Genomic DNA, 43947 nt, shown 5'->3' with positions numbered 1-43947 from the left:
CATTGCCGGAGGATGTCGCGGCGCTGCAATGCCCAACCGACGAAATCATCGTCGCCACGCCGCATGACAGCGCGTTCCCCCGTGCGATCTACAACGGCGCCGAAGTCGTGGAGCAGCGGCTGGACGGTGACCCGCTTGATGCCAGCGTCGCCAGGACCCCGGACGGCTACGATATCGAGATCACCGCCAAAGCATATGCGCGTGACGTGTTCTGCATGGTAGACAAGGTCGATCCGAACGCCACGATCGACGGCGGTATGGCAACCCTGCTGCCCGGCGAATCGGTGACATGGCATGTGGCATCGGAATCGGATGCGGAGCCGGCGCGGTTCACGGACTCCATGGTGCTGCGCACTGCCAATGACCTGCGGACGCGGCACTGAGCAGGCGGCACCGAGCGTGGCGATACCATGTTGCGATATTTCCGGCCGTTCTTTTTCAAGCCTTTCTGCGGCCTATGATAGGAAGGGCACCGGCACAGCGCGGGCGACGTATGGCGCGAACCGTCCGTGCGCGCGTCTGGTGCCGAGAATTGCAGGAGACGCCCTGACAGCGAGGTGGAGCATATGGTCGCAGAGAAGATGAGGGTCACGATCTCCGACGTGGCCAAGGCATCGGGCGTGTCAAACAGCGCCGTCTCCTATGCCTTGAACGGCAAGGCCGGGGTGTCGAAGGCTACACGGGACCGCGTGCTCAATGTCGCCGCGCAAATGGGCTGGCGGCCGAACAGCGCGGCCAAAGCCCTGTCGAATGACGCGACCAACAGCGTCGGCCTCGTGCTCACCTACGATACCAGCGTGCTGTCGGTGGAGTCCTTCACCACCGAGCTGATCGCCGGGCTGACCTCTGAGCTGGAGAAGGAAGGCTATTCGCTGCTTATTCGTTCCTCGCGCAATCAGCAGTACGAACTGGATGTCATCAGGGAATGGATTGCCTCCGGAGCGGTGGACGCGATGCTGGTCATGAACGTCGAACTGGACGACCCTCGCATCACGCTGCTCAAACAGGATGCGCGCATGCCCGTGGTGGCGCTGTGCAATCCTTCGATGGCTGGCGGGCTGCCGGCATTGTATGACGACGAGCAGGCCGCGGCGCATCTCATCGTCGATTATCTCAATGAGCTGGGCCACGCCCGCATTGCGCGCGTGGCCGGGCCGGAACGGCTGGGGCACACCTTCATCCGCGACAACGCGTTCATGGAGGAGGCCGCGGCCCTAGGGATGACCTATAGCTGCTTCCATGCCGACTATTCGCCCGAACAGGGGCGCCGCTGCACTGAGCGCCTGCTGTCGCTGCCGCACCCGCCCACCGCAATCGTCTACGACAACGACGTCATGGCGTTGGCTGCCCTGACCGCGGCCAAGAATATGGGCGTCGCGGTGCATGACCAGCTCTCGATCGTCTCATGGGACGATTCCTTCATGTGCGAGGTCAGTGTGCCCAGCATCACCGCCCGCAGACGCAACGTCGTATCCCAAGGCCAGCATGCCGCCCGCATGCTGCTCGACCTCATCGCAGGCAAACACGTCGGCTCCATCCAGGAGGCCGACAACGAGCTGGTATTCCGTGACTCCAGTGGACCGCTCGCAGGGTAAGAAAGGACAAAAGATATGCCCATCACCGACAGCGTCGTTGCTCCGGTCGACGACCGTCTGTGCCCGGCTGGGTTCGAGTTGCTTGCGCGGCTGAACCGGACAAGCGGGCAGCATGCGCTATTCGGCCACCAATCAGATGAGCTGGTCGCACGCAATAGCGGCGGCGCGGCATCCGATGTGCTGGAGGCCACGGGGACGTATCCGGCTGTATCCGGCTTCGAGTTGGGAGGCCTTGAGCGTTTCGGCGCTGGTGATTATGACACCGAATACTTTGAGCGTGTTCGAAACGCGGTTCGGCAGGACTATCGTCGCGGCGGCATCATCACGGTCAGTTGGCATTCGGTCAATCCGATCACCGGCGGCGGGTACGGGCAGAATCTGGCTCATGGATCAGTGGCCGCTGTACTGCCAGGCGGATCGAGCCACAAACGTTACCGGCAGTGGCTGGATGCCTTCGCGCAGTTCGCGTTATCGCTGACGGATGACGAAGGGGCGCTCATTCCAATCGTGTTCCGCCCGTTCCACGAGCATAACGGCGACTGGTTCTGGTGGTGCGTCGGCGGAAGGGGCGAAAGCGAGCAGGACGTGGAGCGGCTTCGGCGCCACGGGCAAAGCGGGCAGTTCGGCCCGGAGGCAGACGCTGCGGAAGAGGACTTCGCCGCATTATGGCGATATGTCGTCACCTATCTGCGCGACCAACGCGGCGTGCACAATCTGCTGTATGCCATATCGCCCGATCGTAGCCGCATCCGTCTGGACCGCGCGACGTTCACCGAGGACTATCTGCGGGGATATCCCGGAGACGGGTTCGTCGATATCTTCGGGCTCGACGACTACATCGACATCGGACGCCAAGACAACCCGGGCGATCCCGGGCGGATACTCGCCGGATTCGAGCTCTCGTTGGAAGAACTCGCCCGCGTGGCGCAGGCGCATGGCAAACTTCCGGCGATGACTGAGGTGGGCACTCCCAATGCGCTCGCAGGAGTGCCGGACAGGCCTTGGACGCAGTTCCTCGACAGAGCGGCGGCTTCCAGCGCGCTCACGCGACGGGTGTTGTGGTATCTTGCGTGGACGAACTCCTGGCATGATGAGGTGAACATCTACGGCACGCCATTGTCGCATGAGCGCACTGGCCCTGATTTCCGCCGTTTCGCCCGGGAAGGGTATATCAGATTCCTGGATCGTGCAGAGCTGAATGCCTGGGATTGAAGGTAAAGCGCTATCGGTTGAATCGCGGAAGGGGTTTGGGCTGGATGATGCCGTTCCTGAGCATCATGCCGATGACGAGATATGCGCTGGCGGCGGTGAACAGCAGCCCCCAGAAGAATACGACGAAGGGCAGGCCGCCGGGCGCGAAGGTCGCTATGGCAAACGGGAGTATGTCGAGCGCGAGAATTGACACCGCAGTGAACGGGTGGTGGAGGGCCACGGCGAACGATTGCCTGATCTGTGCCCATATCGTCAGTTTGCTGCGCGACATGACTGGGAAAATAAATCCGGCGCCAGCCGAGAGCATGAGGCTCAATGTCACGATAACGCCCCATGACAGCGAGGCCATGTCCGCGCCAGGCATCAGCTTGGTCGTGTACCACAGATCGAAGGCGGCAAGCGCTACGACGGCGAGCATAATAAGCGTCAGTGCCAGCGAGGTGCCGAAACGCCGTTTGAATGCGCGGAAGAATTGCCGCAGGACGTGCGCATCATCGCCTTCATGAAGCGAACGGATCACTTCGTACATGGCGCCGGTCGAGGCGCCGATGGTGACAAAGGGCAGGCAGCACACTGCCCAGGCGACGTTGAGCATCGCCAGATCGCCGATGCGCGACATGAAATCGTCGAACACGCTGCCGGGTCTCAAAGACCGCATGATGCCTCCTGATGGTTGTGGTTGTGCGGATGCGGAGATTCTGGCTGCGCCAGTGCCGGCCCCAGCGGTATCGTTCTCACGGGTGCAGTCCTCGGTAAAGGTAGTCGAAGAACGCCTGAGCCGTGTCAAGATGCTTCGAGCTTTGCGCGAGACCGATCATCGCATCAGGCTGTGCAGGGCGCAAGGCGCCCCAGCCCTTTGCATGCGCGAGTCGAACGCCATACGCCCGGACTGGCCCTTTGCCTGAGCCGTCGTAAAAGGCATCCGGCGAATCAGCGTCGTCATAGCCGCGCAAACGCACCCAGTCGCTGCTGGATTCGGCGCGTTGCGATGCAGTGAGCGACGTATTCAATGCAGTGAAATAGCCGTATCCGGCAAGCGCTGTGAAATCCTTTGGCGGCGCGATGATCGCATCGACTTCGCCGCTGCTGAGCAAGGTCTGCAACTTGCCCAGATCCCCTTCGTCGAAATTGAAGGACGCGTCGATCACGACGCCGCCGTCGCGTCCTTCGGGCAGGTCAAATGCCTGTGCCGTCTGCGATTGCAGCGCTGCTGCACCTTGCGAAGACAAGGCTCCGTCGATCACGGCGATATAGAGCCTCGGCCTGACGGTCGGGGCAAATATATGGACTGCCAGAAAAACCACAATGCCGATGGCCGTCAGGCCTGCCACTGTTTTCAGGAGGAGCTGGTCGCGGAAATACGGCCACTTGCCTCGCCATGGCAGGGCGCGCAGAATAGCGAGACGCGACCGCCGGGGCGAGTGGGAATCATGATATTCGGCCAAGGCGTTGACGGCTGATAACGAGTCGGATGGCTGCTTCCCATCTGCTGCCGGTGGGGAATTCCGAGGCGGCGCCGGGTCGAGCGCAGCTGCTGCGTGGTGCGCCTGTGTCATGCCGGACCTTCCTCGTTGAGCTTGTCGTGATCCCTACTATATCGCAGAATCCACAATTTCTGAACCGATTAAGTTATAGAAGATTATAGTCAGGAGTCTGTCTGCGATCGCGTGTACATGACATTGGGCATGAACGATATGATTCTGCGATGAGGCTATGTGGCGGGCGAGTGGGGCACCGAACAATGAACAATGTAAGCATGCGGGCGCGGGGGTTGCCGCACCATTACGACGATCCCGTGATTGTGGGCGACCGATTGCAGTACCAGGAGCAGCTGCACGAGTTCAACCAGCTGCGTCCCATCGATGTGGCAGCCAAGGATGCGATGCCGAAAGCTATGTTCGCGGAAGTCGGCGAAAGCTGCCATATTGAGACGCCTGCGCATGCCAATTGGGGCTTCTGGGATGTGTATATGGGCCAGTGCGTGTATTGCAATGTCAATTTGACCGTCGACGCCGCCGAGGCCGCGGTCGTTGATTGATGCACGTTCGGGCCGAGTGTTGTGATCGCCACTGCCGGCACCCGATTCTGCCGGTTCTGCGTGAGCACCATTACGCCTATGCGATCCCCGTGTGCATCGGCCGTAACGTGTGAGTCGGCTCCAACGCGTCGATCCTGCCCGGCGTAACTATTGGCGACGACTCGGTGATCGGGGCGGGAGCGATCGTGGGCCGCGACATCCCGGCTAATGTCGTGACGATTGGCGTGCCCTGCAGAGTCCCACGAAGGATCGGCGAGCGGGACGAGCGGTATTGCTTCCGCGATCACCCGCTGAATGTGAGCGAGTAAGCGGGCTTCTTCGAGCTTTGCCGTATATACCTTGTGTTTCGCATATCTGGCTTATTTGAGGCAGATTTCCATAGCTGCAGACATCTATCCGCCTTATTTGTAGCGCTGATTCATGACGCCTCGAGTATTGGATGCTATAAACCCGCCATTTTCAGCAAGCAATATTCGTGTTGGCATAAGATCAGTGCTACAAATAAGGCGGATAGATGCCTGCAGGGACGCAGACCTGCTACAAATAACGCCGATGCGGTCCGTTTCGAGAGTACAGTTATGAAATCCCAACGCACTACGCCATGGCCTTGCTGTCGGCAGCCCAACATGCGCTGAGGTTCAGTGATTATGCGCCAATTGCGCAATCAATCATCCATACGCGAATTTCAGCGGCGTCCGCCGCCTTCATGTCGCACGCCGTCATAGGCTGTAGAGGGCACGACATGCAGCAGGAGGCGGCGGATGGGTGGTGGAGCAGCGCGGACCGTCGAGTCGGCGGAGTCGGGGGTGACCTCGGGCAAACCATCGCGCTCAGGCGTCAGGATGCTGATTGATTTTCTGCGCACCCACTGGATCTCGTATGCCTGCGGCGTGGCGTTCATGCTGCTGGCCTCGTATGTGCAGACGTTGTTCCCGAAGGTGCTCGGCCGCATCATCGACCTGATGAAAACCCCGCGGTTCGATGCACACGCAGTCTATGTGCAGCTGGCGTGGATCCTGTGCATCGCGGCGGGCGTGTTCGCGTTCACGCTGCTGTGGCGCAACCTGATCATCGGCAACGCACGCAAGCTCGAATACCATCTGCGCGACTCGCTGTTCGACCAGTTCCAGCGTCTGTCGCCCGAGTTCTACAACAGTCGTAAAACCGGCGATCTGATCGCATACGCCATCAACGACATCAACGCGGTGCGCATGACGTTCGGCCCGGCGCTCTCGATGTCGATCAACGGCATCGTCATATGCGTGATCTCCGTGGTGATGATGACCCGGAGCATTGACTGGCAGCTCACCGCGCTGGCTCTCATTCCCATGCCGCTCATGGTGTGGATCATGATGCATATTGGCGGCCGCGTGCGCAGGCGCTTCCGCAAAGTGCAGGAGACCTTCTCCGCGATCTCAGACCGAGTGAATGAGAACATCAACGGCATCCGGGTCATCAAGGCCTATGCGCAGGAGGACGGCGAGGTGCGCCGCTTCGAAGGCCTCAATCAGCGAATGATGGACTCGAATATGAGCATGGTACATATTTCGGCGTATCTTGCTCCGCTTATCGAACTGTGCTTCACGGCCAGCTTCGCGACGAACCTTGCTATCGGCGGGCGTATGGTGCTCGACGGCAATATTTCGCTCGGCAGCTTCGTCGCGTTCAACGGGTATCTGGCGATGATTCTGGCGCCGGTGCTCAACATCGGCCGGGTCATCACGATCGTGCAGCGCGGCACGGCCTCGCTCAGCCGGCTCGACGACATCTTCGACGTGAAACCGGCCATCGAGGACACTGGCACAGTGCGCGAATTGCCCAGACAATGCTCGGTGGAGTTGCGCAACCTCACCTTCGCCTACCCTGGCGCCGATGCGCCGACGCTGCGCGATATTTCGGTGACTGTGCCGGCCGGCGCGACGCTGGGCGTGATCGGCGCCGCCGGCTCGGGCAAAAGCACGCTGGTCGCGGCGCTGCTGCACCTGTACAACGTGGAACGCGGCGGCATCCGCATCGCAGGGCATGACATCAACGACATCGACATCGGAGCATTGCGCGATGCAATGGGCGTGGTGCCGCAAGACGTCTTCCTGTTCTCCGCGTCGGTGAGCGACAACATCGCTTTCTTCTCGCCGAATCCCGATCAGTCGCAGATCGAGGCCATGGCCGAGGCATGCAATGTCAAGGAGGATATCGACGCGCTGCCCCAGGGCTTCGACACCGTGCTCGGCGAGCGCGGGGTGAACCTTTCTGGCGGGCAGAAGCAGCGTATCGCCATCGCCCGGGCGCTGATCCGGCAGCCGCGCATCCTCATCCTCGACGACGCGCTCTCCGCAGTGGACACGGTCACCGAGGCTGCGATCCTGCAGCATTTGCGGCACGAGCGGCAAGGGCGCACGACGATCATCATGTCCAACCGCATCTCGAGCATCCGGGACGCCGACGACATCATCGTCATGGATGGCGGGCGCATCGCCGAGCATGGCACGCACGAGGAGCTTCTGGAGAGAGGGGGCGAATACCATGACATCGTCGAATACCAGCTCCAGCACGAGCACGACGGCGCCAGCAACGGCTGGCTCGTCTGACGCCGATGATGGAACGGCAGCGCAGTCGGCTGCGAATCGATCGGCCGCCAACCGTCCGGCGCCGCGGCATGCTTTCCGGCGCCTGATGGCGCTCAATATCCCTCATTGGAAGCCTATCGTGCTCGCAATGGCCTGTACGCTGCTTGTCAACGGCGCACTGATCGCCAAGCCGTACATCCTCAAAGTCGTCATCGACGACTTCCTGACCCGCCGCGTGCCGCAGCATGGGATGTTCTCGCTGTGGGGCATGGCCGTGGCCTATCTGGCGGTTGTCGCAGCTAGTGGCCTGTTCAGCGTCGTCCAGACAAATGTCATCAACCGGGTAGGCCAGGAGATCATGCGCGATCTGCGCCGCCGCGTGTTTACCACCATCCAGCTGCTGCCGCTGAGCCGGCTCGACAGAACGCCGTCGGGCAGCCTGATCACGCGCGCGACGAACGACACCGAGGCACTGAGCGACTTGTACACCGACGTGCTGCTGAGCCTGTTCCAGGACGTGTTCCTGATCGGCGGCACGGTGGCGGCCATGGCGGCGATGGACATCCACCTCACGCTGGTCTCGTTCAGTGTGCTGCCGGTGATGTTCCTGATCATCTTCCTCATGCGCAAAGCCGTGCGGAATACTTTCGCGCGAATGAAGCGGCTGGTCGGCAGGATCAATGGCTTCATGGCCGAAACGCTGGCGGGCATGCGCACGATTCAGATGTTCCACAAGCAGTCCACCCGCAGGCGCAGCTTCGTAACGCTGAACACCGATTACTATGACATCTCGCGGCTGCAGGTGCTCATCAACAGCATCCTCAAGCCGGCGTCCACCGCATTCGAGAATCTCGCCATCGCGCTGATCATCTGGTACGGCATGGGCAGGATATCCGACCAGAGCCTGCAGATCGGCGTGCTGTACGCGTTCACCTCGTATATCTCCCAGTTCTTCGACCCGATTTCCGACATGGCCGACAACTACACGACGATCCAGTCAGCGCTTGTCTCCGCCGACCGCATCTTCACGCTGCTCGACACATCCGACACGCTCGAAGACCTGGATGACGGGTGCCCTGTGACGCACATGCGCGGCACCATCGAATTTAAGCACGTATGGTTCGCCTACCACGACGAGGATTGGGTGCTCAAAGACGTCAGTTTCGCGGCCTCAGCCGGCTCCACCCTTGCGTTCGTCGGGCGCACCGGGGCGGGCAAGACGACGGTGACGAATCTGATCAGCGGTTTCTACAGGATCCAGCACGGCCAGATACTCGTTGACGGCATCGATATCAATGAGATTCGCAGGCGCGACCTGCGCCGACAAGTGGCGCTCGTGCTGCAGGATGTGTTCCTGTTTTCCGGGACGATCAAAGAGAATATCGCACTCAACGACCCGATCGACGATGCCGCAGTGGAGCGCGCGCTCGCCGCTTCGTATGCCAAGCCTTTCGTCGACGGTTTGCCCGGCGGGATCAATGAGCCGGTGATGGAGCGCGGCGAAACCTTTTCGGCCGGCCAGCGGCAGCTGCTCTCCTTCGCCCGGGCGATCGCGCACGACCCTCGTGTGCTCATTCTCGACGAAGCGAGCGCGAACATCGACTCGCGCACCGAATCCCTCTTGCAGCGGGCCATCGCGAACGTGTCAGCGCATACCACCACGCTGATCATCGCGCACAGGCTTTCGACGATCCGCGACGCCGACAGGATCATCGTGCTCGGCTCCGGGCGCATTATTGAACAGGGCAGCCATGACGAGCTGATGCAGCGCGACGGCTATTATCGCCGCATGATCGTCTCGGGCGAGGAATCGACGCAGGGTTTGGGCGCCATGCAGGGCGAGGACACAATCTGAAAACACGGCCTGAAATGATGGATTAGGTTATAGGAGGAATGCATATGAACAGCGAAAAGGATGCGCAGACGGCGGCCACGGCTGCGAAGGTCACGGTTCTTGGCACGGGCATCATGGGCGGAGGCATCGCAAAGGCGCTCGCCAAAGCCGGGTTTGATGTCACCGCGTGGAACCGCACCGCTGCCCATGCAGAACCGTTGCGTGATTACGGCGTGAAGGTCGAGCTGGAGCTCGCCGACGCGCTGGCCGGAGCTGATGTGGTTCTGGTCGTGGTGTATGACGCCGACAGCGTGTTGGATGTGATCAAGCGCGGCATCAATGCGGCTCCGGCCGATGCGGTCTGGGTGCAGATGGCGACGATCGGCATCGAGGGGACGCGCAAGGCCGTTCGGCTCGCCCAAGAGCAGGACGCCAATCTGGTCGAAACGATGATGATGGGCAGCAAGGATCAGGCCGAAAACGGCGGCCTGACGCTGATCGCAGGTGGCAGCCAGGCGCTCTTCGAGCAAGCCGGGCCAGTGCTGGACGCGATTTCGACCAAGATCGTGCATTGCGGCGAATCCGTCGGATCGGGCAGCCTGGTGAAGCTCGCGTGCAATCTCTGGCTGGCGTGCATCACCACCGCCGCATGCCAGTCGGTGGAACTGCTCAAAAGCGAGGGCGCCGATCCGCAGCTGTTCCTGGATGTCATCAAAGGCATGACGACCGACTCGCCCTATGCGCATCTCAAAGGCGGCAAGGTCATCGCGGGCGACTTCTCGGCGCAATTCGCAGTCGACGCGCTGCTCAAGGATCTGAGCCTTGTCGGCGAGGTCATGGCCGGCAACGGCTTCCGCGCCGATCTGCTCGACCGTCAGAAGGCGCTGTTCGACCAGGTCAGTGAGCACGGTCACGGCCTCGACGACGTGAGCGCGGTAGCCTTGGCCTTCGAGCCGCCGCGCAGGTGAATGCGTGGGCGGCTCGAAGGCCAAGTTTCGCGCGTGCAAGTTGGAGGATGGTGATTTTCTGCAGGATGGTCAAGCTGAAGCAGGCCGAATCACATGTATGGCTCCCATTGCGGCAAGGGGAATATGGTGCGTTCGGTCTGCCGCCAGAGGGCGTTGAGATCGGTGTGCCGAGGGTCGTGCAGCCAGCGGATCTGTACCCCGTCCATCGCATTGAACGCGGTGGAGAGGACCGCGGCGAGATCGGTGCCTTCCGGTGCCTTCCAACGGTAATTCAGGAAATCCCGAACCAAGGTGCGGTCACGATTTTGGAAATACTCGTGGAAGGGCGACTCGGCGCTGATGGCTTCGGCGTTAAGGATGCTGAACATGCGTACATGGTCGGGCCGGAGCGCATTGAACTGCACGATGCCGCGCAGTGCCGAAGGCATGGAATAGATCGCGTGGGGATCCTGCTCGCGGGTGCGGTATTGCGCCAGAACGATTGAAACTTTGACGCTCGAGTCATACCATTCGAGCGTGAGCTGCATAAGACCTTGCTTGTTGCCGACGTAATGGAGCAGGCCAGGCTTGGTCAGCCCCACCGCGTCCGCGATCTGCTGCAGCGTCGTGCCGTAGTAGCCGCGCCTGCCGAGCGCGTGGGCGGTCGCCTGCGCGATGCGTTCGATCTGATTGTTTTCTCCTGATTGCGCCATATGCACCCTAACCATCGTATGCCGTCATATGCCGCGCCTTTTGCGTCGTAGCCTTATCGCAGCGGCGTCGGCGGGAAAGCCGGGCAAAGGCAATGGGCGCTGCCTATGGCAAACGGCACCAGCGGTGCAACGCTATCCGGTGTCATTGCCGTCGGCAGTGCCCAAGGCTGCATTCCCCGGCCAATGTTATTCGACTTCGCCAGCCGCTTCGAAACGCTTGCGATAGCCGCTCATCAATGTGCTGATGATTTCGTCGCTGCCCACGCCGACGAGCATCGACAGGCTGTTGACCGGCAAGCTTTCGAGGAATATGCGCATGGCGGGGTCGTCCAATGCCAAGGCGTCTTGGCTGGATGCGTTATGCATGAAGCTGTCGATGACCGGGCCTCCGATAGGATCGACGCGCCATTCGCCGAAGGTCGACCACTCGTTCAGCGGCAACTTCTTGCCGTCGCCGGGCAGCGTGACCTGCGCGGCGCCAGCGATATCACGCGAGGAGGTGGCAACCTCGATTCGGTAGTCGCCGGCCTCCACATGCCAGTCGTTGAGGCGCGTGGACCAGTAGGCGAATGCGCGCTCATCGAGGTCGAAGCTCACCGTGGCGGACTCGCCTGCCTTGAGGAATACTTTCTTGAAACCTTTGAGCTCATGCACAGGCCGGGACACCTTCGACTTTGGGGGAGCCACGTAGACCTGTACGGTCGCATAGCCGTCGCGTCCGCCGGTGTTGATGACCTTCGCGCTGACCGAAGCGGTGTTGGTTTTGATGTTGCCGCTGCTCTGCGTAGCCGCGATGTCGCTGATGTCGAATGTTGTGTAGGACAGGCCATAACCGAAAGGATAGGCGACTTCCTTGCCGAAGCTGTCGTAGTACCGATAGCCCACGTACACGCCTTCGCCATACTCGACATGGCCTTCCTCGCCCGGCCAGTTGATCATGCTCGGATCGTCTTCGATGCGCAGCGGAATGCTCTGGGCGAGCCGGCCGGAGGCATCGGCGTCGCCGAAGAGCACATCCGCCAGCCCGGTGCCGCCGGCCTGGCCAAGCAGCCAGCCTTCGACGATTGCCTGCGCACGGTCGCGCCAGGGGGCGATCGAAACCACCGAGCCGTTTGAGAGTACGACTGCGACATTCGCGTTGGCGGCGGCCACCGCGTCGAGCAGTTCCAGCTGCTTGGCGGGCAGATCTATGCTCTCTCGGTCGAACCCTTCGGATTCCGCATCTGCGGGCAGCCCTAGGAACAGCAGCACGATGTCCGAGCCGGTGGCCGCTTCGACGGCCTTGCGGGTGAGCGCCGGATCCTGCGGCGCGTCGTCCAGCGTGAACCCGGGCGCGAATGTCAGCTGCGTGCCATCAATGCCTTTGAGCGCGGCGGCTTCGAGAAAGGAGCTGAGCCTGTTCGGCGTGATATGCGAGGAGCCGCCGCCCTGATAGCGCGGCGTTCGTGCGAACTCGCCGATTACCGCAATATGTGCGCTCTTGGAGACCGGCAGCAAACCGCCCTCGTTCTTGAGCAGCACGACCGACTCTGTTGCGGCGCGGCGTGCAACATCGTCATGCTCGGCAATGTCATAATGGTAGCCGTCGCGGTGCATCGCAGGTGCGGTCTTGGCATTCAATTCGACTACGCCGGCCGCCATCCGGTCGAGCTGCTCCTCGTTCAATGCGCCGCCTTGCACGCCAGCCACGACTTTGGCATCAGTGCCGTCTGGCGGCATCTGCAGGTTGAGCCCGGCGTTCAACGCTGCGACGCGATTGTGATCAGCGCCCCAATCGCTCATCACCATGCCGTCGTAGCCCCACTCACCGCGCAGCACTTCGGTAAGCAACCAGCGGTTTTCCGAGGCGTAGACGCCGTTGATCTTGTTATAGGCGCACATCAGCGTCCAGGGATCGGCTGTCTTGACGATGTATTCGAAGGCCGGCAGATAGATTTCGCGCAGCGCGCGCGGCGAGACGAGCGCGTCGACGCGCAGGCGGTCGGTCTCCTGATTGTTGGCGGCGAAATGCTTCAATGACGTGCCCACTCCCTGCGACTGCACGCCCTCGACGATGCCTGCGGCCTCATGACCAGCCAAATATGGGTCTTCCGACCAGAATTCGAAGCAGCGCCCGCCGAGCGGATTGCGCTTGATGTTGACGCCGGGACCGAGAATCACCGCGACCTTCTCTTGTATGCATTCTTCGCCCATCGCCTTGCCGACGTCGCGCACGAGATCAGGATTCCACGAGCTGGATAGCCCGGCGGCCGGCGGAAAACAGGTGGCCGGCGCCGATTCGTTGATGCTCGCGCTGGTGTCGTTGAGGGCTTTGCGCAGCCCGTGCGGGCCATCGGTGATCATGAAGCCTTCTATGCCGGCATGCTCGATGCCTTGCAAATGCCAGGCGTCGGCGCCCGAAGTCAAGCTCGCCTTCTCTTCGAGGGACAGGGCCCTGACTGTGTCCGCCGCCGGTTGGCTGGCATTTGTCACTGCGGTTTCGTTGCTCATGTGAGGTGCTCCTTTGCATATTGATTATGTCCCATGTCGGTAACGCACTGGCATGCGGCCGCCTGCCTTATTTGGCTTTCTTGATGGTCGCGATGGCGAATGCCGGCTGCCAGGCAGATGATGGCGGCCGCCGGCAAAGCGATTCTGTAGCCGCCTGCCGCTTTCGGCGCTTGAAATGCCATCGTTCACGCCACCCTCCCTTGGGCAACTGTTCGCCGTCCGCCTCTGTGCAGTTGGCACGAATAGATATTTCGTCATGGTGCGATTGATGAGAGTATGTCTTGCAGCGGCACAAAACAACGTCTCTACCATCGCTACCTACCAGGTGGTAGGTAACTTCATAGGATATTCATCCGACCGTGCGGTGTCAACCACAGGTGTGGCAGGCGGAATTTATCTGCACGAATAGGGCCGGTCGTTTTGATACGATCGTTCCAAGGCAACGGTTATTTAGCGCGTCGGAAAAGCTTGGGACATCGGTGCATGACCTTTTTCCTGACGTCAGGAAAAAGGTCGGAGGAGGGGAAGGCCATGGACGAGGAAGCGATTGGTCTTCGAGCGAGGGAGCTCGATGATTTGTCTCGTGTTGATGGCGGGGGCGTTGAGTTCTGGTTCGCCCGGGAAATCATGACTTACATGGGGTACAGAAAATGGGAGAATTTCTCGAATGCGTTAGAGAGGGCGCAGGATGCGTGCCAGAATTCGGGCATTCCTGTGCAGTCGCATTTTCAAAAGACAGATCGGGAAGTTGAGCTCGGCAGCGGCGCGAAGCGTTCCATAAGAGATATAAGGCTTACGCGATATGCCTGTTATCTTGTGGCGCAAAACGGTGACCCTCGTAAGGAGACCGTAGCCCTGCTGCAGAGCTATTTCGCCTTGCAGACCAGAAGCGCTGAACTCATTGGCCGTCGTATGGAGGAACTGGGCCGCATAGCTACCAGACACGCCTTGTCGGATGAGGAGAGACGATTGTCGGATCTGGGTTATGAAAGGGGAGTGGACGATAGGGGATTTGGCATCATTCGTTCGAAGGGCGACCGTGCCTTGTTCGGCATGTCGACTGCTGAGATGAAATCGCATATCGGCGCGCCTCGAAAGGATCCGCTCGCCGATCGGTTGCACCCCATAGCGGTAACCGCTAAGCAGCTTGCGACGCAGATGACCAACTATGGCATAGAGGGGAATGATCTGCATGGCGCGAATGCTATTTCGAATGAGCATGTTGCCAATAATTCGAGCGTGCGCAAGGCGCTTGTCGAGCGAGGCGTGGCGCCGGAAGACCTGCCCGCGGCCGAGGATATCAAGCGGGTGGAGCGCCGGGCAAAAGAGGACGAGCGACGCATAGAAGGTACTGGGTTCGGAACTCGGCAGGAAGAGACGGATATCTTTTAATCCGATTCTCAGGGGCGCAATGCTCCGTTATATGTTTCGTGCGTGGCGTCGGTTGATTCAGCCAAGGTGCGCGGTGACGGCTTCGGCTCGTTCTTGCATGCTTGTCCCTCACCGTCAGACAAGTGCCGTGGCCAGTCGGTTCTATATCCGGTTCAAAACAACTCACAAGACGAAACGCGTCAGCACGATGCCGATGAGCACCAGGGCTGCGCCCGCAAGCCGTTGAGTGGTGACGGGTCTGCGGGCAAGGCCGAGCAAACCGAAATGATCGATGACGAGTCCGCCGGCGATCTGACCGAACAATACGACGCTGACGGTCAGGGAAGTACCAAGCAGAGGGGCATCGACGGCGTTGACGAGCACGTAGAGCGCTCCGAGGACTCCGCCTCCGGCCCATGCCCACCACGGAAGCGTAGCTGCTGCTGCAGGAATATGCATATGCGACCGGATGGTCACGAAAATGAACAGCGCGATGCATGAGACGCCTACTGAGAAGGATGCGAGTGAAGCCGCTGTCGGCGAGCCGAGTACCGCGCCGAGCCGGCCGTTGACCGTAGTCTGTGCGGCGCTCAGGCATCCGCCAAGCACCCCGGCCACAGGCAGCAGAATGCGTTGCGTCATCCCCGGGCGGGCTGTGTCGTCGGCATCGGCGGGCGCATCGGTGTGCAGGCGAGTGGTCATATTGACCAGTATCGCGCCGGCCACCACCAGCGCCGTGCCCGCAAATCGACCGAAGGAGGGCTCCTGACGGGTGACGTCGAAGATGCCGAAGATGTCGATGGCCAGCCCGCCGATCACCTGGCCGCAAATAGCGAACACCACAGTGATGGAAGCGCCGAAATGCTGCATGAGAATGATGTTCACAGTGAAGAATGAGACGCCGAACAGCCCGCCAAGCCAGATCCAAGCGGGCTGCTGGGCGAAGGCCTCGCCCCACGGCAAATGCCGCCTGAGCGCAAGCAGCACGAACCCTAAGAACAGCGTGCCGACGGCGAATGAGACGCCGGTCGCCAGCATGATCGAGCGCAGCGCCTTGGCCAATCGGGTGTTGACCGTGTTCTGCAGCGGCAGCAGTGTGCCTGCGGCGACGCCCATGACCATCCACAGTATCGTCAGTGCATTATTCATGTGGGGGTATCTTCTTCTGAGCGTGCTGGTGCGGAATTGTGTGCGGGATCAATCGTAGCCGTCGGCGTTCTTGCCGAATCGCCTCGAGGGGAAATTGCGTCGACGGGTTCTGACGGTTCCGATGGCCAGGAAGATGGCGAAAGCAAGCACGAACAGCGTAAACACCGCTACCGAGATGCGAATCGGCACTCCGGCAAGCGAGGCGAACCCGATGCCGAGCACTGGCACAGACATTCCCAGATATGCGCCGACGAAAACGCCGGCCGCGGCTTCTCCCTGCGCGTCTGCCGGCGCGAGCTGCTGGGCGCGGGCGAGCGCGCCGCGGAATGCGGAGCCCCCGCCCGCTCCGCCGATGATGCCGCCGAGCGCAAAGAGCACGCCATTAACCGATATCACGCCGCATAGCATCAGAACGACTCCCAGCCCTATGGCGGGCAGGCCGGTCAGGATAAGCCGTGAGGCGGCCAGCGAGCGCATCATGATCTGGGTCGTGGCGGAGGCGAACAGCACGCAGGCCACCAGGAGGCCTTGCCAGAAGCGAGAATGAATGCCGAGCCAGCCGAGCAGCTGCGGAAACAACGAGGTGGACAGGCCTTGCACGCAGAACGTGGCGGCTCCCACGCCGATGGCGACCATATAGCCCGCCTGGTCGGCCCGCTGCACCCGGATGCGCTGCGGGTGATACTGCTGCGGGCGAATAGCCACGGTTTCCGGTTCAAGCCATAGCGCGCCGAGGCAGATGATCAGCAGCACAAGATAACTGCCGTACGGCACGACCAAGGGATCGGGAGCCCATTGCGCCAGTGCGCCCCCGACGAGCGGCCCGGCGCCGAGGCCGCCGAGGTTGGCGGCGGTGGCGATCACCAGCGCGATGGAAGGGGAGATGCGGCCGCCTGCAACGGCGAGTTCGGCGAGATATGCGGTGGCTGTGGCGGTGAGCGTGCCGACGCCGATGCCGCTCACGAAACGCGCGATGACTACTGGGATGAATGCCTGGGTGGCCATGAGCGCCACGGCGGCCGCGACTTGGCATAACAGACTGGCGGCGATAAGCGGCCGGCGGCCTCTCCAATCAGAGATGTGACCCAGCAGGACGAGGCTCAGCAGCACGCCGAACGAGTAGGAGGTAAAAGCCACGGTGACCATCATGGTGCTGTAGTTTTCGGCGCTTTCGTAGAGCGACCAGAGCGTAGTGGGCACAGTCGTGAATGACATGGCGATGGCGAAAATAATGGCGATCAGCCACAGGGAAGCGGCATGCCGTCGTAATTCTGGCGACCCTGCGGACTGTTTCGAGGGCTGTGCCACGGGCTGCGTGTCGGAGGGCACGAGATCCGTCATGAGCGTCGGCCTTCGGTGCTTGCGGCGGCATGCTCCGAGGTATTGCGCTCCAGGCGCGGCGCGGCTCCGGCGATGAATTGTTCGACGGCCTTGGCGGCACGGCGGGCTGCGCCGCCAAGGCCGTCGCCATCGGCACTGTCGTCGTGGCGGCTGTTCTCGTCGCCGGCGCTGGGAACTTCTTCGCGACCTCCGTCGCAACTCTGGCCATAGTAATAGAGGGCACGATGATACAGCGGCGCGAAGAGCTGGTCGATGGCGATCTCGATGTCGATATCCGGGCGGATTTCGCCGCGGGCTATCCCTCGCCGCAGAATGCGGGCTGCGGAATCGCGGCGCGGGGCAAGCCACAACCGGCGCAAGGACTGCGCAGTAGCAGGGTTCTCCTGGGCTTCGACGGTCAGCGCGATGATCAGCCGGCCGAGATATGGATCGGCGAACAGGCGCTGCAAGGCCTCAAGCTGAGTGGCGAGGGCAGTGGCTGTGTCGGCTTCGTCCGGGAAATCGAGCGTCGGAACGGTGATTCTGGCCAGTGCGTCGAACAGCAGTTCGGCCCGCGAAGTCCACCAGCGGTAGATGGTGGACTTGCCGGTGCCAGCTCGCGCCGCGATCGCCGCGATCGTGATCTGTGCAGGGGTGACGGTGGTCACCAGCGCGGCTACAGCGTCGAGGATGGCGCGGCGGGAGCTTTCGCTGCGAGGCCGTCCGCCGTGGCCACGGCGGACGTTGGCCGATGGCGGAGCTGATGATGTCGTTGGTGGCGGAGCTGTTGGCAGTGCTGTGAGTCGAGCCGCCGGAGACTTATCGGAACGCGTAAAAAGTGGTCTCATAGTTTCGATACTAGCAGTATCGTAGTAGGATAAAAGAGCAATACAGGTGAGGAGCGTGGCGCGAGTGCGGATTCGGCAGCGATGTCCACGCCAGCGATGTGCGGTCTCGTCACGCATGGGATAGCGGCGTGCGGCGCCGCGGCATGTGAGTCGCAGGCCATGCGAAGCCGCACTGCGATTGCTATGACGCGTGATTTCGGGATGCGCCGATAACTGAATGTATTCGTAACACAATGATTATGTGGTGCGTAACCCAAACCGCAGGCAGTTCAATGCAAGCAGTTCGAATTACAAGGAGGATGGTCTTTTGGCTACTGAAACTACCAGTATCCCTACGCTGACGCTGAACGACGGGCATGTGTTGCCAGCTGTCGGATTCGGCACGTATAAGCTGAACGGCGCAGCGGGCGCAGACGCCATCGACAGTGCGCTCGGCAACGGCTATCGCCTGCTTGACACCGCTTTCAACTACGAGAATGAAGGCGCTGTCGGTGCGGCGGTGCGTCGATCGGATGTGCCTCGCGAGCAGATCCTCGTCAGCTCGAAACTGCCTGGCCGCCATCATGCGTATGAGGAGGCGTTGGCCACCATCGAGGAATCGGTGTACCGCACCGGCCTCGACCATTTGGATCTCTATCTCATCCACTGGCCGAACCCGAAGCAGGGCAAGTACGTCGAGGCGTGGAAGGCGCTGATCGAGGCGAGAAAGCGCGGACTGGTCACTTCGATCGGAGTGAGCAACTTCTTGCCCGAGCACTTGCAACGGCTCATCGACGAGACCGGTGTGACGCCGGCGGTGAATCAGATCGAAATGCACCCCTATTTCCCGCAGGCCGAACAACGTGCATGGGATGCGGCGCATGGCATTGTCGACGAGGCGTGGTCACCGCTGGGGCGGGCCAGTTCGTTGCTGCAGGACCCGGCCATCCAGCGCATCGCCGACGCCCATCATCGCAGCCTGGTGCAGGTCGTGCTGCGCTGGCATGTGCAGCAGGGCGTCATCCCGCTGCCGAAGGCCACCCATGCCGAGCGTCAGGTCCAGAACCTGTCGGTGTTCGACTTCGAGCTGAGCCCCGAAGAAATGGCTGAGATCACCGCCCTGGGCCGTTCCGACGGACGTCTCGCTAACCAGGATCCGGCCGAGTACGAAGAGTTCTAAGGCCTGTCGGCACTCCCTGCCGGATCTGTAATACGCGGTCGCCAATTCGTAGGGGGCGTCCAAATCCATTCGTCTCTGCGGATTCGTTTTCCACAGGCAACGTCCCAGCGGCAATGGCGATGCCGGCGCCGCTGGGTGCCGTCTTGCCGGCGGCAATGGCCTTTTGTTGTTATAGGCCGTGCGCGCTGTTGTAGGCCGCGATGAATCCCGACGGATTCAGCGCCCCCAACACGAGATACCACACCACGAGCAGAATGAAGCAGACGGTGAGCAACGGCACTCGGGCGGCGAACAGGCGCATGAGGCACAGCATCAGAATCACCGCCAGCAGGGCGATGAATGCCATCGACACGAATCTCAGCCAGGTCAGGCCGTAGACATTGATGTACAGTCCGAGTCTGGTGGCCGATGACGCCAGCAGCACAGCGGTGGCCGCGAGCAGGGCGATTTGCATGCCCAGTACCGTCTTCGTCCGGCGGCAGAATAGCAGGACGATGCCGAAGCCGATCAGATTGATGCAGGCCACCAGCAGCAGCTGGAAGAATCCTTCTCGTGCGTACTGCGCATAGGTGTAGCCGTTCGGCAGCCCTTGGCGCGCGAACAGGAAGGCGAACTGGACTGCGCTGAATGCTGAGTACAGAGCCAATACGGCGCCGAACACGAACTCGACGATGATGACGTCGAAGGTTTCCCTTCGCTGGGCCGACTGCTGGATCGATTGCCGGGCTAGTGCGGCGGCGGTTTGCCCAGCGGGCACAATCGGCTCTGCGTCCGCCCGGCGATTGACATTTGCCAGCAGGGAGAAGAGGAACGGGAAAGGGATCGCGATCGCCAGCAGGTGGAGGGCTGCGTGCGTCAGGTCGATATCGCCTATGAAACGCTGGACGAAATAGGCGAATACCAGATCCGAGGAATACAGCAGGCTGACGAGCGCCGCGAGCACAGGTGCGGCGATCAGCGCGGCAGCTGCGATTTTTCGGGCGAGATGGCGGTTCGCCGGCGCGGTGTCCTGCTCCTCGGCGTCGATCTTCGAGGCAGTGACTGCTTGCAGCGCTGCAATGAATCTCGGCAGGTAGGAAAACGGGTCGACGAACCAGCCGCCAAACCACCGTATGATGTTGCGCGAGGGATGATACGGTTCGAAACGGCCCGTTCCGAGCTGCAGTTGAAGCATGAGCAAGGCCGGCGCGAGCAGCAGCAAGGTCAGGAATTGGTAGTCGGAATTCGCGTCGCCCGGTGAATCCGGAAACGTCAGTATCCGGATCAGCAGCGTCAGCAGCGCAACCGCGAGGAACCACCACATCGGCTGGTGCAGTGCACTGCGGAGGAACAGTGCCATGCTTGCCGCCAGACACACCATCCAGAAGATGGCGATATGGAGCACAATCGTGCGGGGTTCGCTGGTGAACACGAGCCGGTCAATGCACACGGCGACGGCCAGCGCCCCGAGCAGCAGCGCAAAAAGCCGGGCGCGAGCGGGAAGCGGCTTCGACGTTTCGGGGCTTGGCGCAGTCGGCTGGGGTTGCCCTGCAGCTGGCGGCTGGGCTTTGCATGTGTTCGGTTCGGATATGGCTGTCGTTGCGTCGTCGGTCGCATCCCGCGTGGGATCCTGCGCAGGTTGTATAACACTCATACCAGCGAGTATCTATCGAAAAACAATAGATAACTATCGAATTTCGTCTTCTCTACAGAACCAACATATCGAAACGAAATCAATAACTCTTGAAATGCAATATGTTCACTATCGTAGCGGGCGCAGAAGGCTGTTTTCGAATCCGTTGGCCGGGCATGTATTTCTTTCCGCAGCACTTCGCCACATAAGAACCCGCTTATTGCGACTTGCAGGCGCGTACGTCTTGCGCATAGTGCAGCCACGAGGGAAGATCGGCGACGAAGGCGTCGCGCACGTGCGGGCTGCCTGCGGCGCGCCAGTCGACGGTATCGTCGATCTCGATTTCCTCCTTCTGCCATTCGAACCAATTGATCATTTTGACCTTGGGGAACTCGCGGCCAAACGAATCGGAGAACACCTGACGCCACCACGCCTGTTTGATGGCCAGCTCGTCCGCGCCGCCGCGCGAGGGCGTGTAGATCGCAGCGGTCTCGGGTATGGCGATCGGCTTGTCGTGCAGCTCCCCGTAGACGTGATAGAAATCAGGGACGCTTATGTCGTTGCCTGCGGTGCCTGAATAGTTTCCGGTGAGCATCTCATCGAACTTGTGGTCTTCCGCGAGCAGATCGTTGTCTCCCCAAGGGCGCTGATTGCCCCAGTGATACAGCGAGATTCCCGCCCAATCGACTACGTCGTCACCGGGGTAATAGGCCGCATACGAGTCATCCGACATCGTCAACGCGCCATCGTTGTTCGTGTCGAGCAATTTGAAATCGTCGCTTCCCTCGGCCGCTGCGAATTTGCCGCCGAAGAACGGGTATCCTCCGCCGTAGTTGGGCGCCCACATCATCGAAGTGCCGGGGGCGCCCTCGTGCACCGCTGCGGCGACGCGCCGGAAGGAGGCGATGTATTCCGCGGGCTGTTGGCCCCACGCATACCACGATCCGTTCATTTCATGGGCGTATCTGAGCACGACCGGCACGCCGCTGTCGTTCAGCTCGCGCAGATCCTTGACCAGTTGGGCGATGACGTCGGTGCTGACGGCAGGAAGCCCGGCATGCGGTTCGAGCGTGAGCAGCAACGCGCCCCCGTTGCTTCGCACCTGCTCGACTGCGTCCAACGTATGCTGCCAGGTCTCGCGATCATAGGGGATGTCGGTGAATTGCACGGCCATTGCCGGAGCGTGGCCGAGATTCTCCTTGTACTGCGCGAGCGACTCATTGTCCCAGTCCAGATTGACTCCGAACAGCACGCCTTTGTCGGGGATGATCAGACTGGCATCGTTCGCCACGCAGAACTCGTGTTCGGATGGCGCCGACGATGATGCCGGCACGACTCGGTTCATCATCCATGCGACGCCGATCGTTGCTGCGGCCATAAGCAGCACCGGAACCAGCATGCTGGCCCGGCGCAGGCGCCTGGACTTGTGGGGGAATTGGTCGGGGCCTTTGAATTGGTTATTGAACGATGACATAATGGGCTCTCTTGATCGTGTCGGTCGTGAAACGCATCGGCTCGTGATCCTTACCGGCAGAGAGACGCGGGCGGTAAGGCAAGGCGGTCAGGACAGGCGTGGCTGCCGGATGGGTCATGAATTCCTGACCTGAGTGAATTGCCGGGGCAGAACGGCTGACGGGCTGAAGTGGATGACAAGACGCGGCAGGCAGCGATGGTGTGCGGCTGAACGCAGGGAGGCGGTGTGGCTTATGCGAATGCGACCATTGACGATGCGGACGCTGCTTGCCGTGGGGGCTGCGTGTTTGACGATTGCCTTGATGGCCGCGTGCGCCGGGCCCGACTCGGAAACCGGCGGCTCGTCCGGTATAGACGCTGCTGCCGATTCCGTCCCGCCCGCTTCCCTGCACGCGTTGAAGTGGGGGGTGTATCTGCCGGCTTCGGAGTCTTTTTCGGAAAGTTATGGCCAAGTGTCCGATATCGCGGGCGCGCACCCGGATTACGTCCTCAAATTCGCTGCGCTCGCAGAAGCGGTGCCTGCCGTGCAATTGCGTGAGATCTCGGGTCTTGGCGCAACGCCGATACTTTCCCTTGAACCATGGGATCCCCCTGCGGGCTCTGGCGGCGATGACGCAACGGCTGCGGCCGTCGCGCAACCCGATTTCGCCTTGTCCCGGATCGCCGCCGGTGGCCACGACGTCGGTCTCATCCGTTGGGCAACGGGGCTGAGAGACTTGGGATTCGCCGTGGTGCTGCGCTTCGCGCACGAGATGAACGGTGATTGGTACCCGTGGGCGGTCGGGGTGAACGGCAATACGAGCGGGGATTACGTCGCCGCGTGGCGGCATGTCCATAAGCTTTTCCGCAGCGTCGGGGCTTCGAATGTCCAGTTCCTGTGGTCGCCGAACGTTCCTGTCGCCAATCAGACGAGCGACCTCGCCGCCGCCTATCCCGGCGCGGACGCGGTCGATATCCTCGGCTTGGACGGTTACAACTGGGGCGAGGGCGACGGGCACACGTGGGTCGAGCCCGCCGCGCTGTTCGATGCGGGTCTGGGCCAGCTGCGGGCGCTTCCGGGCACGCAGCCGATCCTCATATCCGAGACCGCTTCCGCCGAAGGCGCCGCGGCCGGGCAGTCGAAAGCGGAGTGGATCGCCAGGCTGATGAGTCATTGTTCCTCCCAGGAGCGGGTGATGGGTTTCATCTGGTTCGATGCGAATAAGGAGAGGGACTGGCGGATCAGCTCGAGCCAAGCGGCTCAGGCGGCGTTCGCGGCATCGCTTGCCAAAGTCGTATAGGTCACGTCGGTTTCGGTCGAGACGCTGGCCTCAGGCGATTGACCTGGCTGCGGCTGGCCTGGCTGTGCGTGGCCAAGACGTGATTGATCCAGCGCGGCCTTGCGGGCTGCGCCGCTGGGGTGCGCCGCCCACGCTTCCGCCAGCCCCTTGTACACACGGGTCAGGCCATTGATGCGATAGGAGAGGCTGGCGGTGTCAAGCGCCTGCGAAACGCCGAAGATGCGCATGTCCGAGCCCTCGGCGCGCACCAGGTGCAGCGTTTGCATGAGGCAAGCGATGCCAGCCGAGCTCACGCTGATCACCTTCGAGACGTCGACGAGAATGATCCGTTCATGGCCGTTCCGGTGGCCGCCGAGCTCTGCGGCCACCGCGTTGCGCAACCCCAAAGCCGCATGAGCGTCGAGGATGGGGCCGATTGCATGCACCTTCGAGCCGATCGCGGCATCGTCCTTCATCGGCACGCTGGGGGAGACGCGCAGCTGTCTGAGCTGCTCGCTTAGCGTATTGGGCTCCGAGGATGTCGAGCTGGTCAGCAATGCCGCCAGCAGTTCGTGCTGCGGCATCGACGGAGCGGCGATCTCGCTGGCTTTCGGCCCACGATACCGTGCTGCTGAAACAGCGGCCCACAGCAATGCCATGTCGATCGCAACCCAGGCGAGCGAGACTATGGTCGAAGGCAGGCCGGAGGCGCCGAATGCCATGCGCGCCACACCGACGCCGGAAGCTGTGAGCAGCAAGCCCATCGCGGCGAGCTGGGGGATAATCCACCGGAAACCCGTATTCGCTTCGGATTTCGTTTTGGACGTCACCGAAAAGGTCATGCGGCGTCCGGTTGTGGCCGCCACCAAACCCTTTATGGTCGCTTCGATCCATGTGGGGAAGAGCGCGATCGACATCTGCTGCCCTTTCCATATGCCTCGGCAGCCATGGCCGGTGACTTGGAAGAACGCTTGGCACAGCAGGAAGAAGGGAAGGAAATGCGCGAAGAACACCACGGGGTCGGCATTCAGCGGGAATATTCCGGTGGTGAGATACACGATGGGTGCGGCGAGGAACGTGACTGCCGCGAACCCATTGAGATAACTGGTCATGGTAGACAGGTACATGAGCCGCTGACCCAGGGAGAGACCGGGCACGAACAGCGGATTCTGCATGAAGAACACCTGCATGGTGCCCAATGCCCATCGGTTGCGCTGCGAGAGCATGGTTTTGAGATCCTCCGGCGCCAAGCCTTGCACCAGCACTTCATGATGATAGACGCTCGACCAGCCCATGGCGTGCAGGTGCAGCGCCGTCACCATATCTTCCGTAATGGAATTCGTCCGCATCGGGTTGATGACCAAGGCCTGTTCGCTGGCGATGTGCGTGATCTCCGATTCGATCTGCGCAAGGGCGACAAGCATGTCGTCGGGCAAGGCGACTTCGATCTGCTGGGACTCGGCGATGTCGTCGGCGAGCTGGTCGAGGATATCGACAAGCGGCTGCCCTCGACGCAATTTCGCCTCGCAACGGGCGATCGAGGCAATGACCTTGACTGCGGTATGTTCCGCAGCTGGGTTGACACGATGCCACCGGGCGCGTAGGTCCTGCGTCTGCATTTTGGCTCGGCGCAGCACGCGGCGCACTGTGGCGAGCGAGCTGCTCGTGTACGACGACAGGCCAAGCGCCATCAGCGCCTCACGCCGCAGCACCGCATTGGAGCCGCAGAAGAACGCGGCATCCCAGCCATCCTTGCCCCGTTGGATCGGCCCGTAGAACAGTTCCGCCCGGCTGCCCAGCGGATCGGCCTTGCCTACGTTCCAGAACTCCTGCGGCGTCTGGACGAACGCCACCGCCTCGTCCTCGAAATAGCCGAGCACATGGTCGAGGAACATGGGGCTCGGCACTTGGTCGGCATCGAGTATGGCGATGAATTCGCCGTCGGTCTGGAACAGGGCGTTGTTGATGTTCCCGGCTTTGGCGAAGCGCGGCTTGCCCTCCCACTCGGCGCCCCGGGTAATGTATCCGACGCCGAGGTGCAGCGCGGCCGTTTCGAATTCCGGACGCTGCCCATCATCGAGAATCCAAGTCTTATGCGGGTATGTCACGCCCTTGGCGGCGAGCGCGGTTTTCAGCACCAGTTCGAGCGGCTCGTTGTAGGTGGTGATGAAGATATCCACGCTCAGCCCTGGGCGGGCTGAGCGTGGCGACGGCCTTTTGCGGGCGTGCCACATGGTGAATGTGTAGAGGACCGCCTCCCCGAGCGAGTATGTTTCGGCGATGGCGAGGGGAATCGCCAGCCATAGGGCGTTCATGTTGAGCGTGAATGCCCATCGCCATGAGATGTAGACGATGCCTGTGGCCACGACGAAGATCCCGATCGTACGGGCGATGATGAGTTGTGCCGGTTTCATGATGTGCTCCAACTGGTTTTATTGGTCTATTCGTGCTGTGCCATATGCGAGTTTGGCGTTTGTTTTCCCGTATGTGCTGGTCCTGCACGCGGTTCCTTTTGGAAGATGCCTTGGCGAGTCGCACTATGAGTGCTGATTACGAGCGCAAAGCCGTTTGAAATATGATGTGCGGCGCCCGAAGGTACGGGTGCAGGGGGCAAAGGTCATACTGAATGCAGTGCGGGGAACGCGTCCTAGAAGCGAGGTACGGATGCGGGTAGCTCGTTGAGCCGAGATGCTGGGCGCTTGGCGTGTAGCGCGACTGTACGACAGGAGGAGGTGGGCGTGCAAGAGCGCCTGTTACAGTTGCGTTTCGGCGCAATATCATTGCCGGGACGTTTCCCAATAGCTCGCGGTTCACAGCGGATGCTCAAATCGAAATAAAATCTAAGGCGAACCGCTATCGGGCCAAGGACGGTGTCGTTGTGAACGCCGTGTGTCCATGTGACGAGAGTCACAGCTGCTGTGCCGCCGGTCACGAACCGTGACCCGGTCGACAACGTCGTCGTTATGAGCCAGGATGATTATGAATCGCCTATGGAGACGTTGCGCGTGCAGTCGAATCCCGACCTGCACTGCCGCGTCCTGGCGGGCGTGCGTCAGAGCACCGCGAGCACCGGGGGAAAATATGACGAACTCTAGGTCTCTGCCCGTCGTTGGCATCGGGCAGACCCGAACCGTGGCGAAATGGCCTATGGCCCCAGCATGGAAAAAGGTCTCCAGAAGACCCCGAGAACCCCGTTTGTGGAGCTGAAGGTAATCGAAACCTCGACCTCTTCGATGCGAACGAAGCGCTCTACCAACTGAGCTACAGCCCCATTGCCCTCAACGGGCAACTCTCGATACTGTAATACAACCTCTGCCCAAGCGCAATTCAAGGTGGTAGGCAAAACGCGGCTGGCTCTTATGCAGATATCAAAGTTGTATTTGAATACTATCAAATCGATATAGTAACTGGTTTTGCGTGGTGCGCGCATGGGAGGTGGCGGTGGAGCTTGAATATGGCCAAAGCATTCTCGACTACGCGGATATGAGCGCTCTGCGCAAGCCTAACAAGGAGGAGCAGCGGCCGCTCAGCGTGCAGCTGCCCGAATGGCTTATCGACGTGCTCGATCGGGAGGCCCGCCGCATGGGCATCAGTCGGCGGGATGCCATGAAGGTCTGGCTCGCCGAACGGGCCGATGCCGAGCGGTTCGCCTAATCCGCTGACGACGATTTGGACGAGGCAGCCGGCGTGTCTGTGGGCGCTGGATTATGACCTTCTTGTTCGCAGTCCTCGCGTAAACTGGGAATCATGCGTTTCCTTCCCGGCCAAGAGCCCATGCATGACCTGACCTATGACGACGTGTTCCTCGTGCCGTCACGTTCTGACGTGACGTCGCGCTTCGACGTCGACCTGTCATCGGACGATGGCACGGGCACCACCATCCCGATCGTGGTGGCGAATATGACTGCGGTGTCGGGTCGCCGCATGGCGGAAACCGTGGCGCGGCGCGGGGGCATGGCCATCATTCCGCAGGATATTCCCACCGATGTCGTGGCAAAGGTCGTGGCGCGGGTCAAGGCCGCGCACCCCATCGTGGACACGGCGATCACCGTGCGGCGGGACGATCCGGTGGCTTTCGTGATCTCGCTGATTCCCCGGCGCACGCATGGCGCGGCCGTAGTGGTGGAAGACGGCAGGCCTGTGGGCATCGTCTCCACGAAGGACTGCGAAGGCGTGGATCGCTTCGCGCAGGCTGGCACAGTGATGACGCCGGAGCCGCAGGTGGTCACGCTTGCCGATGTCGGCACGGGCGGCGAGCAGCTGCGCGAAGTGTACGGCCAGCTCGCTTATCATCGCCGCTCCTTCGTGCCCGTCGTCGACGATGCCGGGCTGCTCGTGGGTGTGCTCACGGCCAAGGGCATCGTGCGCTCGAGCATCTATCGTCCCGCGGTCGATTTTCAAGGCCGCTTCCGCATCGGGGCCGCGATCGGCATCAACGGTGATATCGAGGCCCGCGCGCAGGCGCTGCTCGACGCAGGAATAGACACGCTCGTGGTCGACACGGCGCATGGTCATCAGGAGAAGATGATCAGCGCTCTGCATCGCGTGCGCGCGCTTGATCCGAAAGTGCCGGTTGCCGCCGGCAACGTCGTCACGGCGGCGGGCGTCGAGGACCTGATTGAAGCCGGCGCCGACATCATCAAGGTGGGAGTGGGACCGGGCGCCATGTGCACTACGCGCATGCAGACCGCCGTGGGCCGCCCGCAGTTCTCGGCTGTGCTGGAATGCGCTGAGGCGGCGCACAAACTCGGGAAATCTGTCTGGGCCGATGGCGGCGTGCGCCATCCGCGCGACGTCGCGTTGGCGATCGCCGCCGGGGCCAGCCAGGTCATGGTCGGCTCCTGGTTCGCCGGCACACTTGAATCCCCGGGCGTGCTGCAAGTGGACAGCGAAGGCCGGCGGTACAAGGAAAGCTTCGGCATGGCTTCGGCCAGGGCCGTCGCAGCGCGAACGGCAGGAGCCGATTCCTTCGATCGCGCACGCAAGGCGCTCTATCAGGAAGGCATCTCCTCCTCGAAGATGTATTTGGACCCGCAGCGCCCCGGAGTCGAAGACCTGATCGACGAGATCACTTCAGGCGTGCGCTCCTCCTGCACCTACGCGGGCGCTCGCGATCTCAAGGAATTCGCCGAGCGCGCCGTAGTCGGCGTCCAATCCGCCGCCGGCTATCAGGAAGGCCGCCCGCTGCCGCAGGGGTGGCGGGCGTAAGGGCCGGCCTTTTTCTTTAGTCGTCCACGTCGTACACCGCGTCGGCTGCCTCGATGTCGGCGTCGTCTGATGTGAGCATGATGACGCAGCGCTTCGGGTCGCCGGTGTGCGCGATTTTTGCGAGCAGCGCGAGTACGGCGTTGGCCTCATCGTCACTCAGGCCGGCTGTCGGCTCATCGATAACTATTGCCGTGGCCTCGCAGCAGATTGCTCGGGCGATGCCTGCGCGTCGGCGTTCGATTTCAGCCAAATCACGCACTGGCACTCCCGTATGCGCAACAGCGCAGCCGACTGAAACCAGCAGCTCGCGAGCCAGTACCGGCTTGGGTTTCAGGAAGGTGCGGCCAGAAGCGTCCATGGCGTACACGAGGTTTGCGACCGCGTCCAGATCCTCGCGCAAGGCGAAGCGCTGGGGCAGCAGGCCGATGCGATGGCCGCGGATCTCGTTGATTTCCAGTTCGTTGATGTTGACGCTTTTGAGCATTACCTGGCCGCCATCAATCCTGATGAATCCGCCCATGACGGCCAGCAAATCCGCCCGTTGCTCGTCGTCATCCACTGCCACGGCATACAGCTTGCCTGCGTAGAACGGCATCTGCACGCTGTCGAGCACCGTGCGGCCCGACTTGCGATTGCGCACGGTGACGTGATCCAAAGCGAACGTAGGGTAGGACCTGAGCAGGATGTCATCGCTGCGGCGCGAACCGATCTCCCTGTCCAATCGCGAGGCGATGCGTTCGGTGGAGCTATCGGTGCGATCTTGCGGATCTTTGCGGTCTGAATCAGGTGCCGGGGCAGCGCTGTGACGTCTGATCACCGGGCTGTCGCCCGACGTGTGTGCCAATTCGAAGGTCGCGTTGGCGCGCGCGGCGCTCGACTGCGCAATAGCATTGCCATTGGTGTCGCCATTGCCATTGATGTCGGTGTCGGCAGTGCCGTCAGCGTCGCTCTTCGCGGCTGGGTTATCCGCCGCAGCGCCGGCATTGTCTTGCGAGCCGAAGCCATCGCCTGCAGCGTCGTCAGCGTCATCCCCGCCGAATTCGCCATCGAGCCCTTCACTCGGTACATCGCCCATGGACGTGCCGTAGCCCGCGTCGTCATCATCGTCGAAGACGACGCTGAACTGGACGGTCTGCTGGTCCTCGGCCATGTCAGGATTGGAGTCTTGGAAACCGCCGGGGCTCTGGGCGTCGGCGGTTTCGTCATCGTGCGTACCGGTGTCGTCGTCCGTGCTGCAGGTGACGTCGCCGCTTGCAGCGTCGCGCCCGATGCCGTCGGCGGCGTCACGTTCTTTGGGCATTTCAGATTCTTCAGATGCCAGTCGGCCCGCTTCGAAAAGGTGTTCGTTTGCGCTGTCGTCGCGAGTCATGCCGCGTCTCCTTGCCTATTGGGCTTATTGGTTTCCGTTTGCGCCGCCGTTCGCGTCATCTCTTGTGAGTCAGCCTGCGTTGCCGGTTGCGATCGCGAATGGCCGATGGGGGATGATTCGGCTGCCGGAACCATATCGCCCCGCCGCTCGAAAAGCGACGAACTGCGGGCGAGCAACGCCCGCAGCGAAGCGATGAAGCCCAAAACAAGGCTCGCGCACGCCCCCCAGCCGATAACCCGCCAAACAAGGGCTGCGCCCGCCGGAGTAGCGGCTGCACCTGCCAGTGCAGCCCCTAAAGCTCTGGAGCCGAAGCCTGCCGCAAGCAGACCGATGGCGAGTCCCAGCAGCGTGGGCAGCAATGTCTCCACGGCGAGCTGCCAGCCGATGCGCGGTTTGCTGACCCCGATAATCAACGCGGTTGAAATCTCTCCGCGCCGCCTGCGTATGGCGAGCCCCACGAGCGCAGCCAGCAGCAGTCCGCCTGCGGCCCACGCCGCGACCATGACGATACGCATGGTCGCGGCGAGTGCGCCTAATGGCGCGATGCCACGTCGGTAGGCGTCAAGCGACGGCGAGGAAATCGACAGCGCGGCCGGGATCTTCGTGGCCTTTGCTGCCTTGACGAATTTAGCGTAGTCGGCGGGATTGCTCAGCTGGAATATGACATTGAGATCGGGGATGGACCAGCCTTTCGCCTTGGAAGTGTCCAAGCCGTTCACGCCGAAGGCGTAATAGCTCGAGTACATCACGTTGTCGCGATTGTCCTTGGCGAGCTTGGCGTCCGAACCATAGCCTTCGGGCGCGGAATCGGTGTACTTGTATATGCCGAGCACCTTGAAAGTGTAGTTTTTTGCGGTGTCGGTCGCATCTCCGACCGTGAATTCGCTGCCGACTTTCAGTTTGTTCTTCGTGGCCAGCGACTGCGAGACGAGTACCCCGGATTTGTCCTGGCCGGTGTAGGCGAGCTGTTTGCCTTCGACGAGCGTGAAGGTGCCCAGATCATTGGATTTGGCGGCATCGGCGGTGTATAGACTGCGCAAGGTGAGGTCTCCGCCGGTGGCCGACGGCTTGGCCGAGCTGTCTGAACCGGGGATCGCGGCCATGGAGCCGCTCTGGCGCACCGGCACCGATTCGGCGAAGGAGTAGGCGAATTGGATGCCGCCTTTCTGCGCGGCGGTGGCATAGGCGGAGTAATCGTTCCACGACAGATAATTCTTGGTCCACGCCGCATCGGCGCCGTCGCGCCTGGCGAGGGCAGACGCCTTCGGCCGTATCACCGCCGTGGCCTGCTGCGCTGCGTAGGTGCCGCCTGTCGCGCTGTCATTCGCCTGCAGTACGGCCTGGCCGAACACGCTCGCAAAAGCGACCAAGGCCGCGACAACAACCATGAATACGGTGCGCCAAATATGGTGCGTCAATGCTGACCATGCGTTCTTGAGAACGAACATGCGGTGCTTCTCCAGTTCTCCCGCGGCCCACGGCTGGGTCATCGAGCCGTTTTTCGGCTTATGCGTTACAGCGTAGCCGGGGCGCAGGCCGAATGGACGCAGCGTCCCGAACGCCACCATTATGGGCACGTTTTGTATGCGTTTCTTGGCTCTCGGCTGTTATATCACTGGTAGCTATCTGAAAGAAGGCTGGAAAGAATTGTTCGGGATGCGAGTATGCGGCCTCGATCGCGCCCGGATGCAGCCATGCTCGAACGGCGGCAAAGCTCCTGCGGAGCGCTAATCGCCTCCCGCGTCTGCCATTCGAGGCCCAGCAACATTGCGTAACAATAAAGTTCTACCCCTCGAATATACTGATGGCGATACGGAGGCAAAGGTAATGACGATGACGAATGAAATGGGCAAGGCCACTGCGGCCAGCAACCCGCACAGGCGACCATTGGTGACGACTGCAAATGGACGTTCGCTCGAGGAGATCAACTCGACGATACGCGTCCCCTCGCGTTCCGTAGGGTTCTGGAAGAGCCTCGCGGCCTTCTCCGGACCCGGTGCGCTGGTCGCCGTGGGATACATGGACCCCGGCAACTGGATCACTTCGATCGGCGGCGGCGCCCAGTTCGGCTATCTGCTCATGTCGATGATCCTCATTTCCAGCGTTATCGCGATGATGCTGCAATACATGTGCGCCAAACTCGGCATCGTCACCGGGCTCGATCTGGCGCAGGCCACGCGCCTGCACAGCGGGCGCAAACTTGGTTTCGTGCTGTGGATATGCACAGAACTGGCCGTGATGGCCACCGACATCGCCGAAGTGATCGGCGGCGCGATCGCGCTCAATCTGCTCTTCGGCATCCCGCTGACCGTGGGCGTGACGCTCACCGTGCTCGACGTGCTGCTGCTCCTCCTCCTCACGAAGATCGGGTTCCGCAAGATCGAGGCCATCGTCGCCTCGCTGATCGGCATTATCGTGGTCGTATTCGTCTACGAGGTGGCGATCGCCAAGCCGGACATGGGCGCCATGTTCGCCGGGTTCCTGCCCAGCTCTGATATTCTCAAGCCTTCGCAGCTCACCATGGCCTTGGGCATCGTCGGCGCGACCGTGATGCCGCACAACCTTTACCTGCACTCCTCGATCGTGCAGACGCGCGACGTAGACCGCAATGACGAGGCGCAGGTCGATCACGCCGTGCGTTTCGCCACCTGGGATTCCAACATCCAACTCAGCGTGGCGTTCGTGGTCAACTGCCTGCTGCTTGTGCTCGGCGCGGCGATGTTCTTCGGCCACGGCGATGGGCTTGACACCTTCACCTCTTTGTACAACGCGCTCGGCGACTCGTCATTGGCTGGCCCTGTCGCCAGCGCTGCGCTTAGCACCCTGTTCGCCGTGGCGCTGCTGGCGTCTGGCCAGAATTCCACGATCACCGGCACGCTGACCGGCCAGATCGTGATGGAGGGTTTCATCCGCATGCACATTCCGCTGTGGCTGCGCCGCCTGGTCACCCGCGTCATCTCGATCATCCCGGTGCTCATCTGCGCCATCGTCTTCGGCGGCAAGGAATCCGCGCTCGACAGCCTGCTCGTCTATTCGCAGGTCTTCCTGTGCGTGGCATTGCCGATTTCCATGGTGCCGCTCGTGTGGCTCACTTCATCCAAGAAGATCATGGGCAAGCATGCAAATCCGCTGTGGCTGGCCATCGTCGCCTGGATAGTCGTGGTGGTGCTCACCGGGCTGAACATCCAGCTCATCGTGCAGACCGTCGGCGACCTGTTCGCAGCGCTGTGATCGGCGATGTGGGCAAGGCCGGCTTGATTCGTGGCGGACCATGGGACTTTCTGGTTGCGGATCGTAGGGCGCGCAGATTCGTCACTCTGTTTCTCGGGTGCCTTCAACGGGCTGTGGAACCCATGAGAATTTATTAAGCAGTTTTGGGGGAAATCTGCCGGCGCGCGTTTCCCGAGGCATGAATGCTGAGTTGGAGAATGGCGGTATTCCGCTGAAATGCCGTGCGCTGAGCTGCCGGTCTATGTTGCGAAGTGCTTAGAAGACGAAAAAAGTGCTGAATAGGCGCTTTTTCGCCTTTTGGACAGGCGAGCCAGGTAGAGGCATCGGGGCAGGTTGTTGGCGGCTGGGTCGGCGTCTTTGTGCGCGGGCGTGAATCCGAGCCGAGGCGCGACATGGCATGATGCCGTATTGCGTTCCGCACAATTCACAATCGGCCGATTACACTTCATCGGTCATTGCGGCGAGCTTCTTGGCCGTGTTCCAGTTGCGAACCGTGGCGACGATGCTGGCTCCGAGAACGCGCGGCTGCACGAGTTGCGCGGCGAGCTTGGAGCGGCCGATGCCGCTTGGCAGCAGGCAGTATATGACTCGGTCTCCCACGGCGAAACGGTCGGGCAGAAATGCGTCAGCGGCGACTTGATCAAGCCGCGCCGAATCAGGCCGAGCTGAACAGTAGATGACATGGATCTGTTTGGGCGCGTATTCGTCGGCGGGAAACGGGCAGTGCGAGACGACTGCATCAAGGTATGCATGATCCCGCACGATCACATCGACAGCGGAGCGAGATTTGCCGGACAGCGCTTGGCTGATTCGCGCCGCAATCACATCATCGGGACGCTCTTCGGCGTCAAAGGCGACTTGGCCGCTCTGCAGGTACGTGACGACGCGGCGATAGCCGAGAGATTCCAGCAGCTCCCGCAACTCAGCCATGGCCACGCGCCTATGGCCTGCCACATTGATGCCTCGAAGGAGCGCCGCATAACGCCTCATGCCCATGATGCGTTCCCTTTCATTCGGGTTCGACCGGTTCTCGTCGGTGTAAATCCGTCGGTGCGGATGGCAACGAGTCTGACCGGCGTCTGCGACATATGGGCGGGTGCTGCGAAGCAGACCGCTGTGCGATATCTCAGTGCCTGCAGCCCACCACCTTGGCCCCTGCCGAGGGACTTGGAAAATACCTAGGAAGCTAAATCCCGCCAAGTTCCTGGGTTCCCAAGCATTCTTCCTAGGTTCAATGCCAGCGAACGAGAATTCGGAGACAGCCTCAGCCCTCAGCGGTATCTTCGGCAACAGTATTTTCGTCGAGGATGCGCACATGGATGTGATCGGCCGACAAGGCCGGCAGAGTGAGCGGCCGATGCGACGAAGCGGCGGTTTTGGATCTCCCGGACTTTGCGGACTTTGATGACAGTGCCGTTGGTGTTGCTGATGATGCCTCCGGCGCCTGCAAAGGCACGAGCGTGACCGTGCCGGATTGTGCGTCGTGCCCGGCGACGCACACCGCAGTGCCGATGGCGATGCCTTCCGTGTCGAGATAGCGCAGCAGGCTGGGATCCTCATCGCTCACGCGCTCGATGGCCACGGACGTTCCCTCCGGCACCGCCGACAGCGGGGTCTGGGCGACATCGGGAAGCGAGCCGTTGGCGCGCGGAATCGGGTCGCCGTGCGGATCGGTTGCAGGATGGCCGAGCATCTCGTCGATGCGGTCGATCATCATATCCGACGCGGCATGCTCCAAGGCATCGGCCTCGGCGTGTACCTCGTCCCACGAATAGTGCAGCGCGCTCACCAGAAAAGTCTCCAGCAATCGGTGCCGCCGCACCATGGCCAACGCATAATGCTCGCCCTTGCCGGTCAGCTCGATGGCCCCGTACGGGTCGTGCCGCGCATAGCCGCCGGAGACGAGCCGCGTCACCGCGCCTGAAACGGTGGAGGGCTTGACGTGCGCACGATTCGCCAAATCCGAAGGCTGCACCGGGGTGCGTCCCCACTCATGCAGTCCCCAGATGACCTTGAGGTAGTCTTGCGCGTTGGAGGAAAGATCCTGTAATGCCATGATCCCAAGTGTATGCGCTACTGCGCCGCGCTTCGCGGCTGTCCGTCGCATGGGTGCCGAAGCGGTATTGAACGTGCGATAAATATGAGCAATTCTGCGCCCGGGCGGCTGTCAGCGCGTGGTTCAGCAAAGGCCGAATGGATCCGAGCAGGCACGGATGCAGCTTCCCGGTTTGCGAAAGAATCGCGTGGATTCTCCCGATTGCGCGCGGGGCTTGAAAGAATGCATGCAGCGAGCGAGGCCGGTATCGTCGTAAGTGCGACTGAGTATTATCGAGTATTCGGCCGCAGGCATGAGGTTGCGATATCCGCGGGAGGTTGCACGGGCGGCGCGTGGAAAATAATATGCGACGGTATCGAAGCTCGCAACGACCGCGACCATATACGTAAAAATACATACACGATAAAGGAGGACGAGATGGCAAAGGCTATCAAAGACGCAAAGGTTTTGATCATCGTGCAGAACTGGGGCATCGAGGAGACTGAAATGACGCGACCGCTGCGCGAGTTGAAGGCCGCAGGGGCGCAGGTGACGCTGGCCGCGGCGTCCAAAGACCCGGTCGAAACGGTGCAGCATGACCGTTACGAAGGTGAAACCGTGCAGCCGGACACTACATACGACAGCGTGAGCGCAAACGATTACGATCTGCTGGTCGTGCCCGGCGGCACAACCAATGTGGATCGGCTGCGCGTCGCCCCGGCCGCTATCAAGCTCGCGCAGGACTTCGCGCATGCAGGCAAGCCGATCGCCGCGATCTGCCATGGCCCGTGGCTGCTGGTCAATGCCGGGCTGCTGCCGGGCAAGACTTCGAGCAGCACCCGTTATATCAAGGCGGATGTCGAGAATGCCGGCGCCACGCAGGTTGATGAGGAAGTGCACGTGTGCAACGCGAACGGCTGGCGACTGATCTCCTCGCGAAAGCCCGACGATCTCGATGCCTTCATCGGCAAGATCAAGGAGGCGCTCACCGAGTAAGATGCGCCGTCGGCTTGTATCGCCTGATGGCGGTAATGAGTTGCGCTGCCATATTAGCGGGGAGCCGCCAGAATGCGAACGCGCCAAGACCGATAATAATTGATCGGCCCGCCGTAAATCAGCCCCAGCGCAGGGGCGAACGATGCGACCATGCCGGCCAACCCCATACGTGCCGCGTTGGCCGGGCGGGGTGAGCGGAGAGGATCACATGCATCATCAGCGGCGTAAAGATGCCCGCCGGCTGGTCTTTTCGGCCATATTCATTCATGATTCGCAATAGTTCGCAGTCGTTGGCCACGAAACGCGTACCGCAAAGACGGCATGTGCACGCGGGCCCTACGCAAAGGCTAACGACCCCGGCGGAAATGGTGAGAGCTGATCGAAAAGCCGTTGGCCATGTAGAAGCGGTGAGCGACGAAGCGCTGCACTCCGGAATCGAGATCGACCGCGCCGATCCCCAGCTGCGTGCCGATGCCATCGAGATGCTCCAGCATCGCCCGTCCATATCCTCGAGAGCGGCACGCCGCATCGGCCACCAGGTCGTCAATATACAGCACGCGCCGCAGATGCGTATTCGCGAGCAGCCGCCACCCCGCAACCGCCACACATCGCTCGCCGTTGAAAAGCGCGGTGAAGGTGGGCGGCTGCGCGACACCATCGAGCAGGATCTCGGCCAGCATCTCGCGTGTCAGCTCGGTGCGCAGCTGGCGCAGCACCGGGAACGCCTGCTCCCATACGGGATCATCGGGCGCGGTGATATCGACGAAGCGAAACGCCGTGGAATCAGCGGCGGTTTCGGATCCGGCAGTTATATCGCCCATGTCGTTCGCCTCAGTCCTGATCTTATTCGTAGTGGCGCCTACGGCGTCAATCTATCACGGTGTCAGTCTATTGCCTATGCGCCACATTCCATAACGGCAAATAAATAGCCGCCCGCCTTCAGAATCGGGGCGGATAATCGCGATCTCCCAGCAGATCCTTGATGGCCCAGTGATCCATCGCTTGGTGTTCACCTGCTGCCAAAGGGCGGGGGAGCGGCTTGAAACCGCGGTTGGCGTACATCTTTCGTGCCACGTCGAGCTTGGTGTGAGTTTCGAGATAGCACCATTGATACCAATGCTGCGCATAGGCGAGGGCTTGGTCCACCAAAGCCGTCGCGTAGCCACGGCCTTGATATGAGGCGTCGACATACAGTTTCTGCAGTTCGCAGATATGCCCGGTGCCGGGAACGGGCGCGATGCCGGCGCCGGCAACCACTCGGCCTTCAACCTCAACCACCCAGTATTGCGCGTGTTCAAGCCCCGCATAGTAAGCGGTGAGATGGGGGAGTTGAGGGTCAAAATAGGCGGTTCCGGGAATAGCGAGTCCGGCCCGGTCCAGGCATGAACGCACCAGCGTGCATACCTGTGCGTCATCCCGGGACGTTATGGGCCGTATCAGCATATGCTTCATTGTAAGGAAGATGGTGGAACTTGTGCCATCATTGTCCAAGTGTTCCGTTGCGCCCGACAGGCTTCACGATGCCTGGGAGTAGGTAAGGTAAGAGGCATGAGGAAAATCGGGGACGTTCTTATGCGCGCTCTGCGGCGTATTGGGCGGCGTGGCGAGTTTCGTGCGCGCGCGCACGGGGCGGCTCCTCGCGCCGGATCTGCGCGCTCGCTCGCCACCGGCGCGGCAACGGCGGTTCTCGCCATCTTCTTTTCCTGTGCGACTTTCGCAGATGCGCAGGCGGTTGCGCTGCCGATGACGGAGACGGAGGCTGCCACCGCTGCTTTCGGCGCTCAGGCTGCTAATTCCGTCATGGCGAGCGCGGTCACGGGCAGCCGCCATACGCGGGCAGCCGCCGTACTGCATAGGGCGCAAGTTCCCATCCCGGGCATATCCGGGGCGAGGGTGGGAGCCAAGGTCCTGATCGGAGCCGGGTCGCAGCAGACGCGAATCCCAAAGATGCCAGGCGCGCACATGTCACGGCCGGTGGACTGGCATAAGCCCACCGGCGGCGCATACCCTGACATCCGCAAGCAATCCGGCGTTCGCATCGATGTCGATTTAGGCGCGCAGCGGGTGCATGTGCTCAATGGCGCCGGCCAGATCATCTACACGATGATCGCCAGCACGGGTGTGCATGACGGAACGCCGCATGGGGATTACCGGATCGGCGCGAGGGGCGGCTCGTTCTACAACGCGAAAGAGCGCGCGGGCGCGAACTACTGGACCGCCTTCATCGGCACTACCTATCTGTTCCACACCGTTCCGACGGATATCAACGGCAGGTACATCACGTCCGAGGCGGCGAAGTTGGGGCATCCCGCTTCTCACGGATGCGTGCGGCTCTCCATCGCCGACGCGCGCTGGATCCATGACGCCATTCCTGCCGGCACTCCGGTTCATATCGACTGAGCGGGGCCCAGGCGGATGATGAAGCCGCCATTCCCGTCTCGGCTGTTTGCAAATCCATCAGATTCAGCCATTTCGATTGGCTATGCAGGGCGGGATCAAAGGCGCGTAGCCGACCGGCATCAAGGGTTTACGGGCGTGTCGCGGAGGATGCGGGATTCGAACCCGCGAGGCTGTTACACCAACACGCTTTCCAAGCGTGCGCCATAGGCCACTAGGCGAATCCTCCAGTCGGCATGGTGCGGAATCAAAGAAGCGACCTGCACACACTGCGCAACCCCAATAAGATACCACGTACTCGCGAATATCGCAGCCGCTCGGCACGCGGCAGGGTCGGCGCCTGGCCTTGTGCCGACTCGTCGATACTGCCAATATGTCGGCACCGCTGATGCATCGACACCGTGCGAACTGGAAACGTGTGGGATTAGGGGACACTGCGCCGCGCCTATGAGCGCAAGCGACCTCATATGGGATGATCGATGCGTTATGAGGGGGCGCGCATGAGAATCACCAGAATCTTGGTTGGACGGCGGAGCCCCGCTGTCGTTGTGCATGTGTCGTTGGCTGCCGCCTTGGCCGTATTCGCACTCACCGCGGGCTACGCCACAGGCGCCGACTTTGCAAGCGGCACCATAATGGTCGGTGCCGTGCTGCAATCGGTTGCCGTGAACGGCGCGATGACTTCGACTGTGCTCTTCGTAGGGCTGTTCGTGCTCTTGCTCGCCAGCCGCGTTGCCTGCCAGGATGCGCCGACGGAAAGTCGCCGATGGGCCGCAGGCGTGGCTGTGACTTTGGCGCTCACGCTGACGATACCGCCGTTCGTTCCCGAAGGCAGCATCTTCGTGCTCTCCGTTTCCCCGGTATTGCATGCCATCCCTGACAGCGCGAAAACCGTGTGGTATTGGCTGTTCATGGCGCTGCGTTTTCTCGGATTCTGCTGCGCGCTGCAGCTGCCGCTTCGATGCCTGTTCATGTGGGCGGTTCGTTCGCGCGCCGGAGCTTCCGATGCATGTATGCGGTTGCCCGATCCTGGCGCGTCGTCTGCGAGCGTCCAATCCGGGAGTGCCCGATCTGTCAATGTCCAGTCCGCTGACGCGCAGGCTGCGGCTGCGCAGGCGCGAACCCAGATGCTCAATCCGGGCCTGAGTTCGCGCATGCGCCAAGTCCTGCAGGAGGGTGCGCTGGATCTGACCAAGAGGTTCCGCCCGCTCTTCGAAACGTTGTCATCCAAGTCGGTGCTGCTGATCGCCGCAGTCATCGCAGTGTGCTGGATCCCTTGGATGGCGCTGCTCTATCCCGCGAATATCGCCGCCGATACGGTGGCGCAGCTGGTATGGGCCAGAGGGAATGTGGGCGCTTGGGACCCGTCTTCGCGGCTGCCGCTGCCGGGTTATCGCATGAGCGACCATCATCCCTGGTTCGATACGGTCATCTATGGCGGCTTCGACAGGCTCGGACTGGCCTTGGGCGATGAGGGCATCGGGCTGTTCGCCTTGGCCGTCGTCCAGACCCTGCTGTGCGCCACGGCCTTGGCGCTGCTCCTGTGCTATGCGGGAGGCAAGTTGCATGTGCCGTGGCAGGTGTGCACGGCCGGCTTGGGGCTGTATGCGTTGGTGCCGATTTTCGGGCGGCTCTCCATGTCGATTGTTAAGGACTCGACCTTCATGCCCTTTTTCCTTGCCTGGCTGACGATATTCATGGAATATACGCGCAGAATTCGTGCTCGGGAAAGGCTCGGCTGGCGGATTCCCGCCGGGCTTGTGGCATTGGCCCTAGTATGCGGGCTGACGAAGAAGACCGCGCTCTTCATCATCGTGGCGACCATGCTCGTCGCCGCCGCCGTGCTCGGGCACCGGGTCACGACAGCGGTATGTGCCGCCTTGATCGTGGCGTTGTTCGCCGGAGTCACGGCAACAGCATTCGCTGCGCTGCGGGTGGCCCCGGCCGGAAAGCAGGAGATGCTCGCCATACCGCTGCAGCAGACGGCATATGATGTCTTGCGACATGGCCGGGAGCTCTCCGCTTCGGATAGTGCCGTGCTCGGCCGCGTGTTCGTGTGCGACGCCAAGCAGGTCGGGATGCTTGCCAACAGCCGATCCAGCGATGCGATCAAGGACCATTGCTTCAACCACGGTTCTTCGCGCGGCGATATGCTGCGGTTCCTGGGTGTTTGGGCGAAGCAGGGGCTTGCGCATCCGGGCACCTATCTTGCAGCGGTTCCATGGCTGCGTGACCCGTTCACGATGGGCGCGATCTACGACGAAGGGTTCTATGTGCGGTGGGGGTGGAAAGACAAGGGCGGCATGCAGATCCTCCCGCAATACGGGGACGCCCAGCGTTCGCCTGCGCAGCGATACGGGGCGACGTTGTATTACGGCTTGGCGAAAATGCCTGTGCTCGGCGCGCTGATGTCAGAGAATCTGTATGTGGTTTGGATCCCATTGCTGGGCATTGCCCTGTGCGTGCTGCGTCGATGCCCCGGGAATCTGCTCTATGCGCTTCCGCTGCTGCTGTCGACCGCCACCTTGCTGATTTCCCCGGCCTACCAGACGCGGTATTCATGGGCGCTGGCGTACGGAGCTTTTGTTTTCGTGACCCTTGGTTTTATTCGGGACTCGCACGCTGTTTGCGAGCCGGATCATGCAGCGCTGGTTGGTGATTTTCAAAGGGCGTGATATGCCAGCTGCGTCATGCCATGAGTGAGCATGAGCGAACAGGTCGGCCAGGTCAGGCCGGCATGCTGGCGGGCGCGTCGCGGGCTCGCGTCGCAAGCCGCAGCCTACTATGCTGTGAGTGGTATGGCTCAGGCGATGCCGACGTCGGTTCCTCTGAGCTTTCGATTTGGCGGGATTGCAGGGATTGGATCGCGGTTCTTCGGACGAAGTGTTCCGGGTGCCGTCATAAGGCAAGGTGGTTGGTATGAAGATCGCAGTTGCGGGTACGGGATATGTCGGATTGTCGGTGGCGTTGCTGCTGGCTCAGCACGATGAGGTGCATGCGCTCGATATCATTGCGCAGAAGGTCGAGATGCTCAATCAGGGGCGCAGCCCGATCGTCGACAGGGAGATCACCGAATTCCTCGATGGCGATGCCACCGGGCAACGACCGTTGAACTTCACGGCGACGCTCGACCCGGCGCAGGCATACGCCGGCGCGGACTATGCCATCATCGCAACCCCGACGAACTATGATCCGCAGAAGAATTATTTCGACACGTCAAGCGTCGAGTCAGCGATCGATGCCATCCGCGCGGTGAACGGCGACGCGTGGATCGTTATCAAGTCCACCGTTCCCGTCGGCTACACGCAGCATCTGCGTGAAACGCTCGGCGACGGCCGCATCCTTTTCTCGCCCGAGTTCCTGCGCGAAGGGCATGCGCTGTATGACAATCTGCACCCCTCGCGCATCGTCGTCGGCGCGCCCCGATCGGATGCGCCGGCCTGGGCCGCAGCCAATCACTTCGCCGAACTGCTCGCCCGCGGCGCCGACCCTGCCGAGGAGGAGCGCACCAATGAGGATGGCAGCCGCGGCATCCCGCAGCTCGTGGTCGGGCCCACCGAGGCCGAGGCCATCAAACTGTTCGCCAACACGTACCTGGCGCTGCGTGTGGCCTATTTCAACGAGCTCGACACCTATGCCGACAGTCGCGGGCTGAACTCACAGGAGATCATCCGTGGCGTGTGCCTCGATCCGCGCATCCGCGACAATTACAACAACCCCAGTTTCGGCTACGGCGGCTACTGCCTGCCCAAGGACACCAAGCAGCTTCTGGCCAACTATTCGAAGGTTCCCCAGAACCTGATCTCCGCCATCGTCGACGCGAATCGTACACGCAAGGATTTCATCGCAACTGAGATCGAGCGGCGCATCGAGGGCATCGCGAGGCCGGTTGTCGGCATCTACCGGCTCACGATGAAATCGGGTTCGGACAATTTCCGCGCGTCGGCGATCCAAGGCATTATGAAGCGCGTCAAGGCGCGGGGCGTTTCCGCCATCGTCTACGAGCCCACGCTCGACGCGCCGGATTTCTTCGGCAGCGAAGTGACTCATGACCTCGTCTCCTTCAAGCGGCGAGCAGATGTCATCGTCGCCAACCGATGGAATGCCGACCTTGATGATGTTGCAGACAAGGTATTCACGAGGGACCTGTTTAAGCGGGACTGAGCCAGGGTCCGCCGGCAGCGGCACTGCCGCTACCGACATCCCGGGATCGATGCCGCTGCCGGCCTCGGCGATGCCGCGGCTGTGGAGGGCTTTGGATACCATGGGGGACATGACGGATCCATCGTTTCCGAACAATATCATCGTGACCGGCGGTTGCGGGTTCATCGGCTCCAATTTCGTGCATTATGTGGTGGACAACCACCCGGAAACGCATGTGACGGTGCTGGATGCCCTCACCTATGCCGGCAACATCGAGAACATCGCAGGGCTTCCCGGGGATCGTGTCGATTTCGTGCACGGCGACATCTGCGATGCGCAGCTGCTCGACAAGCTGGTTCCCGGGCATGACGCGATCGTGCATTATGCGGCCGAATCGCACAATGACAACTCCATCGCGAATCCCGAGCCCTTTGTGAAAACCAATGTGGAGGGCACGTTCCGACTGCTCGAGACTGCGCGCAACTACGGCATCCGCTACCATCACGTGAGTACCGACGAGGTCTACGGCGATCTGGCGCTCGACGATCCCAGCCGTTTCACCGAGGCGACCCCTTACCACCCATCCAGCCCGTATTCCTCCACCAAGGCGGCGAGCGATCTGCTGGTGCGGGCGTGGTTCCGCACCTACGGCGTGCGCATGACCATTTCGAACTGCAGCAACAATTACGGCCCTTATCAGCATGTGGAGAAGTTCATTCCGCGTCAGATCACCAATATCCTCGAAGGCACCCGCCCCAAGCTGTACGGCAACGGGCGCAACGTGCGTGACTGGATTCATACCGAGGACCACTCCCGTGCGGTGTGGACGATACTGACCAAAGGCAGAATTGGCGAGACGTACCTGATCGGCGCCGACGGCGAGCGCGACAACATCACCGTGCTGCGCGATATTCTGCGCGTCATGGGCAAGGACCCGGACGATTTCGACCACGTGAAGGACCGCCCCGGTCATGACCGCCG

At 61.5% G+C, this 43947-nt stretch carries 35 protein-coding genes, 2 tRNA genes and 1 pseudogene; 20 read left to right on the top strand and 18 right to left on the bottom strand.

From position 1 onward, the window contains the following. From LKG04_RS05325 to LKG04_RS05315, 3 genes are all read left to right on the top strand, one after another. Nucleotides 1-383, top strand: a 383-nt coding sequence (locus LKG04_RS05325; RefSeq protein WP_363300888.1) for a glycoside hydrolase family 2 protein, incomplete at its 5' end; no start/stop codon positions are given. A gap of 183 nt (nucleotides 384-566) precedes the next feature. Further along, nucleotides 567-1595, top strand: a complete 1029-nt coding sequence (locus tag LKG04_RS05320) for a LacI family DNA-binding transcriptional regulator (RefSeq protein ID WP_291761012.1) — start codon at nucleotides 567-569, stop codon at nucleotides 1593-1595. A 15-nt stretch (nucleotides 1596-1610) separates the two neighbouring features. Beyond that, nucleotides 1611-2807 (top strand): glycoside hydrolase family 26 protein, encoded by a 1197-nt coding sequence (locus LKG04_RS05315; RefSeq protein WP_291761009.1) that lies wholly within the window; start codon nucleotides 1611-1613, stop codon nucleotides 2805-2807. A gap of 10 nt (nucleotides 2808-2817) precedes the next feature. Here LKG04_RS05315 and LKG04_RS05310 read toward each other — a convergent pair whose 3' ends face one another. Both LKG04_RS05310 and LKG04_RS05305 read right to left on the bottom strand, forming a co-directional pair. Beyond that, nucleotides 2818-3465 (bottom strand): YesL family protein, encoded by a 648-nt coding sequence (locus LKG04_RS05310; RefSeq protein WP_291761008.1) that lies wholly within the window; start codon nucleotides 3463-3465, stop codon nucleotides 2818-2820. 76 nt (nucleotides 3466-3541) lie between these two features. After that, nucleotides 3542-4363, bottom strand: a complete 822-nt coding sequence (locus LKG04_RS05305) for a hypothetical protein (protein ID WP_291761006.1) — start codon at nucleotides 4361-4363, stop codon at nucleotides 3542-3544. A 185-nt stretch (nucleotides 4364-4548) separates the two neighbouring features. Here LKG04_RS05305 and LKG04_RS05300 point away from each other — a divergent pair, with 185 nt between their 5' ends. The 5 genes and pseudogenes from LKG04_RS05300 to LKG04_RS05280 all read left to right on the top strand — a co-directional run bounded on the left by LKG04_RS05300 (nucleotide 4549) and on the right by LKG04_RS05280 (nucleotide 10214). Then, a complete protein-coding gene (locus LKG04_RS05300; protein WP_291761004.1) occupies nucleotides 4549-4845 on the top strand; it encodes a maltose acetyltransferase domain-containing protein in 297 nt (98 codons plus the stop codon). Between the two features lie 125 nt (nucleotides 4846-4970). Further along, nucleotides 4971-5153, top strand: a pseudogene (locus LKG04_RS05295) (sugar O-acetyltransferase); the annotation flags it as partial. Between the two features lie 453 nt (nucleotides 5154-5606). Next, complete coding sequence (locus tag LKG04_RS05290) at nucleotides 5607-7433, top strand: ABC transporter ATP-binding protein (RefSeq protein ID WP_291761003.1); 1827 nt, start codon at nucleotides 5607-5609, stop codon at nucleotides 7431-7433. Next, on the top strand, nucleotides 7369-9267 hold the full coding sequence (locus tag LKG04_RS05285; RefSeq protein ID WP_291761001.1) for an ABC transporter ATP-binding protein: 1899 nt from the start codon (nucleotides 7369-7371) through the stop codon (nucleotides 9265-9267). The genes LKG04_RS05290 and LKG04_RS05285 overlap by 65 nt, the downstream gene beginning before the upstream one ends. 44 nt (nucleotides 9268-9311) lie before the next feature. Next, on the top strand, nucleotides 9312-10214 hold the full coding sequence (locus tag LKG04_RS05280) for an NAD(P)-dependent oxidoreductase (protein ID WP_291760999.1): 903 nt from the start codon (nucleotides 9312-9314) through the stop codon (nucleotides 10212-10214). A gap of 89 nt (nucleotides 10215-10303) precedes the next feature. On the opposite strand, the gene LKG04_RS05275 is transcribed toward LKG04_RS05280, so the two are convergent. Then, nucleotides 10304-10906 (bottom strand): TetR/AcrR family transcriptional regulator, encoded by a 603-nt coding sequence (locus LKG04_RS05275; RefSeq protein WP_291760997.1) that lies wholly within the window; start codon nucleotides 10904-10906, stop codon nucleotides 10304-10306. A 186-nt stretch (nucleotides 10907-11092) separates the two neighbouring features. Beyond that, nucleotides 11093-13396 carry a glycoside hydrolase family 3 C-terminal domain-containing protein gene (locus LKG04_RS05270; protein ID WP_291760995.1) on the bottom strand — a complete coding sequence of 768 codons (2304 nt, stop codon included), beginning with the start codon at nucleotides 13394-13396 and terminating at the stop codon, nucleotides 11093-11095. 531 nt (nucleotides 13397-13927) lie between these two features. On the opposite strand from LKG04_RS05270, the gene dinD reads away from it, so the two are divergent. Then, nucleotides 13928-14788 (top strand): DNA damage-inducible protein D, encoded by an 861-nt coding sequence (dinD, locus tag LKG04_RS05265; protein WP_291760992.1) that lies wholly within the window; start codon nucleotides 13928-13930, stop codon nucleotides 14786-14788. Nucleotides 14789-14950: 162 nt separating this feature from the next. Here dinD and LKG04_RS05260 read toward each other — a convergent pair whose 3' ends face one another. Genes LKG04_RS05260 through LKG04_RS05250 form a run of 3 tightly spaced genes read right to left on the bottom strand, consistent with a single transcriptional unit; the run spans nucleotide 14951 to nucleotide 18084 of the window. Further along, nucleotides 14951-15916, bottom strand: coding sequence for a DMT family transporter (locus tag LKG04_RS05260; RefSeq protein ID WP_291760990.1), 966 nt, complete (start codon nucleotides 15914-15916; stop codon nucleotides 14951-14953). 48 nt (nucleotides 15917-15964) lie between these two features. Then, nucleotides 15965-17257, bottom strand: a complete 1293-nt coding sequence (locus tag LKG04_RS05255; RefSeq protein ID WP_291760988.1) for an MFS transporter — start codon at nucleotides 17255-17257, stop codon at nucleotides 15965-15967. After that, on the bottom strand, nucleotides 17254-18084 hold the full coding sequence (locus LKG04_RS05250) for a TetR-like C-terminal domain-containing protein (RefSeq protein ID WP_291760986.1): 831 nt from the start codon (nucleotides 18082-18084) through the stop codon (nucleotides 17254-17256). Before LKG04_RS05250 ends, LKG04_RS05255 begins: the two co-directional genes overlap by 4 nt. 307 nt (nucleotides 18085-18391) lie before the next feature. On the opposite strand from LKG04_RS05250, the gene LKG04_RS05245 reads away from it, so the two are divergent. Continuing rightward, on the top strand, nucleotides 18392-19243 hold the full coding sequence (locus tag LKG04_RS05245) for an aldo/keto reductase (protein WP_291760984.1): 852 nt from the start codon (nucleotides 18392-18394) through the stop codon (nucleotides 19241-19243). A gap of 169 nt (nucleotides 19244-19412) precedes the next feature. On the opposite strand, the gene LKG04_RS05240 is transcribed toward LKG04_RS05245, so the two are convergent. After that, nucleotides 19413-20876, bottom strand: a complete 1464-nt coding sequence (locus LKG04_RS05240) for a DUF4153 domain-containing protein (protein ID WP_291760980.1) — start codon at nucleotides 20874-20876, stop codon at nucleotides 19413-19415. 196 nt (nucleotides 20877-21072) lie between these two features. Next, entirely contained in the window at nucleotides 21073-22329 is a 1257-nt protein-coding gene (locus tag LKG04_RS05235; protein WP_291760977.1) for a glycoside hydrolase family 26 protein, read from the bottom strand. 232 nt (nucleotides 22330-22561) lie between these two features. On the opposite strand from LKG04_RS05235, the gene LKG04_RS05230 reads away from it, so the two are divergent. After that, nucleotides 22562-23608 carry a glycoside hydrolase family 26 protein gene (locus LKG04_RS05230; protein WP_291763377.1) on the top strand — a complete coding sequence of 349 codons (1047 nt, stop codon included), beginning with the start codon at nucleotides 22562-22564 and terminating at the stop codon, nucleotides 23606-23608. Here LKG04_RS05230 and LKG04_RS05225 read toward each other — a convergent pair. Then, nucleotides 23569-26001 (bottom strand): glycosyltransferase, encoded by a 2433-nt coding sequence (locus LKG04_RS05225; RefSeq protein WP_291760973.1) that lies wholly within the window; start codon nucleotides 25999-26001, stop codon nucleotides 23569-23571. The genes LKG04_RS05230 and LKG04_RS05225 overlap by 40 nt on opposite strands. A 483-nt stretch (nucleotides 26002-26484) precedes the next feature. On the opposite strand from LKG04_RS05225, the gene LKG04_RS05220 reads away from it, so the two are divergent. Then, nucleotides 26485-26682: a hypothetical protein gene (locus LKG04_RS05220; RefSeq protein WP_291760971.1), complete on the top strand. Its 198-nt coding sequence runs from the start codon at nucleotides 26485-26487 to the stop codon at nucleotides 26680-26682. Between the two features lie 103 nt (nucleotides 26683-26785). Here the strand turns inward: LKG04_RS05220 and LKG04_RS05215 are convergent. Continuing rightward, nucleotides 26786-26858 (bottom strand) — tRNA-Ala (locus LKG04_RS05215). Nucleotides 26859-27028: 170 nt separating this feature from the next. On the opposite strand from LKG04_RS05215, the gene brnA reads away from it, so the two are divergent. Together brnA and LKG04_RS05205 are read left to right on the top strand one after the other, a co-directional pair. Beyond that, nucleotides 27029-27241 carry a type II toxin-antitoxin system BrnA family antitoxin gene (brnA, locus tag LKG04_RS05210; protein WP_291763375.1) on the top strand — a complete coding sequence of 71 codons (213 nt, stop codon included), beginning with the start codon at nucleotides 27029-27031 and terminating at the stop codon, nucleotides 27239-27241. 93 nt (nucleotides 27242-27334) lie between these two features. Beyond that, nucleotides 27335-28795 (top strand): GuaB1 family IMP dehydrogenase-related protein, encoded by a 1461-nt coding sequence (locus tag LKG04_RS05205; protein ID WP_291760965.1) that lies wholly within the window; start codon nucleotides 27335-27337, stop codon nucleotides 28793-28795. A 16-nt stretch (nucleotides 28796-28811) separates the two neighbouring features. On the opposite strand, the gene LKG04_RS05200 is transcribed toward LKG04_RS05205, so the two are convergent. Both LKG04_RS05200 and LKG04_RS05195 read right to left on the bottom strand, forming a co-directional pair. Then, nucleotides 28812-30095 carry an ATP-binding cassette domain-containing protein gene (locus LKG04_RS05200; RefSeq protein WP_291760963.1) on the bottom strand — a complete coding sequence of 428 codons (1284 nt, stop codon included), beginning with the start codon at nucleotides 30093-30095 and terminating at the stop codon, nucleotides 28812-28814. A 65-nt stretch (nucleotides 30096-30160) separates the two neighbouring features. Then, nucleotides 30161-31732 (bottom strand): FtsX-like permease family protein, encoded by a 1572-nt coding sequence (locus LKG04_RS05195; protein WP_291760960.1) that lies wholly within the window; start codon nucleotides 31730-31732, stop codon nucleotides 30161-30163. A gap of 265 nt (nucleotides 31733-31997) precedes the next feature. Here LKG04_RS05195 and LKG04_RS05190 point away from each other — a divergent pair, with 265 nt between their 5' ends. Beyond that, nucleotides 31998-33395 carry an Nramp family divalent metal transporter gene (locus tag LKG04_RS05190; RefSeq protein ID WP_291760957.1) on the top strand — a complete coding sequence of 466 codons (1398 nt, stop codon included), beginning with the start codon at nucleotides 31998-32000 and terminating at the stop codon, nucleotides 33393-33395. 438 nt (nucleotides 33396-33833) lie between these two features. On the opposite strand, the gene LKG04_RS05185 is transcribed toward LKG04_RS05190, so the two are convergent. Next, the gene (locus LKG04_RS05185; RefSeq protein WP_291760955.1) at nucleotides 33834-34391 is read right to left on the bottom strand and encodes a DUF1697 domain-containing protein; all 558 of its coding nucleotides are present in this window, start codon (nucleotides 34389-34391) and stop codon (nucleotides 33834-33836) included. Between the two features lie 268 nt (nucleotides 34392-34659). Beyond that, nucleotides 34660-35451 carry a metal-dependent transcriptional regulator gene (locus LKG04_RS05180; protein WP_291760952.1) on the bottom strand — a complete coding sequence of 264 codons (792 nt, stop codon included), beginning with the start codon at nucleotides 35449-35451 and terminating at the stop codon, nucleotides 34660-34662. Between the two features lie 417 nt (nucleotides 35452-35868). Here LKG04_RS05180 and LKG04_RS05175 point away from each other — a divergent pair, with 417 nt between their 5' ends. Further along, complete coding sequence (locus LKG04_RS05175; protein WP_291760950.1) at nucleotides 35869-36426, top strand: type 1 glutamine amidotransferase domain-containing protein; 558 nt, start codon at nucleotides 35869-35871, stop codon at nucleotides 36424-36426. Between the two features lie 347 nt (nucleotides 36427-36773). Here LKG04_RS05175 and LKG04_RS05170 read toward each other — a convergent pair whose 3' ends face one another. Together LKG04_RS05170 and LKG04_RS05165 are read right to left on the bottom strand one after the other, a co-directional pair. Continuing rightward, a complete protein-coding gene (locus LKG04_RS05170) occupies nucleotides 36774-37247 on the bottom strand; it encodes a GNAT family N-acetyltransferase (RefSeq protein WP_291760948.1) in 474 nt (157 codons plus the stop codon). 118 nt (nucleotides 37248-37365) lie between these two features. Beyond that, the gene (locus LKG04_RS05165; protein ID WP_291760946.1) at nucleotides 37366-37869 is read right to left on the bottom strand and encodes a GNAT family N-acetyltransferase; all 504 of its coding nucleotides are present in this window, start codon (nucleotides 37867-37869) and stop codon (nucleotides 37366-37368) included. 105 nt (nucleotides 37870-37974) lie between these two features. Between LKG04_RS05165 and LKG04_RS05160 the strand changes: the two genes are divergently transcribed. Beyond that, nucleotides 37975-38826 (top strand): L,D-transpeptidase, encoded by an 852-nt coding sequence (locus LKG04_RS05160; protein ID WP_291760943.1) that lies wholly within the window; start codon nucleotides 37975-37977, stop codon nucleotides 38824-38826. A gap of 141 nt (nucleotides 38827-38967) precedes the next feature. On the opposite strand, the gene LKG04_RS05155 is transcribed toward LKG04_RS05160, so the two are convergent. Then, a tRNA-Ser gene (locus LKG04_RS05155) sits at nucleotides 38968-39052 on the bottom strand. A gap of 271 nt (nucleotides 39053-39323) precedes the next feature. On the opposite strand from LKG04_RS05155, the gene LKG04_RS05150 reads away from it, so the two are divergent. The 3 genes from LKG04_RS05150 to rfbB form a co-directional block, all read left to right on the top strand. After that, complete coding sequence (locus LKG04_RS05150; protein WP_291760941.1) at nucleotides 39324-41498, top strand: DUF6020 family protein; 2175 nt, start codon at nucleotides 39324-39326, stop codon at nucleotides 41496-41498. Nucleotides 41499-41742: 244 nt separating this feature from the next. Then, nucleotides 41743-42987, top strand: coding sequence for a nucleotide sugar dehydrogenase (locus LKG04_RS05145; protein ID WP_291760938.1), 1245 nt, complete (start codon nucleotides 41743-41745; stop codon nucleotides 42985-42987). A 109-nt stretch (nucleotides 42988-43096) separates the two neighbouring features. After that, the coding region (gene rfbB / locus LKG04_RS05140) for a dTDP-glucose 4,6-dehydratase (protein ID WP_291763371.1) at nucleotides 43097-43947 on the top strand (851 nt) is incomplete at its 3' end.

Source organism: Bifidobacterium sp., assembly GCF_022640935.1.
GTDB lineage: Bacteria > Actinomycetota > Actinomycetes > Actinomycetales > Bifidobacteriaceae > Bifidobacterium.
This window is presented reverse-complemented; position numbering and strand designations above follow the sequence as displayed.

Excerpts from the sequence above, each read along its gene's own strand:
- LKG04_RS05320 (WP_291761012.1), top strand. The coding sequence starts at position 567 with ATGGTCGCAGAGAAGATGAGGGTCACGATCTCCGACGTGGCCAAGGCA.
- LKG04_RS05315 (WP_291761009.1), top strand. The coding sequence starts at position 1,611 with ATGCCCATCACCGACAGCGTCGTTGCTCCGGTCGACGACCGTCTGTGC.
- LKG04_RS05310 (WP_291761008.1), bottom strand. The coding sequence starts at position 3,465 with ATGCGGTCTTTGAGACCCGGCAGCGTGTTCGACGATTTCATGTCGCGC.
- LKG04_RS05305 (WP_291761006.1), bottom strand. The coding sequence starts at position 4,363 with ATGACACAGGCGCACCACGCAGCAGCTGCGCTCGACCCGGCGCCGCCT.
- LKG04_RS05300 (WP_291761004.1), top strand. The coding sequence starts at position 4,549 with ATGAACAATGTAAGCATGCGGGCGCGGGGGTTGCCGCACCATTACGAC.
- LKG04_RS05290 (WP_291761003.1), top strand. The coding sequence starts at position 5,607 with ATGGGTGGTGGAGCAGCGCGGACCGTCGAGTCGGCGGAGTCGGGGGTG.
- LKG04_RS05285 (WP_291761001.1), top strand. The coding sequence starts at position 7,369 with ATGACATCGTCGAATACCAGCTCCAGCACGAGCACGACGGCGCCAGCA.
- LKG04_RS05280 (WP_291760999.1), top strand. The coding sequence starts at position 9,312 with ATGAACAGCGAAAAGGATGCGCAGACGGCGGCCACGGCTGCGAAGGTC.
- LKG04_RS05275 (WP_291760997.1), bottom strand. The coding sequence starts at position 10,906 with ATGGCGCAATCAGGAGAAAACAATCAGATCGAACGCATCGCGCAGGCG.
- LKG04_RS05270 (WP_291760995.1), bottom strand. The coding sequence starts at position 13,396 with ATGAGCAACGAAACCGCAGTGACAAATGCCAGCCAACCGGCGGCGGAC.
- dinD (WP_291760992.1), top strand. The coding sequence starts at position 13,928 with ATGGACGAGGAAGCGATTGGTCTTCGAGCGAGGGAGCTCGATGATTTG.
- LKG04_RS05260 (WP_291760990.1), bottom strand. The coding sequence starts at position 15,916 with ATGAATAATGCACTGACGATACTGTGGATGGTCATGGGCGTCGCCGCA.
- LKG04_RS05255 (WP_291760988.1), bottom strand. The coding sequence starts at position 17,257 with ATGACGGATCTCGTGCCCTCCGACACGCAGCCCGTGGCACAGCCCTCG.
- LKG04_RS05250 (WP_291760986.1), bottom strand. The coding sequence starts at position 18,084 with ATGAGACCACTTTTTACGCGTTCCGATAAGTCTCCGGCGGCTCGACTC.
- LKG04_RS05240 (WP_291760980.1), bottom strand. The coding sequence starts at position 20,876 with ATGAGTGTTATACAACCTGCGCAGGATCCCACGCGGGATGCGACCGAC.
- LKG04_RS05235 (WP_291760977.1), bottom strand. The coding sequence starts at position 22,329 with ATGTCATCGTTCAATAACCAATTCAAAGGCCCCGACCAATTCCCCCAC.
- LKG04_RS05230 (WP_291763377.1), top strand. The coding sequence starts at position 22,562 with ATGCGAATGCGACCATTGACGATGCGGACGCTGCTTGCCGTGGGGGCT.
- LKG04_RS05225 (WP_291760973.1), bottom strand. The coding sequence starts at position 26,001 with ATGAAACCGGCACAACTCATCATCGCCCGTACGATCGGGATCTTCGTC.
- LKG04_RS05205 (WP_291760965.1), top strand. The coding sequence starts at position 27,335 with ATGCGTTTCCTTCCCGGCCAAGAGCCCATGCATGACCTGACCTATGAC.
- LKG04_RS05200 (WP_291760963.1), bottom strand. The coding sequence starts at position 30,095 with ATGCCCAAAGAACGTGACGCCGCCGACGGCATCGGGCGCGACGCTGCA.
- LKG04_RS05195 (WP_291760960.1), bottom strand. The coding sequence starts at position 31,732 with ATGGTGGCGTTCGGGACGCTGCGTCCATTCGGCCTGCGCCCCGGCTAC.
- LKG04_RS05190 (WP_291760957.1), top strand. The coding sequence starts at position 31,998 with ATGACGAATGAAATGGGCAAGGCCACTGCGGCCAGCAACCCGCACAGG.
- LKG04_RS05185 (WP_291760955.1), bottom strand. The coding sequence starts at position 34,391 with ATGGGCATGAGGCGTTATGCGGCGCTCCTTCGAGGCATCAATGTGGCA.
- LKG04_RS05180 (WP_291760952.1), bottom strand. The coding sequence starts at position 35,451 with ATGGCATTACAGGATCTTTCCTCCAACGCGCAAGACTACCTCAAGGTC.
- LKG04_RS05175 (WP_291760950.1), top strand. The coding sequence starts at position 35,869 with ATGGCAAAGGCTATCAAAGACGCAAAGGTTTTGATCATCGTGCAGAAC.
- LKG04_RS05170 (WP_291760948.1), bottom strand. The coding sequence starts at position 37,247 with ATGGGCGATATAACTGCCGGATCCGAAACCGCCGCTGATTCCACGGCG.
- LKG04_RS05165 (WP_291760946.1), bottom strand. The coding sequence starts at position 37,869 with ATGCTGATACGGCCCATAACGTCCCGGGATGACGCACAGGTATGCACG.
- LKG04_RS05160 (WP_291760943.1), top strand. The coding sequence starts at position 37,975 with ATGAGGAAAATCGGGGACGTTCTTATGCGCGCTCTGCGGCGTATTGGG.
- LKG04_RS05150 (WP_291760941.1), top strand. The coding sequence starts at position 39,324 with ATGAGAATCACCAGAATCTTGGTTGGACGGCGGAGCCCCGCTGTCGTT.
- LKG04_RS05145 (WP_291760938.1), top strand. The coding sequence starts at position 41,743 with ATGAAGATCGCAGTTGCGGGTACGGGATATGTCGGATTGTCGGTGGCG.